Source organism: uncultured Ruegeria sp., assembly GCF_947504215.1.
Classification (GTDB): domain Bacteria; phylum Pseudomonadota; class Alphaproteobacteria; order Rhodobacterales; family Rhodobacteraceae; genus Ruegeria.
This window is the reverse complement of record NZ_CANNGO010000002.1, coordinates 1-57187: the sequence shown is the minus strand read 5'-3', so window position 1 is coordinate 57187 and position 57187 is coordinate 1. Positions and strand designations below refer to the sequence as shown.

General features: G+C 57.5%; 55 protein-coding genes, 1 pseudogene and 1 riboswitch (1 of these 57 cut by a window edge). Of the genes and pseudogenes, 38 read left to right on the top strand and 18 right to left on the bottom strand.

The window, feature by feature from the left end; translation table 11 throughout:
• From cobM to Q1B21_RS05515, 7 genes are all read left to right on the top strand, one after another.
• Nucleotides 1-65, top strand: partial view of a precorrin-4 C(11)-methyltransferase gene (gene cobM / locus Q1B21_RS05545; RefSeq protein WP_299076480.1) — the end only. It extends 730 nt beyond the left edge of the window; the window shows 65 of its 795 coding nt (coding positions 731-795); its start codon lies beyond the left edge, outside the window; the stop codon is at nt 63-65.
• A complete protein-coding gene (locus Q1B21_RS05540; RefSeq protein ID WP_299886924.1) occupies nt 58-1374 on the top strand; it encodes a cobyrinate a,c-diamide synthase in 1317 nt (438 codons plus the stop codon). Before cobM ends, Q1B21_RS05540 begins: the two co-directional genes overlap by 8 nt.
• Entirely contained in the window at nt 1371-2099 is a 729-nt protein-coding gene (gene cobA, locus Q1B21_RS05535) for a uroporphyrinogen-III C-methyltransferase (RefSeq protein ID WP_299886921.1), read from the top strand. Before Q1B21_RS05540 ends, cobA begins: the two co-directional genes overlap by 4 nt.
• The gene (gene cobF, locus Q1B21_RS05530) at nt 2092-2835 is read left to right on the top strand and encodes a precorrin-6A synthase (deacetylating) (RefSeq protein WP_299886917.1); all 744 of its coding nucleotides are present in this window, start codon (nt 2092-2094) and stop codon (nt 2833-2835) included. The genes cobA and cobF overlap by 8 nt, the downstream gene beginning before the upstream one ends.
• 43 nt (nt 2836-2878) lie before the next feature.
• A riboswitch (cobalamin riboswitch) is annotated at nt 2879-3088 on the top strand.
• A gap of 35 nt (nt 3089-3123) precedes the next feature.
• The gene (locus tag Q1B21_RS05525) at nt 3124-3294 is read left to right on the top strand and encodes a CbtB domain-containing protein (protein ID WP_298936745.1); all 171 of its coding nucleotides are present in this window, start codon (nt 3124-3126) and stop codon (nt 3292-3294) included.
• A 4-nt stretch (nt 3295-3298) separates the two neighbouring features.
• Nucleotides 3299-3997: a CbtA family protein gene (locus Q1B21_RS05520; RefSeq protein WP_299886914.1), complete on the top strand. Its 699-nt coding sequence runs from the start codon at nt 3299-3301 to the stop codon at nt 3995-3997.
• Between the two features lie 63 nt (nt 3998-4060).
• A complete protein-coding gene (locus tag Q1B21_RS05515) occupies nt 4061-4555 on the top strand; it encodes a hypothetical protein (RefSeq protein ID WP_299886911.1) in 495 nt (164 codons plus the stop codon).
• On the opposite strand, the gene Q1B21_RS05510 is transcribed toward Q1B21_RS05515, so the two are convergent.
• The gene (locus Q1B21_RS05510) at nt 4543-5040 is read right to left on the bottom strand and encodes a DUF1636 family protein (protein ID WP_299886908.1); all 498 of its coding nucleotides are present in this window, start codon (nt 5038-5040) and stop codon (nt 4543-4545) included. The genes Q1B21_RS05515 and Q1B21_RS05510 overlap by 13 nt on opposite strands.
• Before the next feature lie 3 nt (nt 5041-5043).
• Here Q1B21_RS05510 and Q1B21_RS05505 point away from each other — a divergent pair, with 3 nt between their 5' ends.
• From Q1B21_RS05505 to mdoH, 7 genes are all read left to right on the top strand, one after another.
• Nucleotides 5044-5502, top strand: coding sequence for a DUF302 domain-containing protein (locus Q1B21_RS05505; protein WP_299886905.1), 459 nt, complete (start codon nt 5044-5046; stop codon nt 5500-5502).
• A gap of 79 nt (nt 5503-5581) precedes the next feature.
• Nucleotides 5582-7201 (top strand): thiamine pyrophosphate-binding protein, encoded by a 1620-nt coding sequence (locus Q1B21_RS05500; protein WP_299886902.1) that lies wholly within the window; start codon nt 5582-5584, stop codon nt 7199-7201.
• Nucleotides 7188-8372 carry a CaiB/BaiF CoA-transferase family protein gene (locus Q1B21_RS05495; RefSeq protein WP_299886899.1) on the top strand — a complete coding sequence of 395 codons (1185 nt, stop codon included), beginning with the start codon at nt 7188-7190 and terminating at the stop codon, nt 8370-8372. The genes Q1B21_RS05500 and Q1B21_RS05495 overlap by 14 nt, the downstream gene beginning before the upstream one ends.
• Before the next feature lie 179 nt (nt 8373-8551).
• A complete protein-coding gene (locus Q1B21_RS05490) occupies nt 8552-9922 on the top strand; it encodes a tetratricopeptide repeat protein (RefSeq protein ID WP_298936752.1) in 1371 nt (456 codons plus the stop codon).
• Between the two features lie 29 nt (nt 9923-9951).
• Nucleotides 9952-11172 carry an OpgC family protein gene (locus Q1B21_RS05485; RefSeq protein WP_299886895.1) on the top strand — a complete coding sequence of 407 codons (1221 nt, stop codon included), beginning with the start codon at nt 9952-9954 and terminating at the stop codon, nt 11170-11172.
• Nucleotides 11169-12668, top strand: coding sequence for a glucan biosynthesis protein (locus Q1B21_RS05480; RefSeq protein WP_299076508.1), 1500 nt, complete (start codon nt 11169-11171; stop codon nt 12666-12668). Before Q1B21_RS05485 ends, Q1B21_RS05480 begins: the two co-directional genes overlap by 4 nt.
• Entirely contained in the window at nt 12665-14536 is a 1872-nt protein-coding gene (mdoH, locus tag Q1B21_RS05475) for a glucans biosynthesis glucosyltransferase MdoH (RefSeq protein ID WP_299887562.1), read from the top strand. Before Q1B21_RS05480 ends, mdoH begins: the two co-directional genes overlap by 4 nt.
• On the opposite strand, the gene Q1B21_RS05470 is transcribed toward mdoH, so the two are convergent.
• A complete protein-coding gene (locus tag Q1B21_RS05470; protein ID WP_299886892.1) occupies nt 14537-15349 on the bottom strand; it encodes a PHB depolymerase family esterase in 813 nt (270 codons plus the stop codon).
• Nucleotides 15349-15819 (bottom strand): rhodanese-like domain-containing protein, encoded by a 471-nt coding sequence (locus Q1B21_RS05465; RefSeq protein ID WP_299886889.1) that lies wholly within the window; start codon nt 15817-15819, stop codon nt 15349-15351. Before Q1B21_RS05465 ends, Q1B21_RS05470 begins: the two co-directional genes overlap by 1 nt.
• A gap of 222 nt (nt 15820-16041) precedes the next feature.
• Here Q1B21_RS05465 and Q1B21_RS05460 point away from each other — a divergent pair, with 222 nt between their 5' ends.
• Genes Q1B21_RS05460 through selD form a run of 7 tightly spaced genes read left to right on the top strand, consistent with a single transcriptional unit; the run spans nt 16042 to nt 24128 of the window.
• Nucleotides 16042-18909 carry a monovalent cation/H+ antiporter subunit A gene (locus Q1B21_RS05460; RefSeq protein ID WP_299886886.1) on the top strand — a complete coding sequence of 956 codons (2868 nt, stop codon included), beginning with the start codon at nt 16042-16044 and terminating at the stop codon, nt 18907-18909.
• Nucleotides 18909-19268 (top strand): Na+/H+ antiporter subunit C, encoded by a 360-nt coding sequence (locus Q1B21_RS05455; protein WP_120636239.1) that lies wholly within the window; start codon nt 18909-18911, stop codon nt 19266-19268. Before Q1B21_RS05460 ends, Q1B21_RS05455 begins: the two co-directional genes overlap by 1 nt.
• Nucleotides 19265-20806, top strand: coding sequence for a monovalent cation/H+ antiporter subunit D (locus Q1B21_RS05450; protein ID WP_299886883.1), 1542 nt, complete (start codon nt 19265-19267; stop codon nt 20804-20806). The genes Q1B21_RS05455 and Q1B21_RS05450 overlap by 4 nt, the downstream gene beginning before the upstream one ends.
• Nucleotides 20806-21303, top strand: a complete 498-nt coding sequence (locus tag Q1B21_RS05445; RefSeq protein WP_299886880.1) for a Na+/H+ antiporter subunit E — start codon at nt 20806-20808, stop codon at nt 21301-21303. The genes Q1B21_RS05450 and Q1B21_RS05445 overlap by 1 nt, the downstream gene beginning before the upstream one ends.
• Entirely contained in the window at nt 21300-21569 is a 270-nt protein-coding gene (locus Q1B21_RS05440) for a K+/H+ antiporter subunit F (protein ID WP_298936761.1), read from the top strand. Before Q1B21_RS05445 ends, Q1B21_RS05440 begins: the two co-directional genes overlap by 4 nt.
• Before the next feature lie 7 nt (nt 21570-21576).
• Nucleotides 21577-21963 (top strand): Na+/H+ antiporter subunit G, encoded by a 387-nt coding sequence (locus Q1B21_RS05435; RefSeq protein ID WP_299886877.1) that lies wholly within the window; start codon nt 21577-21579, stop codon nt 21961-21963.
• Nucleotides 21964-21968: 5 nt separating this feature from the next.
• Nucleotides 21969-24128, top strand: a complete 2160-nt coding sequence (gene selD, locus Q1B21_RS05430; protein WP_299886874.1) for a selenide, water dikinase SelD — start codon at nt 21969-21971, stop codon at nt 24126-24128.
• Here the strand turns inward: selD and mnmH are convergent.
• Nucleotides 24119-25171, bottom strand: coding sequence for a tRNA 2-selenouridine(34) synthase MnmH (gene mnmH / locus Q1B21_RS05425; RefSeq protein ID WP_299886871.1), 1053 nt, complete (start codon nt 25169-25171; stop codon nt 24119-24121). The two genes, selD and mnmH, sit on opposite strands and share 10 nt — an antisense overlap.
• Nucleotides 25172-25439: 268 nt before the next feature.
• Entirely contained in the window at nt 25440-27017 is a 1578-nt protein-coding gene (locus Q1B21_RS05420; RefSeq protein ID WP_299886867.1) for a bifunctional UDP-sugar hydrolase/5'-nucleotidase, read from the bottom strand.
• Between the two features lie 108 nt (nt 27018-27125).
• Between Q1B21_RS05420 and Q1B21_RS05415 the strand changes: the two genes are divergently transcribed.
• Genes Q1B21_RS05415 through arsC form a run of 4 tightly spaced genes read left to right on the top strand, consistent with a single transcriptional unit; the run spans nt 27126 to nt 29285 of the window.
• Entirely contained in the window at nt 27126-27464 is a 339-nt protein-coding gene (locus tag Q1B21_RS05415) for a DUF952 domain-containing protein (protein ID WP_299886864.1), read from the top strand.
• Entirely contained in the window at nt 27461-27892 is a 432-nt protein-coding gene (locus tag Q1B21_RS05410) for a DUF1330 domain-containing protein (RefSeq protein ID WP_299886861.1), read from the top strand. Before Q1B21_RS05415 ends, Q1B21_RS05410 begins: the two co-directional genes overlap by 4 nt.
• Nucleotides 27889-28947, top strand: coding sequence for a quinone-dependent dihydroorotate dehydrogenase (locus Q1B21_RS05405; protein ID WP_299886858.1), 1059 nt, complete (start codon nt 27889-27891; stop codon nt 28945-28947). The genes Q1B21_RS05410 and Q1B21_RS05405 overlap by 4 nt, the downstream gene beginning before the upstream one ends.
• Nucleotides 28944-29285, top strand: coding sequence for an arsenate reductase (glutaredoxin) (gene arsC, locus Q1B21_RS05400; protein ID WP_299886855.1), 342 nt, complete (start codon nt 28944-28946; stop codon nt 29283-29285). The genes Q1B21_RS05405 and arsC overlap by 4 nt, the downstream gene beginning before the upstream one ends.
• On the opposite strand, the gene Q1B21_RS05395 is transcribed toward arsC, so the two are convergent.
• From Q1B21_RS05395 to Q1B21_RS05385, 3 genes are read right to left on the bottom strand one after another with little or no spacing between them, the layout of a single operon-like run.
• A complete protein-coding gene (locus Q1B21_RS05395) occupies nt 29282-30598 on the bottom strand; it encodes an MATE family efflux transporter (RefSeq protein ID WP_299886852.1) in 1317 nt (438 codons plus the stop codon). The two genes, arsC and Q1B21_RS05395, sit on opposite strands and share 4 nt — an antisense overlap.
• Before the next feature lie 3 nt (nt 30599-30601).
• A complete protein-coding gene (locus Q1B21_RS05390) occupies nt 30602-31120 on the bottom strand; it encodes a PaaI family thioesterase (RefSeq protein ID WP_298936771.1) in 519 nt (172 codons plus the stop codon).
• Nucleotide 31121: 1 nt separating this feature from the next.
• On the bottom strand, nt 31122-31541 hold the full coding sequence (locus Q1B21_RS05385) for a PaaI family thioesterase (RefSeq protein WP_299076557.1): 420 nt from the start codon (nt 31539-31541) through the stop codon (nt 31122-31124).
• Nucleotides 31542-31656: 115 nt separating this feature from the next.
• Here Q1B21_RS05385 and Q1B21_RS05380 point away from each other — a divergent pair, with 115 nt between their 5' ends.
• The 7 genes from Q1B21_RS05380 (at nt 31657) to Q1B21_RS05350 (ending at nt 39480) form a co-directional block, all read left to right on the top strand.
• A complete protein-coding gene (locus Q1B21_RS05380) occupies nt 31657-32025 on the top strand; it encodes a MerR family DNA-binding transcriptional regulator (protein WP_298936773.1) in 369 nt (122 codons plus the stop codon).
• 275 nt (nt 32026-32300) lie between these two features.
• Nucleotides 32301-32702, top strand: coding sequence for a MerR family DNA-binding transcriptional regulator (locus Q1B21_RS05375; RefSeq protein WP_120636255.1), 402 nt, complete (start codon nt 32301-32303; stop codon nt 32700-32702).
• A gap of 48 nt (nt 32703-32750) precedes the next feature.
• Nucleotides 32751-34532 carry an acyl-CoA dehydrogenase C-terminal domain-containing protein gene (locus Q1B21_RS05370; RefSeq protein WP_299886846.1) on the top strand — a complete coding sequence of 594 codons (1782 nt, stop codon included), beginning with the start codon at nt 32751-32753 and terminating at the stop codon, nt 34530-34532.
• A gap of 404 nt (nt 34533-34936) precedes the next feature.
• Nucleotides 34937-35575, top strand: coding sequence for a glutathione S-transferase family protein (locus Q1B21_RS05365; protein ID WP_299886843.1), 639 nt, complete (start codon nt 34937-34939; stop codon nt 35573-35575).
• Between the two features lie 11 nt (nt 35576-35586).
• The gene (locus tag Q1B21_RS05360) at nt 35587-36798 is read left to right on the top strand and encodes an acetyl-CoA C-acetyltransferase (RefSeq protein WP_299076566.1); all 1212 of its coding nucleotides are present in this window, start codon (nt 35587-35589) and stop codon (nt 36796-36798) included.
• A complete protein-coding gene (locus tag Q1B21_RS05355) occupies nt 36798-37286 on the top strand; it encodes a cupin domain-containing protein (RefSeq protein WP_299886840.1) in 489 nt (162 codons plus the stop codon). Before Q1B21_RS05360 ends, Q1B21_RS05355 begins: the two co-directional genes overlap by 1 nt.
• Entirely contained in the window at nt 37279-39480 is a 2202-nt protein-coding gene (locus Q1B21_RS05350; RefSeq protein ID WP_299886837.1) for a 3-hydroxyacyl-CoA dehydrogenase NAD-binding domain-containing protein, read from the top strand. Before Q1B21_RS05355 ends, Q1B21_RS05350 begins: the two co-directional genes overlap by 8 nt.
• A 53-nt stretch (nt 39481-39533) precedes the next feature.
• Here the strand turns inward: Q1B21_RS05350 and Q1B21_RS05345 are convergent, their stop codons facing one another.
• The 3 genes from Q1B21_RS05345 to Q1B21_RS05335 all read right to left on the bottom strand — a co-directional run bounded on the left by Q1B21_RS05345 (nt 39534) and on the right by Q1B21_RS05335 (nt 42074).
• Nucleotides 39534-40244, bottom strand: coding sequence for a Hint domain-containing protein (locus Q1B21_RS05345; protein WP_299886834.1), 711 nt, complete (start codon nt 40242-40244; stop codon nt 39534-39536).
• Nucleotides 40245-40485: 241 nt separating this feature from the next.
• Nucleotides 40486-41142 (bottom strand): sulfotransferase family 2 domain-containing protein, encoded by a 657-nt coding sequence (locus Q1B21_RS05340; protein ID WP_298936781.1) that lies wholly within the window; start codon nt 41140-41142, stop codon nt 40486-40488.
• Nucleotides 41139-42074 carry a DMT family transporter gene (locus tag Q1B21_RS05335; RefSeq protein WP_299886831.1) on the bottom strand — a complete coding sequence of 312 codons (936 nt, stop codon included), beginning with the start codon at nt 42072-42074 and terminating at the stop codon, nt 41139-41141. The genes Q1B21_RS05340 and Q1B21_RS05335 overlap by 4 nt, the downstream gene beginning before the upstream one ends.
• Before the next feature lie 154 nt (nt 42075-42228).
• Here Q1B21_RS05335 and Q1B21_RS05330 point away from each other — a divergent pair, with 154 nt between their 5' ends.
• On the top strand, nt 42229-43242 hold the full coding sequence (locus Q1B21_RS05330) for a hypothetical protein (RefSeq protein WP_299886828.1): 1014 nt from the start codon (nt 42229-42231) through the stop codon (nt 43240-43242).
• A gap of 6 nt (nt 43243-43248) precedes the next feature.
• Here the strand turns inward: Q1B21_RS05330 and upp are convergent, their stop codons facing one another.
• The 6 genes from upp to Q1B21_RS05300 form a co-directional block, all read right to left on the bottom strand.
• On the bottom strand, nt 43249-43881 hold the full coding sequence (upp, locus tag Q1B21_RS05325) for a uracil phosphoribosyltransferase (protein WP_299076587.1): 633 nt from the start codon (nt 43879-43881) through the stop codon (nt 43249-43251).
• Entirely contained in the window at nt 43878-44864 is a 987-nt protein-coding gene (locus Q1B21_RS05320; protein ID WP_299886825.1) for an adenosine deaminase, read from the bottom strand. The genes upp and Q1B21_RS05320 overlap by 4 nt, the downstream gene beginning before the upstream one ends.
• On the bottom strand, nt 44861-46072 hold the full coding sequence (locus Q1B21_RS05315; protein ID WP_299886822.1) for a phosphopentomutase: 1212 nt from the start codon (nt 46070-46072) through the stop codon (nt 44861-44863). Before Q1B21_RS05315 ends, Q1B21_RS05320 begins: the two co-directional genes overlap by 4 nt.
• Nucleotides 46069-47376, bottom strand: a complete 1308-nt coding sequence (locus Q1B21_RS05310; RefSeq protein ID WP_299886820.1) for a thymidine phosphorylase — start codon at nt 47374-47376, stop codon at nt 46069-46071. The genes Q1B21_RS05315 and Q1B21_RS05310 overlap by 4 nt, the downstream gene beginning before the upstream one ends.
• Before the next feature lie 4 nt (nt 47377-47380).
• Nucleotides 47381-47773 carry a cytidine deaminase gene (locus Q1B21_RS05305; RefSeq protein ID WP_299886817.1) on the bottom strand — a complete coding sequence of 131 codons (393 nt, stop codon included), beginning with the start codon at nt 47771-47773 and terminating at the stop codon, nt 47381-47383.
• Nucleotides 47774-47860: 87 nt separating this feature from the next.
• Nucleotides 47861-48946 carry a cupin domain-containing protein gene (locus Q1B21_RS05300; protein ID WP_299886814.1) on the bottom strand — a complete coding sequence of 362 codons (1086 nt, stop codon included), beginning with the start codon at nt 48944-48946 and terminating at the stop codon, nt 47861-47863.
• A gap of 143 nt (nt 48947-49089) precedes the next feature.
• Between Q1B21_RS05300 and Q1B21_RS05295 the strand changes: the two genes are divergently transcribed.
• The 4 genes from Q1B21_RS05295 to Q1B21_RS05280 all read left to right on the top strand — a co-directional run bounded on the left by Q1B21_RS05295 (nt 49090) and on the right by Q1B21_RS05280 (nt 55444).
• Nucleotides 49090-51363, top strand: coding sequence for an NADP-dependent malic enzyme (locus tag Q1B21_RS05295; RefSeq protein ID WP_299886811.1), 2274 nt, complete (start codon nt 49090-49092; stop codon nt 51361-51363).
• Nucleotides 51364-51406: 43 nt separating this feature from the next.
• Nucleotides 51407-51796, top strand: a complete 390-nt coding sequence (locus Q1B21_RS05290; protein WP_299886807.1) for a GFA family protein — start codon at nt 51407-51409, stop codon at nt 51794-51796.
• A gap of 231 nt (nt 51797-52027) precedes the next feature.
• Nucleotides 52028-53917 carry a propionate-CoA ligase PrpE gene (gene prpE / locus Q1B21_RS05285; RefSeq protein WP_299886804.1) on the top strand — a complete coding sequence of 630 codons (1890 nt, stop codon included), beginning with the start codon at nt 52028-52030 and terminating at the stop codon, nt 53915-53917.
• A 93-nt stretch (nt 53918-54010) separates the two neighbouring features.
• A complete protein-coding gene (locus Q1B21_RS05280; RefSeq protein WP_299886801.1) occupies nt 54011-55444 on the top strand; it encodes an amidase family protein in 1434 nt (477 codons plus the stop codon).
• Between the two features lie 267 nt (nt 55445-55711).
• Here the strand turns inward: Q1B21_RS05280 and Q1B21_RS05275 are convergent, their stop codons facing one another.
• Nucleotides 55712-56473, bottom strand: coding sequence for an NAD kinase (locus tag Q1B21_RS05275; protein ID WP_366525394.1), 762 nt, complete (start codon nt 56471-56473; stop codon nt 55712-55714).
• Between the two features lie 168 nt (nt 56474-56641).
• Between Q1B21_RS05275 and glyA the strand changes: the two are divergent.
• Nucleotides 56642-57187: pseudogene (glyA, locus tag Q1B21_RS05270) on the top strand (serine hydroxymethyltransferase); the annotation flags it as partial.

The window sequence follows — 57187 nt, the reverse complement described above, 5'->3', positions numbered from 1 at the left end:
ATCGCCGCTATCGCCCGCAAAGCGCTGAAAGCCCTTGGTCAAGCTGGAGCCACGGAGATGACTAAACCCCCCGGCCTTTTGATTTCAGCCCCATCCTCGGGCACTGGTAAGACAACCGTGATGCTGGGCCTGTTGCGGGCGTTGGCAGATGAAGGCTTAACCGTTCAGCCCTTCAAAAGCGGACCGGATTACATCGACCCGGCCTTTCACCGGGCAGCTGCGGGTCGCGCCTCGTTCAATCTGGACAGCTGGGCGATGGGAGAGCCTTTGCTGAACGCGATTTCGGCACAGGCAGAAGGCGCGGATATTGTGGTGGCCGAAGGGTCAATGGGCTTGTTCGATGGCGTCGCAAAACCCGGAGAGCTGGGGCATGGAACCAGCGCAGAAACCGCCCTGCGCATGGGATGGCCCGTTGTTCTGGTTCTGGACGTGGGGGGACAGGCGCAATCGGCAGCGGCCACTGCTTTGGGATTTCGGATGTACAACCCCGACCTGCCCTTTGCCGGTGTCATCCTGAACCGGTGCGCCAGCCCCAGACATGAACGCCTGACCCGATTGGGCATGGAGCGCGCGGGGCTGCCCGTTTTGGGGGTCCTGCCACGTCGGGGCGATCTGACCCTGCCAGAGCGGCATCTGGGTCTTATCCAAGCTGTTGAGCATCCCGATCTAGAAAGCGCCATCACCAGATACGCTGCGTTCCTGCGTGAACATGTGGATCTTGAGGCGATCAAACGTGCGGCTTCCTCGGCCCCCTACGGGCCGTCGTCAGCCGCGCTGCCGCAGCCTCCAGCCCAGCGGATTGCATTGGCGCAGGATGCCGCGTTTTCATTCACCTACCCGCATCTGTTGGAAGGCTGGCGCGTTGCCGGGGCAGAGGTTCTGCCGTTTTCCCCTTTGGCCAATGAAGCCCCAGCAAAAGATGTCGACATCGTGTGGTTGCCGGGCGGGTATCCCGAGTTGCATGCAGGCAAGTTAGCCGCTGCCGAGACATTCCTGGCAGGGCTACGCAAACACGCTGAAACCAAACCCGTCCATGGTGAATGCGGTGGCTATATGGCATTGGGCGAAGGTTTGATTGACAAGGAAGGCATGCGCCACAAGATGGCCGGTCTGCTGGGCCTGGTGACATCTTATGAAAAGCGCAAATTCAACTTGGGCTACCGCAAAGCCGAATTGCTGGCGCCCATGCCCGGGCTTACTGCTGGCACAGCCCTACGCGGGCACGAATTCCACTATTCTTCAATCGTGGACCAGCCAGACGCCCCTCTGGCCCGGGTTTTTGACGCCGAAGGCGCCGAAGGGCCACAAACCGGGTCCGTTCGAGGCAATGTGACGGGCACGTTCTTCCACCTGATTGCAGAGGCCTCGGCATGAGCGGGTTTGTCTCGTTCATCGGCTCTGGCCCCGGTGATCCGGAGTTGTTGACCCTGAAAGCCGTCGATCGGATGCAAAACGCCGACGCCGTGCTGTTTGATGATCTAAGCAGTGGCCCGATTCTGACCCATGCGCGCGATGATGCGGATCTGGTGGGCGTCGGCAAACGCGCAGGACGCCCTTCACCAAAACAGAACCATGTCAGCCGGTTGTTGGTTGAGTATGCCGAAACTGGCGCCCGGGTTGTTCGGTTGAAATCCGGTGACGGCGGGTTGTTCGGGCGGTTGGAGGAAGAACTGGTGGCCCTGCGCGAGGCTGGGATCGACTACGAGATCATACCGGGTATTCCGTCCGCCATCGCAGCGGCGGCGGCCGCAGGTATTCCTTTGACCCGGCGTCTGACCGCGCGGCGGGTCCAATTTGTGACGGGCCATGATGTCAGCGGCCAGCTGCCGGAGGATCTGAACCTGCCCGCGCTGGCAGATGCATACGCCACAACCGTTGTCTTCATGGGCAAACGGACATTTCCACTGCTGGTCGAGGCGTTACACGCGCATGGCCTGCCTCTGGACACACCCGCGCTCATGGCCGAATCCGTGTCGACCCCTGATCAAGTGCTGCATCGATCAACCGTCGGGGCTTTGTCGGACAGGCTGCAATCCGAGATCGGAACCGCTCCGGCGCTGATCTTGTATGGCCCGTTGGCGGAGTTCGACGATGTATGAACTGAATCTGGTTGGCATCGGTACCGGCAATCCGGACCATGTCACCTTTCAGGGTGCAGAAGCCATCCGCGCAGCGGACTTGATCTTGGTTCCGCGCAAGGGCGAGAACAAAGCCGATCTGGCCGGAATACGCGAGCAGATCATTGCGCAAGTGACGGACACCCAACCGACGATTGCTTATTTCGACATTCCCAAAAGACGCGGTGATGACGGTTATCTGCAGGGTGTCGATGACTGGCATGATGCCATCGCGCTGCGGTGGCAGGGCGCAATCGACTCGCACCCAAGCGCGGGCAATGTTGCGTTGCTGATTTGGGGGGATCCTTCGCTTTATGACAGCTCTCTTCGAATCGCCGCGCGGTTGGAGCCCAAACCCGTCAAACGCGTGATCCCGGGCATTACCGCTCTGCAGGCGTTAACCGCAGCGCACGGAATTCCAATAAACGACATCGGCGCGCCCTATGTCGTTACGACCGGCCGTCGCCTGCGTGACGAAGGCTGGCCCGAAGCCGTATTAACAATCGCGGTCATGCTGGATGGGGAATGTTCGTTTCAAAGCCTTGCAATGGCAGATTATGACATCTGGTGGGGCGCTTATGTGGGTATGACAGAAGAAATCTTGATCCATGGGCCGCTGGATGAAGTGGCCGAAGACATCCTTGCAACCCGCGCACGATCCAGGGCTGATCATGGCTGGATCATGGACATTTATATCCTGAAAAAACGCGCTGTGTGACACGAAACGTCGCAAATGGCGATTGCGTCGGCGCGACGTTCCCGGCTAAATGGGCGCGTCTGGTCCTGCCGGAGATATCCGGATGCTAAGAGGGAATTTGGTGCGCCTTCCTTTGAAGTCTAATCCAAAGCCGCCCCCGCGACTGTAAGCGGTGAGCCTGTGTTCAACAAGCCACTCCCGAAGTTTTGGGGGGAAGGCGAACAGAGGCACCGACCCGCGAGCCAGGAGACCTGCCAGGCGAGTATTGAAACACCGGCCGTCGGGTGCGACGGCACAGGAGGACGAGAAATGACAACACAAACGCTTAAGGCATCCGCCTCGCGCGCAGGCCTAATTCCAGCGGTTTTCGCAGTGGTTCTGGGCCTTGGCATCGTCACGCTGGCAGGTCACGTGCAGGCATCCGCGCTGCATGACGCCGCCCATGACGTGCGTCACGCCACCGGCTTCCCCTGCCACTGAGCCCATGTTCAGTCGCATTCTGACCAGCGCTTTGTTCGCTGGCGCTGCAGCGGGGCTGATTGCCGCCTTGCTGCAGTTGGTGTTCGTGCAACCCGTATTGCTGCATGCAGAGCTGTATGAATCAGGTGAGTTGATACATTTCGGCGGCGCGGCCGTCACCGCACATCCCGAACTGCCAGGCATGTTCTCGGATCTTCAGCGTGACGCCCTTAGCATAGTCTTCACGATGCTGACTTACACCGGCTACACACTGATTGTTGTAGCACTGATGTCGATTGCCGAAGGACAAGGCCATAAGGTTGATGGCCGAACGGGCGTATTGTGGGGGCTTGCCGGATTTGTCGCGGTACATTTCGCACCGGGTTTCACCCTGGCACCCGAGGTGCCGGGTGTGGCCGCCGCTGATGTCTTCGCACGTCAGATCTGGTGGTTTGCGACCGTTGCAACCGCTGCCGTAGCCATGTGGTTGATCGCTTTTGGTTCCAACCTCATCAGCTATGTGATCGCTGCGGTTCTGCTGATGGCGCCTCATATCATCGGTGCGCCCGAGCCGGAGTTTTTCACTGGCCCCGTCCCGACCGAGATCGGCGCCCTATTCGCGGCGCGAGCGTTTGGCATCGGTTTGGCCGCTTGGGTTCTGGTTGGGTCTTTTGCAGGATACTTCTGGCAAAAAGAGGCTAAGCACGCCGAAGCACACGCCTAACTGGCGACTTAACGGCCCGTCGGGAACCACCCCGGCGGGCTTTTCCCTTTTCAAGGATACGAGATGTCCCGCTCACTTGCTTTGTTTGCAATTGGCCTGATCTTTGGTGGTGGGGCTGGCTTTGTGCTGGCTGCGGCCAACGGCGTCACGTTTGATGGCCATGATCATTCTGATCCCGCGCATCATGGAGGCCATCAGGCCGAAGCCGCAGCGCATGATCATTCTGCGATGATCAACTTGCCTGCTGGACCAAACGCGCCCAGCATGAAAATTGCTGTGGTCAAAGACCCCATGGCCGGTTGGAACCTGCATGTCTTGCCGCAAAACTTCGAATTCGCACCGGAAAGCGCATCTGCTGCGGACCAACCGGGCAAAGGGCACGCGCATGTATATGCCAATGGCCTAAAGCTCGCGCGGCTCTACGGCAATTGGATGCATCTTGCAGACCTGCCCAAGGGCGAGGTTGAAATCGAGGTTTCGCTGAACAGCAACAGCCACAGCCAGCTAATGGTCGACGGGGTTCCCGTCAGCGCCTCACAAGTGATTCAGGTCGACTGAAGCGCCGGTATGCGCGTTCGCAAACACAAACGAAGCCGCCCGCATGGCCGGGCGTCTTCAATCCAGCCCGTAGGGCTATCCAGATAGGTCTGGCAGGTTGCTGCAATATCATCCGCATCCGCCACCACATCGACCCCGGAAAACACGTAAGAGGCCATGCCGGCCCCCTGCAGCGCCAGCGCCACCGGATCCTGACAGCCATTGAAACAAGCATGCTCGGCCAGCTCAATACGCTCTGCCAGACCTGCCTCGGCAAGCGCGCGCGCCACAGCCTGACGCTCGGCGTCGCGATCACGGGTGCCGGAACAACTGTTGCAAATGAGAATGCGGGTCTGGGCCACGTTTAGCTTGCCTTTCGTTTTCCCTGTTTCTGCGGCTTTACCGACTAAGGCGCAAGTCCGCGTCACGTTGGACCGCACAAGAATGTGAGTGCGTATCCGTCCGATTTCTGGCATCAAGGGTCCGACCAAAAAAGCGGAGGTCATCGGATGAAAGTTCTTGGGGCAATCATATGTCTGCTGGCCTTACCTGCACTGGCCGACGAAGCTTTGTCCGGTTGGGCTGTTTACGACACCGGGAAAAGCTACGACGAACTGGTGGCGGATACAAAAGCAGCGGTGAAAGAAAACGGGCTGATCGTTGTCACGCAGGCCGGGCCAACCAAAGCGGCAGCCGCGCGAGGGATCACGATTCCGGGCAACATGGTGATCGGTGTTTTCAACAACGACTTTGCCGTGCGCGTGCTTGAAACCTCAACCGCTGCCATGATCGAGGCTCCCATCCGATTTTATGTCACGGAAGATGACGACGGCACGGCGACACTGTCTTACAAAACGCCAAGTTTTGTCTTTGCACCTTACGTTTATGAGGGGGGCGAAGCCTTGTCTGATATCGCATCAGAATTGGATAATAGGTTTCAGGACATCGCAGAAAACGCTGTCAAATAGTCACACTGGCGTGATCCGCCTTGCGTCCGGGTGCGTCCTCCGCAATCTGCGTCACATTGAGTAATTCGGAGCACGATTGATGCAGGACACCCCTCCCCGCGCGGCTGATCTTCTGGCCCAACGCCTTTACGAGGCCGGATGCCGCCACGCATTTGGCATGCCGGGTGGTGAAGTTCTGACTTTGGTTGATGCGCTGGAACAGGCTGGAATCACGTTTCATCTGACCAAACATGAAAACGCCGCCGGTTTCATGGCCGAGGCTGTGCATCACCGCGACGGTGCGCCTGCAATCCTTGTGGCCACGCTTGGCCCCGGCGCGATGAATGGCATCAACGTGGTTGCCAATGCGCTGCAGGACCGTGTGCCCATGATCGTTCTGACTGGGTGTGTCGAGGCGGATGAGGCGCTGACTTACACCCATCAGGTCATGGATCACAGCCAGGTTTACCGTTCAATCACCAAAGGCACATTCCTGTTGACCGCCGAGGGCGCAGATATCGTTGCGGACAAGGCCGTGTCGCTCGCCACACAGCGTCGGCCCGGTCCGGTTCATATCGATGTCCCAATCTCGGTTGCGGATACGCGCGTCAGTTCGCCGAAACGGCGCAGATTGGCGAAAGCCGCGGCCGTCGCGCCTGAGGGCAATTGTCTTGAAAAAGCCCGACGCTGGGTGGCCGAGGCAGAACGCCCCTTTGCCATTGTTGGTCTGGACGTTTTGTATGACGGATCGAGCAGCGTTGTTCAGGCGTTTTTGGAACATTTCGGCATCCCTTTCGTGACAACGTACAAAGCCAAAGGCGTGGTGCCTGAGGATCATCCGCTATGTCTTGGCGGGGCCGGTTTGTCACCTTTGGCGGATCAACACCTTGTCCCCTTGGTGGAGCAGGCCGATCTGGTTCTTTGTCTTGGTTATGATCCAATCGAAATGCGCCCCGGCTGGCGTGAAATCTGGGATCCTGAAGAAACGCGCGTGATCGATATTTCTGCGGTGGTGAACGATCACTATATGCATCAGGCAGGATTGAATCTGGTGGCTGACACCGGCGCAACCCTTGAAGCAATTGCCAAAGGAAATCCTGCCCGTGCAACTTGGCCCAATAGTGAACCCGATCAGGTCAAAACCGCATTGGCTCAGGCTTTCCCGACGGATGATGAATGGGGGCCTGCCGCTGTTATTGCGGAAACACGGGCCGCTTTGCCTGCTGAAACGCTTGCAACGGCCGACAGCGGCGCGCACCGCATTCTGCTGAGCCAGATGTGGAACTGTAGCGAGGCGCGCGGCCTGATCCAATCGTCTGCATTGTGCACCATGGGCTGTGCAGTGCCGATGGCGATCGGCCTGAAACTGGTTGAGCCCCAGCGCCCAGTCATCAGTTTCTCCGGCGATGCCGGGTTCCTTATGGTCGCCGGAGAGCTATCGACAGCGTCTGAGATGGGTGGCAACCCGATCTTTCTGGTCTTGGTCGACGCAAGCCTTGCGCTTATCGAGCTGAAGCAGCGCCAAAGGCAGATGGGCAATCGCGGTGTCGATTTTGATCGTCATGACTTTGCCGCCCTAGGTCGCGCGCTTGGCGGCTACGGTTACACCGTGCACAACCGCCAGGAACTGCGGGCCGCACTGGACGCAGCCCAGGCAGCCGACCGCTTTACCGTCATTGCCGCGGAAATTGACCGAGGAGGTTACGATGGCCGCATCTGATGGGCCACTGAAGGGCGTCAAGGTTCTGGATCTCTCTCGCATTTTGGCCGGGCCGACTTGCACGCAATTGTTGGGCGATCTGGGCGCCAGCGTCATCAAGATCGAAAACCCGGCCACAGGCGGCGACGATACCCGTCAATGGGGACCGCCTTACGTTGAAGACTCCGATGGCAACCGCTCGGATCTGAGCGCGTATTTCATGTCAGCCAACCGCAACAAGAAATCCGTGACCATCGACATCACCACGCCCGAGGGACAGGCTGAAATCAAGCGATTGGCGTCCCATGCAGATATCCTGATCGAAAACTTCAAACCCGGCGGCTTGGCGAAATACGGGCTGGATTACAAAAGCTTGGCGGATGATCTTCCCGGCCTCGTTTACTGTTCAATCTCGGGCTACGGTCAGACCGGCCCCAATGCCAGCAAACCCGGCTATGACCTGATGGCGCAGGGGTATGGTGGGATCATGTCCCTGACCGGCGATCCGGAAGGCGCGCCGATGAAAGTGGGTGTTGGCATCGCGGATGTGATGTGCGGCATGTACGCCGCCGTTGGCATTCTGGCCGCCCTGCGCCACCGCGATCTGACCGGCGAGGGCCAACAGATCGATCTGGCTTTGGTCGATACGCAAGTGGCCTGGCTAATAAACGAGGGCGTAAACTACCTGACCTCAGGCTCTGTCCCCGAGCGTCGCGGAAATGGGCATCCCAATATCGTGCCCTATGAGGTCTATGAAACGGCCGATGGCCACGTCATTCTGGCGGTTGGAAATGACAGCCAATTTAAACGGTTCTGCGCGTTTATTGAACAAGACGCGCTTGCGGATGATCCACGCTTTGCCACCAATCCCGCACGACTGGATAACAGGGACGCATTGAACGCAGTTTTGCGCCCTGCCCTGAAAAACCACAGTACGACCACCGTTATTTCAGAGCTCGAATCACGGAAGGTACCTGTCGGACCAGTACAGACGCTTGATCAGGTTTTCTCAACAGAGCAGGTCACGGCTCGAAAGATGCAAGTCGCCATGCAGGCCCAACCAGGCGAAGTCCAATTGATTGGGAATCCCCTGAATCTGTCGCGCACGCCCGTAACATACCGTGATGCTCCGCCTGTTTTTGGGGCGGACACAGATCGTGTTCTAAGCGCCGAAAACCCGTTCGAGGATTGAAACACTTGCCTCTTTAGGCGGCAACTTGCTGAAACATGCCGTTGAATCGGCGGTTTTTTTCGTTTTTTACACACACGGGTTTTCACCAATTCGAGAGCAGGGTCGATACTGTTACGAGCCGCCTGCACACTCTGTTACATCGAACAATGACAAATGTCGCAATCAGATTGGACCCAAGTATGAAACAAGACGTTTTTGGACAAATGAACACCCTGACCCAGACGGCAAGTGTCGACGCCTGGAATGGTGTTCTGCTGGGGTTCATGGCGCATGCTGCGGTCACGCCGCAGCACTTGGGAAAAGTACTGGAACTGGAACCTGATTTCGCGCTGGGTCACGCGATCAAGGGCTTGTTCATGGTTCTGCTGGGCCGACGCGAGATGCTACCGGTTGCCAGTGAGGCACTGGCGGCGGCCAATACAGCAATGCAGCGGCAGCCAGTCTCGGCGCGTGAAAAGCTGTATGTCCAAGCGTTAGAGCTGTATCTGGCCGACCTGCCTACACAAGCTGTGCAGAAATTCGAAGAGATTTTGCGTGCCCATCCCGACGATACGCTGGCCATGAAGCTCAGCCATGCGACACGGTTCGTACTTGGCGATTCCGAGGGTATGCGCCGCTCGATCGAGCGCGTCATGCCCGCTTATGAGCCCGACCATGCCGGGCGTGGGTATCTGCTTGGCTGTCATTCCTTTGCGCTGGAAGAAACCGGTGCCTACGAAAAAGCCGAGATCGCAGGTCGTCAGGCTCTTTGGATGGTGTCTGACGATGCTTGGGGACTCCACGCGGTTGCACATGTCCATGAAATGACTGGAAACGCGAAGCTGGGCCTTGATTGGCTGGCCGGGCGCGAGGACGCATGGGCGCATTGCAACAACTTTCGCTATCACGTCTGGTGGCATAAGGCTTTGATGCATCTGGATCTTGGTCAGGTCGAGAACGTGATAGAGCTGTATGACGAGCATATCCGCCGAGATAAGACTGACGATTATCGGGACATTTCAAACGCCACATCGTTGCTCTCACGCCTGGAATTGGAAGGAGTGGATGTTGGCAACAGATGGGAAGAACTGGCCGATCTGAGTGCGGCACGGACCGAAGACGGGTGTCTGATTTTTGCAGACCTGCACTACTTGCTGGCTTTGACCGGCGACAACCGGTCCGAGGCCACGGGCAAAATGCTGCAACGTATTCAAAAAGACGCCGGGCGTAATCATGGGGATACACCTATCCGTATGTCCGATCCCGGTGTCGCAGCGGCCAAAGGGTTAGAGGCGTTTGGCGACGGCCAGTATGGCGCCGCCTTCGACTTCTTATCGAACGCCCGAGGATCGATGCAATTGGCCGGTGGCAGCCACGCCCAACGCGATGTATTCGAACGCATAACCATCGATTCGGGCCTGCGCGCAGGTCGTCTGGAGGCGGTGGAACGCATCCTGGATGACCGCCGCGCCAAACGCGCTGGAGGCGAAGACAATTACGCACTTGCGCGCCGCGCCCTGATCGACGCGGCCCGCGACAGCGATGACGCACATAGCGTCCCCGCAGAATAACAAAAAAGACCAAGAAGGACAGAAACCGTATGGCGACTGTATCGCCCGCTTCTGATTTTGCTCCGGTTACGGCGTCGGCCGTGGCCCCGACCGCCCGTGTGCGCGATCCGCGCTTGGATTTCTATCGCGGCATCGCGATGTTCATCATCCTGATCGCCCATATCCCGAATGACCCCTGGGCCAAGTGGATTCCCGCCCGCTTTGGCTTTTCCGACGCGACCGAGATCTTTGTGTTCTGCTCGGGCATGGCCTCGGCGATCGCTTTTGGCGGTGCATTCCTGCGCAAGGGGTGGTTGCTGGGCACAGCCCGCGTCGCGTTCCGCATTTGGCAGGTCTACTGGGCGCATGTCTGCCTGTTTTTCTTTGTCGCCATGAGCATGGCTGCGCTGGACAATTCCGGCCTGTTTGAAAAAAGTTATGTCTCATCCCTGAACCTGCAGCATTTCTTCAACGATCCGCTGCCTCAGATGGTCGGCATCTTCACCCTGACTTACGTGCCGAACTATTTTGACATTCTGCCGATGTATCTTGTGGTTCTGGCGATGATGCCGTTGTTCATGGCGTTGTCACGGGTTGGGTTCTGGGCTGTTGCCGCAACCTCGGTTGCGATCTGGCTGGTCGCTCAAACAGGTATTCTGGCCCTTCCGGCCGAGCCTTGGTCTGACCGGCAATGGTTTTTCAACCCGTTTGGCTGGCAATTGCTGTTTTTCACCGGTTTCGCCTTCATGCGTGGCTGGATCCCTGCCCCGCCCGTCTCAAAATCCCTGATCTGGGCAGCAGCGCTGTTTCTGATCCTGTCGGCGCCATTCGGATCGTGGAAAGTCTTCTTGTGGGTCCAATCTGCTGCACCGGGTCTGGCTGAACAAATCCGTGACATCTGGCCACTGACCAAGGAATTCCGTGGAAAGACTGAGTTCGGCTTGTTCCGCTATCTGCACTTCTTGTCGCTGGCCTACCTGGGTTGGGTGATTGCGGGTGAACACGGCCACCGCCTGATTGCATCTGGTGATAGTGTCGGCGCGCGCGCTTGGCAGGTCGTGCTGAAACTGATCACCAAGGTGGGTCAACAATCGCTGGCGGTGTTTGTGTTCTCGATGGCCGCCGCTCGGCTGATTGGCGTCGCTCTGGATCAAACTGGGCGGGATTTTGCCAGCGTGTTCGTCGCTAACATGATTGGCTTTGCCATGATCATTGGCGTGGCCTATCTGGCCGCGTGGTTTAAGTCACAGCCTTGGAAATCGAAGAAATGAATTTAACTCGTCGCGCTTTTTTGGCTTCAACTTCCGCGCTGTTTCTGGCGCCCGCGACCTTTGCATCGGGCGGAGAGGTGCCGTTTGACCGCAATGACGTCATTGCACTGGCTCGCGATCTGGCCAGTCGTCCCTTTGCCGAACGCGAAATGGTTCCACAGGAATGGCAGGATCTGACGTATCCACAATACAGGTCAATCCGTTTCCGGCTGGATCGCGCGCTATGGTTTGAAACCGAAACGCCGTTCAACATCGATTTCTTCACACCCGGTCTCTACTTCCCGCGGACCGTTCAGGTATCGACCGTCGAAAACGGTATGACCAAACCCGTCGCCTTTGATCTGGAGATGTTCGATAAATCCGACGAAGTGCCGCAGCTTCCCGTGGATGAGACGCTTGGATTCTCAGGCCTACGCCTGCGGACGGAAATGCACCGTCCCGGCAAAACGGATGAGTTCTGTGTGTTCCAAGGTGCAAGCTATTTCCGTGCAATTGGCCTGCACGAGGTTTATGGCCTGTCGGCCCGTGGGCTCGCCCTGAAAACCGGCGATCCGGATGGTGAGGAATTTCCCGAATTCATCCGCTTCTGGTTAGAACGTCCTGAGCCGGGCCAGCGCAATATGGTTGTGCACGCCCTTATGGACAGCCCCAGTGTGACCGGCGCCTATCGGTTTAACGTCACCGCTGGTGCAGATTGCACGATGGAGATCGAAGCAACCCTGTTCCCTCGTGTTGAACTGGATCACGTGGGAATCGCGCCGGGAACTTCGATGTTCCTGTTCGATCAAACCAATCACGGTCGGTTCGACGATTTCAGGCCGGCGGTGCATGACAGTGACGGGCTGCTGATCCGCAATGGAGCAGGTGAAGTCATCTGGCGCCCGTTGGCAAACCCGACCCGTCTGCAGGTTTCGTCTTTCGTCGACACCAACCCGCAAGGCTTTGGTCTGATGCAGCGAAAGCGCGCGTTTTCTGATTACGCCGATCTCGAAGCCCAATATCACAAACGGCCCAGTCTGTGGGTCGAGCCGCAAGGCGATTGGGGCAAAGGCACAGTTACGCTGGTGGAAATCCCGGCTGACCAGGAGATCTATGACAACATCGTTGCCTATTGGCGTCCGGCCGAGCCCTATGTGCCCGGTCAGCAAGTGGACCTATCCTACAGCCTGATTTGGGGTGAAGAACCGCAGCGCACCCCGATGCCCCGCGTGATCAATACCGCCATGGGCGAAAACACCTTTGGTGAAGGGCGTCTGGCCGTTATCGATTTCGAGGCCAGTGAACTGTTTGAAGACCCCGAAGCGCTCAATATCTATGTGCAATCACCGCATGTGGAAACCTCGGAAGGCGTCTTGCAGCGGAACCCCGACACTGGTGGCCTACGACTGGCCTTCTCGTTCGAGCCCGGCGATCGCGACCACGTCGAATTGCGCGCCCAACTAAGACTTGGCAAACAAGCCGCGTCAGAAGTCTGGTTGTACAGATGGACGACATGAGCCACGACCTGCATATCATGCCGCCACAGGCTCCTTTGGCGATGCCCGCGCAAGATTTTCGCGCCGGGTTCCGGGATGCCGAAGTGCCGTCGCGCACCGGTCGGCACTCAGCCGGGTTCTGGCGGGCATTGGCGTTTTCACCGGCAATGGCTGCGACGCTCGGTTTGTTCTGGGTCATGACCGATTGGTTCGGGGCCGAGGGGATCAATCTGATCGAAGCCGTCCTTCTGGCGCTGATCTCTTTTAACTTCTTCTGGATCTCGTTCACGGTCTGCACCGTATTGCTGGGCATGGTCTCGTTGTCTCGTCAGGAGCGCCCGGCCCGTCAGGGACGTCCACAAGCCTTGCGCGTGGCCTTGCTGATGCCGGTCTACAACGAGGTCCCATGGTTCGTGCTTGGCAACGCCAGAACCATGCTGGAGGAGTTGCAGGCCCGAGGCGGGCAGCATCACTATGCCATGTTTATCCTTTCGGACACGCGTGACCCTGAGATTGCAGCGCAGGAGCAAGCCAGCATCGAGGCGCTTCGCACAACGTTGGCCCCGGGATTGGAATTGTACTACCGCCGCCGCGAACAAAACACGGACCGTAAAGTCGGCAATATCGCCGACTGGGTCAGCCGCTGGGGCTCGGACTGGGATGCAATGCTGGTGTTGGATGCCGACAGCCTGATGACCGGCCGCGCCATTGCCCGCCTGACCGACTCGCTGGCGCGTGATCCTGGTGCAGGCCTGATCCAGAGCTACCCACAACTGATCGGCGCGCAGTCGGTTTTCGCCCGCATGCAGCAATTCGCCAACGGCGTTTACGGCATCGCCTTTGCCGAAGGTCTGGCCCGCTGGTGCGGCCAGGAAGGCAATTATTGGGGTCATAACGCCATCATCCGAACCAAAGCCTTCGCAACATGTGCGGGGCTGCCCAAACTCCGGTCCCTCAACGGGCAGGAAGAACTGATCATGAGCCATGACTTTGTCGAGGCCGGTCTGCTCCGCCGTGCCGGATGGGGTGTGCGTTTTCTGCCGCGTATTCGTGGATCGTACGAAGAGACACCTCCAACCCTCATTGATCATGCCATGCGAGATCGGCGTTGGTGTCAGGGCAACCTGCAGCATTTGAAACTGCTCGGGTCGCGCGGCTTCCGCTCGGTGTCACGTTTTCACATGTTCCACGGAGCCGTTGGATATCTGATGTCGCCCCTGTGGTTTGCGCTGCTGGTGATGTGGGCATTGATCGGTCAGGGCGAAGACGCCTCGGTCCTGCATTATTTCAGCCCTGACAACCCGATGTTCCCGCAATGGCCAGAAATGACCGAAACGCGGCATGTCTTGATCATTCTAGTCATGTACGCGATGCTGCTTGCCCCCAAAGTTCTGGGGGTCGCGGCCCTGCCCCTCAGCGGCGTGCGCTATTCCGACTTTGGTGGAAAGCGTCGGTTCTTCACCTCGTTTCTGGCCGAAGTGATCCTGTCGGTGCTTTATGCGCCGATCCTGATGGTGCAGCAGATGATTGCCGTCTTTCGGACTGTGCTTGGCATTCAAAAAGGCTGGAAACGGCAGGAACGGGATGGCGGCAGCTATAGCCTGCGGACATTGATCCTGTGCCATGCGCTGGAAACGATCATCGGTGTTGCACTTAGCGCCGGTATCCTGGCAGGTCTGGTCTCGTTCTGGTTGGCCCCAATTGCGATCAGCCTTGCGCTGGCAATACCATTGTCAGCGCTAAGCGGCGTGTCCGTCGGTGCGGCCCGGCATATGGTCGGAATGCGCGAGGATTTTAACGAACCCGCCATCACCCGTTCAGCCCGCCGTCACCGGACGGAACTGAAACGTTTGCTGGATGGTAAAGGTGTCATGACACCGGCGGAGTAATTAACCGCCCGGCAGCCCTTCATACCAGTCGACCATCATATCTGCCCAGCCATTGGGCACGGTATGACCGCCCGGGAACAAAGCGAATTCAAGTGCACCACCGTCAGCGCATGTCCACCTGCGGCGCATAAACTGATCGGTTGTCCCAAAACCATCAGGCTTGGTGTCAACGCATTCATTGGCTTCGCGCCAGATTTCCAAACCAGCAAAGATATCTCCTTGATGGTAGCGTCCGCCGCCCAGAAGCCGCCCTTCCAGCGGGACTACGTTATCGACCCAGCCATGAGTGTGAAACAACCGCACGGGTCCGCCGCAGGTTTCAGGATGCGGCCGCCAGAAACCGCCTGACACCGGCACATAGGCAGAAAAGGTTTCGGGCGCTGCGCACGCCAGGTAGTTCACCATAAACGCTCCGGCCGAAAAACCGCCAAGAACCACACGCTCGCCATCTATGCCAAACCGGTCCGTCGCGTCCTGAACCACCTCGGTCAAAAACACTTTTTCGTCGCGGTCGCCAAACCCATCGTAAAAGTTCCAGCTTTGGCGGCCATTTCGAACGGCCCCTTCCGGCGCCATCACTGCGTATCCCCGGGCCAGCAACGGTTCGACCATGCCCCGGTTCTTCATCGTGCCGGACCCGCTGCCACCGTAGCCATGCAGAAATATCACCAATGGCGGGTTTTCGCTGTCCGGTAATTCGATGTGGTAACTGCCAGATGAAATGTCACAGGTGCCTTCGTCCGCGCCACACGCAGCCACAGCCACCTGCCCGGAAAAAGCAAAACACAAAGCCATCAAGTGTTTCGCGCGCATTATGTGTCCTCTTTGTAACTTTTGACTGGAAGCCCAACACGCACCCAGCCCGGGCCTGCGGTCGAACCCAGCATGCCTTCGGGTACGTCTATGATGTTTGTGAACCCTGCCAAGGTCAGTTGGTTGCTTAACCGCGCCGACCGCACGCCTCGTGCACAAATCAGTGCCACGGGGGTTTCAGGGTTGCCGTCGATAAGACGCTCAAGCGCTTGGACAAAGTCCTCGCGTCGCATATCCAAAGGGTGCGCACCGTCACCCACTCCGGTCGCCTGCCATTCCCGCGGGGTGCGGATGTCCACCAACAAAATATCACCGGATTGGGCTTGCTTGTAAGCCTCGGCCACGTCAATCTGACCACCCGCATAATCTTGCGGGATCAAGCGGTACTCCCGGATCGCGAAGCCGGTCGCAATGGCGGCTGCACCACCAAGCAAAACCCACCTGCGGGTGCGGTTCACCTTGTCCGACATGTCATCTTCCTCTGATCTGCCGCGCCGGTTCTACCACAGGCCGAGAGTCATTTCTGCTCTGAATTCTGACCCTCGGATCAAGTTCGCGTCATTATTACGCAGGGCAAACCCGATCCAGAGATTGCCGTAGAACTCTGTGAAAAACTTGCAATATCTGGACAGTCAATAAATTATCCTTAGAAAACCAAGAACACATAGACCGCCCAGACCGGAGTATCGCACTTGTCCCTATTCCTCATCGCGGCCCTTCCCTTTCTCGGAGCTGTTTTCCCAGCCCTCCTGATCCGGGCGGGACGAAACGCAGCAGCCTCGGCCGCAGGGTTGACTACCTTTTTGGCGCTAATGGGTTTGTTGATCCATAGCCCGGCGGTTTTACGAGGTGAGGTGATCGCCGCGCGGTTCGACTGGATGCCAGGGCTGGGACTGAATGCGAACTTCATGCTGGACGGACTTGGGTTCCTGTTCGCCTTGCTGATCCTTGGCATCGGATTGCTGATCATTCTCTATGCCCGATTCTATTTGTCGCGCGAAGATCCGATGGGGCAGTTCTATACCTATCTGCTGCTGTTTCAGGGTGCGATGGTTGGGATCGTTCTGTCCGACAACATATTGCTTTTGCTTATCTTTTGGGAACTCACGTCGCTGAGTTCCTTCCTGTTGATTGGCTATTGGAAACACCTGCCCGAAGGGCGGCAAGGTGCACGGATGGCGCTTGCGGTGACGGGCGGTGGCGGCTTGGCGATGATCGCCGGGATGCTGATCCTGGGTAACATTGTTGGGTCCTACGACCTTAGCGTCATTTTGCAGAACAAAGAGCTGATCCAGTCATCGCCCCACTACATGCCTGCATTGATCCTGATCCTGCTAGGCTGTTTCACCAAATCCGCGCAGTTCCCCTTTCATTTCTGGCTGCCGCACGCGATGGCAGCTCCAACCCCAGTTTCGGCCTATCTGCACTCGGCAACGATGGTGAAGGCAGGACTGTTCCTGATGGCTCGCATGTGGCCGGTCCTGGCTGGAACGGATGCGTGGTTTTACATCGTCGCAACAACGGGGCTGGTGACGATGTTGCTTGGTGCGGTGATTGCACTGTTCAAAGATGACCTAAAAGCGCTTCTGGCCTTCTCGACGGTGTCGCACCTTGGGTTGGTGACCATGCTTTTGGGCTTTGGCACCAAGTTTGCGGCCGTTGCCGCTATGTTCCACATCATCAACCACGCAACCTTCAAAGCTGCGCTGTTCATGACAGCGGGGATCGTGGACCACGAAACGGGCACGCGAGACGTAAAGCGGTTGGGTGGGTTGCGTCACTTGATGCCGATCACCTTTACCATTGGCACAATTGCAGCATTGTCGATGGCGGGTCTGCCACCTCTAAACGGTTTCCTGTCAAAGGAAATGATGCTGGAGGAAACCGTTCATACCACTTGGTTGAATTCACATTGTCTGGTGCCAGGTTTAGCAGTTCTGGCTGCGGTGTTTTCAGCCGCGTATTCCTTCCGCTTTGTAAGCCACGTGTTCCTTGGGCCTCAGCGTGATGACTATCCGGCAAAGCCGCATGACCCGCCCGTTGGCTTGTGGCTGGCACCGGCCTTTCTTGTCATATTGGTCGTGCTTATTGGTCTCTACTCAGCCGCAATCGTCGGCCCATTGGTTGCCGTTGTCTCAAGCGCGGTTATTGGCGGTGAAAAGCTGCCGTATTACTCGCTGAAACTGTGGCATGGCTTCACCCCAGCCCTGTACATGTCGGTCGTTGCTACGCTGGGTGGTTTGTTCCTGCTTGCCCTGCATCGACGCGGTGAGCAGATCTGGAACGCCCTGCCGCGCCCCGAAGCAAAAGTTATCTTTGAGGCGATTATCAACGCATTCACCAGACTCAGCCGTCTGATCACTGACGAGCTACACAACGGTGTTCTCAGCCGATATGCGGTCATCTTTGTCACCTTCACTGTCGGGTTGGGCTACTACGCGTATTCGACTGGAACAATTGGGATCGAAACACGCGTCCCGCTACCAGCCCAAATTATCCCGATCATCGGATGGATCTGTCTGGTCGGCGCGACGCTTGGGATCATGTGGTTCCACCGCAACCGCTTGTTATCCCTGGTTCTGATCGGTGTTGTCGGCCTGATCGTATCCATTGCCTTCAACTACCTTTCCGCGCCGGATTTGGCACTAACACAGATTTCGGTCGAAGTGGTTACCATGATCCTTCTCTTGTTGTCGCTGAACTTTTTGCCAACCGAAACTCCGTGGGACAGCGCCCCTGCAAGACGCTGGCGTGATGCCGCAATTTCAGTTGTTGCCGGGATCGGGTCAGGCGCATTGATCTATGCGATCATGATGCGCGACTTCGCATTTCCAACGATCTCGGATTTCCACCTGGCAAACTCGTACAAAGGCGGCGGCGGCACCAATGTGGTTAACGTGATCCTGGTGGACTTCCGGGGGTTTGATACCTTTGGCGAAATCATCGTTCTGGGTATCGCAGCGCTGATCATCTACGCCCTGACGGAATCTGTGCTGAGCACCAATGTGCGTGGCTATCTGCTGAACCGCAAACCTCATTGGCCACAATCGGGCGACGCGCATCCGCTGATGATGGTTGTGGTAACGCGCGTGATGATGCCAATCGCGCTGATGGTTGGCGCCTACATCTTCTTCCGTGGACACAACCAACCCGGCGGCGGCTTTATTGCCGGACTGATCGTCGCCATCGCCTATCTGATGCAGTACATGGCCAGCGGCTATACCTGGGCCATCGAACGCCAAAGGTTCTATTACCATGGGACAATCGGCTGGGGTGTTCTGATCGCGGCCGCGACGGGTTTGGGCGCGTGGTTCAACGAACGCCCCTTCCTGACCAGCGATTTCGGCTACATCAACTGGCCACCACTGGAAGAATTCGAGTGGGCCACCGCCATGTTGTTCGACACCGGCGTGTTTCTGGCGGTTCTGGGTGCCGTCATGCTGGCGCTGGACAGCTTGTCCAGGTTTGCATGGCAACCCGGTATGGCACAGGAATTCCCAATGGACATTAATCCGTTGCGGGATGATCCGCCGGAAGAAGAAGAGAAGGAGCAGGTCTGATGGAAGCGCTCGTAGCCTCTGCCGTAGGCGTTCTGACCGCTGCCGGGATTTTCCTCATCCTGCGCCGCCGAACGTTTCCAGTCATTTTGGGCCTGTCGTTGATCACCTATGCGGTGAACGTCTTTCTATTCGCGACCGGACGGCTGGCGCTGAATGCGCCCGCAGTTCTGAACAAATATGAAGAGGTTCCTTACACCGATCCGCTGCCTCAGGCGCTTGTGCTGACGGCCATTGTGATCTCATTCGGGATGACGGCGGTGATCGTGATGATCGCGCTCAGCGCCTATCTGTCTTCGAAGGATGACCATATCGACATGACCGCGCAGGACTGCGTTGACGCGCCGGGAGAAGACGCATGAACCACTGGATCGTTGCGCCGATCGTCCTACCCGCGATCCTTGCACCGTTTATCATCATGGTCTTGCGATATCATCTGGACCTGCAACGCATCTTCTCGGTCGCCGGTGTGGTCGCATTGCTGGGCATTGCGCTGACGATCACGGCGCAAGCTTCTGGCGGGGACATCCAAGTCTATGAATTGGGCGACTGGCCCGCCCCCTTTGGCATTGTCATGGTGCTGGACAGGATGTCGGCCATGATGGTGTTGCTAACGGCACTGCTGGCCTTGCCCATAGTACTTTATGCGATTGGGTCCGGCTGGGATCAGCGCGGCAACCATTTCCACGCGCTGTTTCATTTCCAGTTAATGGGCGTCTGCGGAGCGTTTCTGACCGGGGACGCGTTCAACCTGTTTGTGTTCTTCGAAGTTCTGCTGATCGCATCTTATGGACTTATGACCCACGGCGGCGGGTCGGTGCGTTTGAAGGCGGGCGTTCAATATGTCGCTTACAACCTGCTGGGTTCAACCTTGTTTCTGTTCGCCTTGGGAACGCTCTATGGTGTGACGGGCACCTTGAATATGGCCGACATCGCCGTGCGTGTGGCAGAGTTACCACCCGAAGATACCGCCCTTCTGCGAGTTGGTGCCGTGCTGTTGCTGCTGGTTTTCTGTATCAAGGCCGCTGTTCTACCACTGCATTTCTGGTTGCCTGCAAGCTATGCCAACGCGCCTTTACCTGTGGCGGCGCTGTTTGCGATTATGACCAAGGTCGGGGCCTACTCGATCTTGCGTATGTACACGCTGGCTTTCGGACCCGAGGTCGAAGCGACGCAAGGTTTGGTCGGCGATTGGCTGCAACCGGCTGCCATTTTGACACTAGCGGTTGGGGCTATTGGTATCCTTGGCGCACATCACATTGCCCGTATGGTGGCGTTCTGCGCCATCGCCTCAATGGGCACGCTACTGATCGCAATCTCGTTGTTCACGCCCGAAGCAACTGCAGCCGCACTGTACTACATCTTCCACTCGACGTTGGCGACAGCGTTGCTGTTCCTGGTTGCTGATCTGGTGATGGAACGCCGCGGCGGCGCAATTACACCCAAGCCACCGATGCCGCAAAGCGGACTGGTCGCGGCCCTGTTCTTTGTTGGCGCAATCGCGATAGCAGGGATGCCGCCGTTGTCGGGCTTTGTTGGTAAACTGCTTGTTTTGGACGCCGCACGCGATGCATCAAACGCCAACGCCGTTTGGTTTGTGATCCTGGTAGGATCCTTCGTGACCATCGTTGGATTGGCACGTGCCGGTTCGCTGATCTTTTGGAAGAGCCACGATGTCGAATATGCGGGGGAAGACGCACCAGAGGAGGAGGAAACGGATGAGCGATCTGCCCCCGAACCGCAACCCGGCCTGGCCTTTACGGCGGTCTTCGGTGCGGTTGCGGGTCTGATCCTGCTAACCCTGTTTGCCGGGCCCGCTTTGGAGTACACAAGCAAGACAGCAGAGCAATTGTTCACGCCCGAGCGTTACATCTCGGCCGTATTGGGAGGTGAAGAGTGATGGAACTACTGCGCCGTATTTTCCCGCACCCCCAACTGACGATTCTACTGACGCTTGTCTGGTTGTTTCTGGCAAACGCGCCGTCGCTGAACTCGCTGGTCTTTGGCTTGATTTTGGGAATTATCATCCCCTTCGTCACCCAACCCTACTGGCCAGACCGCCCCAAACTGCGCAACTGGCCGATGGTGATCGAATACATGCTGGTCGTGCTGTGGGATATCGTTGTTGCCAATGTCACGGTCGCAAAGATCATCCTGTTCAAGCGTGACGCCGACCGCCAGCCGAACTGGGTATGTATCCCCCTGGAATTGCGCACGCCAGAAGCGATCACCGTCCTGGCTGGCACCATCACGATGACACCTGGCACGGTCAGTTGTGATCTGTCGGCGCAAGGACATAACCTGCTTGTCCACTGTCTTGACACCTCAGACCCGGACGCCGTGCGGGATCAGATCAAGCAACGCTATGAACGTCGTCTGAAGGAGATTTTCGAATGATGGGTTTTGCCATCCACTTTGCGTTTGCCTGTTTTGGGGCAGCGATCATCATGTGTCTCTGGCGGATCATCACGGCCGAAGGGGTTGGTACCCGAGTTCTGGCGCTGGACACGATGGTGATCAACACCATTGCCCTGATGATCCTGTACGGCCTGTTCAAAGGCACCGAAATCTTTTTTGAGGCTGCCATGATCATTGCCATGCTGGGTTTTGTCTCAACCGTCGCCTATGCCCGCTTTATGCTGCGCGGCAACATTATCGAGTGAGGGTTTGATGGAATTTATCTTCGAACTTCTGATCGCATTCTTCCTTATTGTATCGGGCATATTCGGTTTTGTCGGCTCGTTTGGCATGATCAAGCTGAAGGATCCGATGTCTCGCCTGCATGCTCCGACCAAGGCGACAACCCTCGGTGTGGGCGGCGTTCTTTTGGCCTCGATCTGCCATTCCGTCCTGATCGAAGGGCATCTGTCGCTGCACGAGCTGCTGATCACCTTGTTTTTGTTCCTCACCGCCCCGATCACGGCCCTGTTCATTGCCAAATGGCACATTCACCGTCATGAAAAGCCCGAGGACCTGCCGGATGCGGGCGAGGATGAGCTTTGGGCCACCCACGCGGTCGAGCAGGTCGAAGACGTCCCCGACCACAGCGCGAACTGAAACAAATGCACACTCCCCCGCTGCCCCTGACCCGTGATCTGGTTCTGATTGGCGGAGGACACACGCACGCGCTGGTGTTGCGAAAGTGGGGCATGAACCCCCTGCCAGGTGCCCGCTTAACCTTGATCAATCCCGGACCCACCGCGCCGTATTCGGGCATGTTGCCAGGGTTTGTCGCCGGTCACTATGAGCGTTCGGAACTGGATATTGACCTGATCAAACTGGCGCGGTTTGCCGGGGCCAGGGTGGTCTTAGGGGCTGTGAACGGGATCGACACCCAAAAGCGAGAAATTCACGTGCCCGGGCGTCCCCCGGTGGCGTTCGATGTCGCATCCGTCAATGTTGGCATTACATCAAAAATGCCTTCGTTGACAGGCTTTGCCGACCATGCTGTGCCCGCCAAGCCTTTGGGTCGGTTGGCTGCGTGTTGGGCCGCGTATCTGGAAGGCAGCGGATCGGCCGCGATTGTGGTTATCGGCGGCGGCGTTGCGGGCGTTGAACTGGCCATGGCAATGGTACATGCACTAAAGGCCAAAGGACGAGCGTCGCAAGTGACGCTGATCGACAATGCATCGGTCCTCACCGCGACAAATCCGAAAGCGGCGGCAACAATCCGGAACGCAATGACCGATCTTGGTGTTGATGTGATAGAGCACACCTCTATCACGCGCATAGCCAAAGATCATGTGGAGTTGGAAGACGGTCGCCAAATCCCTGCAACATTTGTCACCGGCGCAGCCGGGGCCCGCCCCTATGACTGGATCGCAAACACCGGACTGGACTTGCAGAACGGGTACATTCAAGTGAACGGGCATTTGCAATCCAGCGATCCGGCGGTTTTTGCCGCTGGCGATTGCGTGCATCTGACCGAAAACCCACGTCCCAAAGCTGGTGTATACGCGGTGCGCGAGGCGCCGATCCTTTTCAACAATCTGCGGGCCGCTTTGGGCGCTGGTAGAATGAAATGGTATGCCCCTCAGACAGATTACCTTAAACTGATCTCACTGGGTCGAAAATCCGCGCTGGCCGAACGTCTTGGAACATCTTTCAGCGGCCCATTGATGTGGACATGGAAGAACCACATCGATCAGAGCTTCATGAACAAGTTTCGCGATTTGCCGCAAATGCGACCGTCGCCCCTGCCCCGCGATCATGCGTCCGGCCTGCGCGAGACCTTGGGTGACAAACCCATGTGTGGAGGGTGCGGCGCTAAAGTCGGGCGCGGTGCTCTGCGGTCTGCTCTGCAAGCATTGCCCCCACCTGAGCGATCCGATGTCATCTCGCTGCCCGGCGATGACGCCGCGGTGCTGCTAACCGGCGGCACGCGGCAGGTTATGACCTCGGACCACCTGCGCGCCTTCACACTGGATCCGGCCCTGATGACTCGCATCGCAGCCGTGCACGCCTTGGGGGATATCTGGGCCATGGGGGCCGCGCCACAAGCAGCTACCGCGACAGTCATTCTGCCTCGGATGTCAGCCGAGTTGCAGCATCGCACCATGTCCGAGATCATGACAATTGCCAATGATGTGATGCGGGCAGCCGGTGCCGAAATCGTGGGTGGCCACAGCTCGATGGGTGATGAAATGACCATCGGGTTTACCTTAACCGGCCTGTGCGAAAACGATCCGATCACGTTGGCGGGCGGTCGTCCGGGTGATGCCCTGATCCTGACCAAACCCTTAGGCAGCGGTGTGTTAATGGCGGCAGAGATGGCCGGCAAAGCAGACGGAGCCTCGGTCACGGCCGCATTCCAGCATATGACACAGCCGCAGAGCGCGGCAGCCAGCATCCTGTCGGACGCACACGCCATGACGGATGTGACCGGGTTTGGTCTGGCCGGTCACCTGCAAGGCATTTGCGAGGCCTCTGATTGCGGCGCAACGCTCTATCTGTCCAGCGTCCCGGTGATGCAAGGCGCACAAGATCTGAGCGATCAGGGCGTGCGCTCGACGATCTTTGCCGACAACAGGTCCATCGCAATGGAATTGCCGTCCGATGGCAAGGCTGCGCTTTTGTTTGATCCGCAAACTGCTGGGGGTCTGCTAGCGACTGTTGCAGCAGATGGCGCTGAAACCGTTCTGCGGGATCTGCGCGACGCGGGCTACCCGGCCTCGATCATTGGGCAGTTAACAGAAACACCGGGGCTGCGTTTTCAGAGCTGAGTCAGCAGCGTTTCAATCCGTGCTGCAGCGTCTGCCAGCCCCGGGTCATCCAAAGTTGTAAGATGGACCTGAGAAAGCACGTTTGCGTCGCGGGCCCGCCGAGACTTCAAATAAGACGGGTCGTAGTGGCTCTCCATCAATGCTCGGGTGAGCTCCTGTTTTTCGCCTTCCTCGATCAATTGCAGCCAACCATCCACAACCTCGTGCCCGCGATGAAAGCGCAGTGGCAACAGCCGATCTCGCAGGCCCTTGGCGTCAGAAAGGATGTCATCATAGGCGCGAACCAAATAGGCCGTGCGCGCCGCGATCGGGGCCGTGATCTGAACCCGAGGGGCCGCGCACAACGCAGTCCACAGGCTGGGTGGCAGGATCAGGTTGCCGATCTTGGATGATTCCGCTTCGACCACGACCGGGCGGGATGCATCCAAAGCGCAAAACGCAGCGGACAACGCAGATTCAAAGGCCTTCTGTCCCGGTTGACCGCCGGGCATATCCCCGAGCAACGACCCCCGATGGTTGGCCAACCCCTCAAGATCCAAAACCTGCACGCCGCGCCTTTGCAGTTGCCCCAGTATTTCGGTTTTGGCGGTTCCGGTGTATCCATCCAAAGCCACCAGCTGGTGCGGCAACGGATCGTGATAAAGATAAGCGTTTACCAGCCGTCGGTAGCTGCGATAACCGCCCTCAATCACTTCGGCCCGCCAACCGATCTGCTGCAGCATCCACGTGAAGGAGCCCGACCGCTGGCCTCCGCGCCAGCAATACACCAATGGTCTCCAACCGCCTTCGTGATGGCTGAGGTTGTTTTCGATGTGATTGGCCGCATTGCGAAACACCAGTGCTGCGCCCAGCTTACGGGCCAGAAACGGGCTTTCCTGCACATAGATCGTGCCAACCCGGGCGCGTTCTTCGTTGTCCAGAACCGGCAGGTTGATCGCACCGGGCAAATGATCCTCGGCAAATTCAGCCGGACTGCGCACGTCGATCACAGTGTCGAAACTATGCGAATAAAGATGCGTCAGGTTGTTAAGCTTCACGGCCATGCGAGCGGTCTAGCCCGCTGGATCAACGAAGGAAAGGCCGTTCGGATTCAATCTTCCAAGGCCTCAACCGGCTCTCATCATTTGTCACGGATGAAGTTTGCGCTCGGGTCAACTCGATTGTAGACCAGCGCGCAGCGGCATGAGGCGTGCGGCCTCTTTTCCCGCCTCGTCCAGAAACAATGGCCAATTACCCAGCTCAAGCACCAAAGGCGTCCGAATCAAAAAAAGCCGCATCAGCATGACACGGCTTTTTCAATCCAGATTAAGTCTACCTCTGCTTGATGCGCCCATCCAGATACGGTTGGTATGGTGCGTTTTCCGCCAGATATTCTGCTGTCACATCTGCCAGATCAGGGCCGAAATCATACGCGTTCTTGTCGTCACCTTCGAACACGCTGTATCCGTCGCCGCCATTTCGCACATAGTTGTTGGTCACAACCAGGTAGGTGGCGGCGGGATCAATCGGAACAAATCCGTCGCCTTCGGCCACCATCACATCACTGACGCGGCCCTCATTGGGTGCAACCGAGGCATCCCATGCAAAGGTCAACCCTGCCACCTGTGGGAAGCGGCCCTTGACCTCTTCCACCTGGCTCACACCGTTCTCCAGCGCATCAATGACGCCCTGACCACTGATCTCAAAGGTCGAGAGCGTGTTCTGGAACGGCAGGACGGTTAGCACTTCGCCCATAGTGACTTCGCCCGGGTCAATCGATGCCCGCAAACCGCCCGAGTTCGCAATTGCGATCTTAACACCCTGGTCGGCGACACGTGCAAGCATGGCATCCGCGACAAGGTTGCCCATTTGACATTCCTGCACACGACAAATGGCGCGGTCGCCTTCGATCGCATCGGCGGAATTGGCGACGACCTTGTTGCGGATTTCGTCCAGCGGAACGGCCAGTTCGGCGATCCGATCCAGTGCGGCCTGATCTTCGGTCACCGTGTTGTCCATGATCAGCGGCTCACCCGCTGCTTCGACGACATTACCGTCATCATCAAAGGTCACATTCAACTCACCCAGGAACTTGCCATAGGCATAGGCCTGAACGATCTGAACACCGTTGACGACGGTCGGATACGGCCCAGCTGCTTTGTCGGACACGTTGGACAAATAGGTGTTCGAATGGCCACCTACGATGACGTCAACGCCGGTGGTTTCCTGTGCAACGCGTTGGTCTACGCCATAGCCCGAATGGCTGAGCACAACGATTTTGTTGACACCTTCCGCGGACAGCCTGTCCACTTCGCCCTGAACTGCCGGTACCGGATCGGAAAACGTGACGTTCGGACCAGGCGATGCCAGTTCGTCCGTATCTATGGGTGTCAGGCCAATCAGACCGATCTTCTCGCCACCAATCTCAATGACCGACGACTTCTTTATCTTATCGGTCAGCAGCTCTTCGTCGGCCACATTGGCGTTCGACATCAGGACGGGGAAATCGACCGAATCGATGAAGCCGCGCAGAACTTCGGGTCCATCGTCGAATTCGTGGTTACCCACGGTCATCGCGTCATAGCCCAGCTTGTTCATGAACTCGGCAGCCACTTTGCCCTTGTAATAGGTATAGAACAGCGACCCCTGGAACTGGTCACCGCCATCCACCAGGATCGAGTTTTCTGCCCGTCCGCGCGCCTCTTCCACTGCTGTCACCAGACGCGCCGATCCACCGAAGCAGTTTCCTTCGGCATTGTCCTCGGCACCGCAGCCGCTGTCGTACTTATTGATCGGCTCAAAGCGAGAGTGGAAATCGTTGGTGTGTAAAATGGTCAACTTGTAATCGGCAGCCGCGATACCTGCGGTCAGGCCCAATATGGCGGCCGAAGCCAGAAATCGGGTCAACATAACAAAACTCCCTATTGTTGTTTTCCCAGATCGTGCGCTGAGGAAAGGAAAGAGTCAAAGGGGGAAATCCGGCTTGATTCCCACCGCTTTGCGAGGCATCACCACGTCATGCTGATATACAAGATTTTCAGGGCCGACGAATGGGCCCACCTGCAGGCCAACGGTGCCTCGGACGGTGCGCCGATTGATGTAACCGACGGGTTTGTGCATTTCTCGTCCGCAGAACAGGTCGCTGAAACGGCCGCCAAGCACTTTGCCGGTGTCCAAGATCTGGTTCTTTTGGCCTGCGATGCAGCGGCAATGGGGCACGATCTGAAATGGGAGGTTTCGCGCGGTGGAGCAGAGTTCCCACATCTTTATCGGCAGATTCAGATGACGGATGTAGTCTGGTCTCGGCCCTTACCTTTTGACGGGCAGTACCATAGCTTCCCCGAGGAGATGGTATGACGGCCTATATCGACCCCGAACGCGCGCAATTCGAAGCCTTCAAGGCGCTGGATCGGGATCAGCCTATCGAGATGCTGAATCTGGTCAGGTTTCGGACCACGGCGAACTACCCGGCGGATCACGATCTGGCCAAAGCAGGCCTGACGGGCGCGCAAGCCTATCGCAACTATGGCACCGCGACCGCGCCGGTCATTGCCCGGCTGGGCGCGTCGATCATGTGGCGCGGCCAGTTCCAAACCACCCTGATCGGTCCATCAGATGAGATTTGGGACGAGGTCTTCATAGCGCACTATCCGACGGCGCATGCATTTCTTGAGATGGTGACAGACCCCGTCTATCAGGCTGCGGTGATCCATCGTCAGGCCGCAGTGGAAACCTCGCGCCTTATCCGCTGCGGTTCGGCCGATGGTGGGGATGCATTCGGATGAAACTAACCGAGAAGCTGGTGCTTGCCGCCTTACATCGCCTGGACCCGGAAACCGCACATGCCATATCGATCAAGGCTTTGAAGGCCGGTTTGGCTCCTGCCCCGGGCCCGGTCACCTCGCCACGCCTGCGGACCAAAGTTGCGGGGCTGAACTTGCCAAACCCGGTTGGACTGGCCGCTGGATTTGACAAGAATGGTGAGGTTCTTGGCCCGCTGTCTCAGGCAGGTTTCGGCTTCATCGAAGTTGGCGCTGTCACACCACGACCGCAGCCCGGAAACCCAAAGCCGCGCCTGTTTCGGTTGACCGAGCACAAGGCTGCCATCAACCGCTTTGGCTTCAACAATGACGGCATGCAGGTTATGGCCCAGCGGCTGGCCAGCCGTCCAAAAGATGCGGTGATTGGCCTGAATCTGGGCGCCAACAAGGAAAGCGACGACCGGCCCGGCGACTTCGCCAAGGTGCTGGCACACTGCGCCGCGCATCTGGATTTCGCGACGGTCAATGTGTCCTCGCCGAATACTGAGAAACTGCGTGATTTGCAGGGCAAAGCCGCGTTGAGCGCACTGCTGAGCGGTGTGATCGAAACCCGTGACACCCTTCACCAACCAATCCCTGTGTTCTTGAAAGTGGCACCAGACTTAACTCCAGCGGAACTGCAAGACATCGCCGAGGTCGCCCAAGAAACCGGCGTTGACGGGGTGATCGCTACCAACACAACATTGTCGCGCGACGGTTTGCGCAGCGTGCACAAGGGCGAAGCGGGCGGTTTGTCCGGTGCGCCGCTATTCGAAAAATCGACCCGCGTTGTGGCCCAGCTTAGCGAATTGACGAACGGATCAATTCCATTGATCGGTGTTGGTGGTATCGGCACTGCGGAACAGGCTTATGCCAAAATCTGCGCGGGCGCGTCGGCGGTGCAGTTTTACACCGCAATGGTCTATGGCGGCTTATCCTTGGCCTCGGACATTGCACAGGGGCTGGATCAGTTGCTTGCCCGCGATGGATTTGAAACTGTGGCGCAAGCCGTTGGCAGCAAAAGAGAGAAGTGGTTGTGATCGAATACTGGCATAACCCGCGTTGTTCAAAGTCCCGCGAAGGCCTCGCCTTGCTTGAAGATCAAGGCGCGCAGATCAAGCTGCGGAAGTATCTTGAGGATGCGCCTTCGGAGGATGAGCTTCGAGCTGCACAAACCCTGCTGGGCGTGACGGCGATTGGAATGATGCGAACGGGTGAAAAGCTGTTCAAAGAGCTCGGTCTGACGAAATCCTCACCAGAACAGGACCTGATACGTGCAATGGCCGAGAACCCGATTCTGATCGAACGCCCCCTGGCAATTGCAGGCGAAAAAGCCGCGCTTGGGCGTCCTCCGGAAAACCTGCTGGGCTTGCTTTAGGCAACCTGTGCTTCGAGCTTGGGATAGCGCCAGCCCAGTGTTACGCCCCGTGCAATGTTCAGAACCATAAGCGCAGCCCATAAACCATGGTTGCCAAATGCGGGCACCAGAATGAACAAAGCCACCACATAGATCGCCACGGATTGCAGCATCGCGTTCCGCATTGCCCGCGTCCAGGTCGCCCCGATATAGATCCCATCGAACATCCAACTCGCCACCCCTATCACCGGGGCAAGCGCGGCCCAGATCAGGTATTCTCGCCCGGCTTCGCGCACCTCGGGTGAGGTGGACATAAGATCAATCAATGCAGGCCCTGCTATAAAGAAGACAGCGCCCAACAGCACGGCGCCACCGACGCCCCATTGCGAAGCCATCACAGAGGCGCGCCGCACCTGATACCGATCGCGTGCGCCAACGGCACCACCAACCAGCGCCTCGGCAGAGAAGGCAAAGCCATCCAGCGCAAAGGCCGTGATTTCCAGAAACTGAAGCAGTACCTGATTGGCCGCCAAATTGATGTCACCCAGATCAGAACCGACGAACAGGAAGGTTGTGAACGAACCCGTCAACAGAACCGAACGGATCATGATGTCGCCATTGACCTGCAGCATCCGACGCAGACGCTCGGCGTTGAAAATACGCGCTGTGTCGCGCCACAGCTTGCCCTCAAAGGCATCGCGGCAAAGCCACAACCCCAAGGCCAGCCCGGTCCATTCCGCGATCAATGTCGCTACGGCGACACCTTCGACACCCCAGCCCAAACCCAATACGAACCACAGGTCCAGCAGGATGTTCAGGCCATTCATCCAGACCTGTAGCACGAACACACCACGCGTTCGTTCAACCGCGATCAACCACCCTGTGACTGCATAAAGGGCGATGGTGGCAGGCGCGCCCCATATCCGGATCTCAAGGTAGTCACGGGTCAGCCCCTCGACCTCGGGGCTGGCCGGGGAAAGCGCAAAAGCGCCAGCAAAAACGGCAACCTGCGCGACGATGAAAAACAACCCTGCTGCGACCCCCAGCAAGAGACCGCGTATCAACAAGGCGCGTGTCTCAGCAACGTCCCCAGCCCCGCGCGCCTGGGCCGCCATGCCAGTTGTACCCATGCGCAGAAAGCCGAAGATCCAGTAGATCGTCGACAAGATCACTGCGCCGATTCCGACTGCTCCGATTGGTGCCGCAAGGCCCATCTGGCCGACAACGCCTGTATCCACGGCCCCCAGGATCGGAACCGTGGCGTTCGACAGAACAATCGGCAATGCAACTTTAAGCACCCGCCGGTGGGTTATCGGTGCCGACGCGCCCTGCATGTGTCAGCTTTTGTCGGTGCGGTTTTGCGGCATCAGGAAGTGACCCGTTCCCTGTGCAAACAGCTTGCTGTGGTGATCCTGCCAGGCTTCGACACGTACGGAAGCATAGCGCCGACCTGCGCGGTTGATGAACGCCCGCGCGTATGCGTCTCGGGGCAGGCCCGAGCGCAGGTAGTCAACGGTAAAGTCGATTGTTTTGGGAAATCGAATGCTCTTGTCAGTCATGATGGCATCCGCATCAATCTCACCGCTTTCGATGCGGGGGAACATATGCTCCCAACTCAGGGTGATCACGGCCGTGACCTCCAGGAAAGCAGCGGTAACACCCCCATGAATGGCAGGCAGCAAAGGGTTTCCAATCAGTTTGTCGTCAAAATTCAGGACACCTGTCAGTTCATCTCCACGTCGATCGAAACTGATATTGAGGAAACGGATATACGGTACGCCATCGACCAGCGCGCGTAATGCTGCATCGCGCCGGTGTTTGACAACTTGAATCGGTTCGGGGCGGGGTCTGGCCATTTTACTTCCCCTCAACCGTGAAAGATCCCGAGGCGGTGGCCACCGGGTCATCATGATCTTCGTCCATGGCGGTCGCCCTTACAAAGGCGACGTTACGGGTTATGTGATAGCAACTGGCCCGGGCAGTGATCGTCTGCCCCGGCGTCGCGGCGCGCATATAGTCGATGCGCAGGTCGATGGTCGCAGTGCCGCCAGGTGCAGCCGGATGGCTCATCACAGCAGCGCCGCAGCAGGTATCCAGAATGGTCGACACCGCGCCGCCATGAATGACGCCAGTACGCGGATCTCCGATCAGATCCTCGTTGTACGGCATCGAGATTTCGGCCTCACCTTCACCGATCTGCATCAGCTTAAGGCCCAGCGCCCTTGCGTGCGGGATCGCCTCGATGAACTGCCGGGCGAGTACTGTCTTGTCGACCATTTGGTTTTGTCCTGTTGTCTTGCCCCCCTTTATGAGCCGCAGCCCAATCAAAGGGCAAGCCCACCTGTTGCGCTTGCCGCCACGACGCCCTAGGTTGCTGGCGAGGAGACCAGGAATGTCCGACAAACGTTTGTCATTCAAAGAGATGTGCGCCGAGTTCGACGTGACGCCGCGCACCCTGCGATACTACGAGTATATCGAGTTGCTGCAGCCCGATCGGGAAGGCCGCTCCAGATTCTATGGCCCGCGCGAATGCGCCCGCATGAAGCTTATCATGCGTGGGCGCAAATTCGGCTTTCCACTGGAAGAAATTCGGCAGTGGCTGCTGATCTATGAAGATCAGGGGAACAAGGCGCAGATGGCAACTTTTGTTGAAATGGCCGATCGTCAGATGGATGAACTTCGTCAGCAGCGCCAGCAGCTGGACGAAGCCATGGATGAACTCAAGCGCCTTCGGGACCAAACGTTTAAGTCAATAGGCTGAGACATCGCCCTGTCGGGATGGAGAATCGCGCCGCTCGAAACCGACACGCCCGTAAGAATGCGCATCTATTTATTCGACGCGCTGCTCAAAAACGCCATCAATTCGGTTGACGCAACGGAAAGAAAACTGCGTCAAAAGCTCCTTACGCGTTCAGATGTTACGTCAACTTAGAAGTGACGCAGCGTCTGGATTACGTCAACGTCACTCACATGTTGTAAAGCGCGTATCAACTACGCAACTCATAGCTCATGATGCCAGTGACGAGAGTATGACGAATGACTGAAGATCTGATGACCATCCGCGAGATGTGCGAGACCTATGACGTCACGCCCCGTACCTTGCGGTTCTATGAGGCCAAAGAGCTTTTGTTTCCGCACCGCGAGGGGCAGAAACGGCTATTCACCAAACGCGACCGCGCCCGGCTCAAGCTGATCCTGCGCGGCAAACGGTTCGGATTTAGCCTGGAAGAGATTCGCCAGCTTCTGGATTTGTACCATGTAGGTGACCAACAGGTGACCCAGATGTCCCGCACATTCGAGATCGCGTGCGAGCGCCTGGCGGACATGGAATCGCGCCGTGAAGAACTGACACAAGCGATCGACGATCTGAAAGAGCAGTTGCGTTGGGGCGAAAAAGTCATTGCCTCGATGAAACAGGAAAAGAAGGCCGCCGAGTAAACCTCTCGACTGCCTGTCACCCGGACATATGAATTAAGGGAGCTTCACATGCCCGTCTATAACGCGCCAACAAAAGACACGCAGTTCATTCTGCATAACGTTCTGAAAATCTCGGAATCAAATATTCCGGGATACAACGAACTTGAAGCCGAGTTTACCGGCGCTGTTCTGGAAGAAGCAGGCAAAGTCGCCACCAACGTTCTGCATCCGCTGAACGTGGTCGGCGATACCGAAGGCTGCCGCCTGGAAAACGGCGTTGTTTATACGCCCACAGGGTTCAAAGAAGCCTTCGAGCAGATGAAGGAAGGTGGCTGGACTGGCCTCGACATGCCGGAAGAGTATGGAGGCCAGAACATGCCCTATGTGCTGGGTACAGCCGTGGGTGAGATGTTCTCGGGCGCCAATCAGGCGTTTGTGATGTATCAGGGCCTGACCCATGGTGCGGCCTCGGCCATTCTGGCGCACGGAACCGACGAGCAGAAAGACAAATACCTGCCAAACATGGTCAGCTGTGAATGGACCGGCACGATGAACCTGACGGAACCGCATTGCGGCACCGACCTGGGTATGATGCGGACCAAGGCAGAACCGCAAAGCGACGGCAGCTACAAGATTTCCGGACAGAAGATTTTCATCTCGGCCGGTGATCACGACATGGCTAACAACGTTATCCATCTGGTGCTGGCGAAGATCCCCGGCGGGCCTGACGGTATCAAGGGTGTCTCCCTGTTCATCGTGCCCAAGTTTCTTGTCAAAGAAGACGGTTCAGTCGGTGAGCGTAACGGTGTCTCGGTCGGTAAGATCGAAGAGAAGATGGGCATCCACGGCAACTCAACCTGCGTCATGAACTATGACGAAGCCACCGGTTGGCTGTTGGGCGACGAGCATAAAGGCATGCGCGCGATGTTCACCATGATGAACGAAGCGCGTCTGGGTGTTGGCATGCAGGGCCTGTCCCAAGCTGAAGCTGCTTACCAAAACGCTCTGGAATACGCCAAGGATCGCCTGCAAGGTCGTGATGTGACCGGCGCAAAGAATCCGGACGGCCCTGCCGACCCGCTGATCGTGCACCCCGACATTCGTCGCAATCTGATGGACCAGAAAAGCTTCACCGAAGGCGCTCGTGCATTCATCCTGTGGGGCGCGTCGATGATCGACAAGGCGCATCGGTCCAACGACAAGGATGCGGACGGCCTGATTTCGTTGCTGACGCCCGTTATCAAGGGTTTCCTGACCGATGAAGGCTACGACATGACCGTTCAGGCCCAGCAGGTCTACGGTGGACATGGCTACATTGAAGAATGGGGCATGTCGCAATACACCCGCGACGCTCGCATCGCGATGATCTACGAAGGAGCCAACGGCGTCCAGGCGCTGGATCTCGTCGGTCGTAAGCTGGCGCAGGATGGCGGCAAGCACGTCATGGCCTTCTTCGACATGGTCAAAACCTTCTGCAAGGAAAACGCCGGCAAAGACGAAGCCTATGACAAGGCCTTCATCGAACCGTTGAAAGCCGCGTCGAAAGATCTGCAGGCCGCTGGCATGTATTTCATGCAGGAAGGTATGAAAAATCCGAACAACGCCCTGTCTGGCTCGTACGACTTCATGCACATGTTCGGTCATGTTTGCCTGGGTTTGATGTGGGCACAGATGGCCAAAGCCGCTCAGGAAGCTTTGGACAGTGGCGCATCGGACAAAGACTTCTACGAAACCAAGATCAACACCGGTCGTTTCTACATGGCGCGTCGCCTGCCTGCTACGGGCATGCACCTGGCGCGCATTCAGACCGGCGCGGACACGGTTATGGCTCTGGACGCGGCAAACTTCTGATCTCAAACTGGGTTCGGGTGAAATCACCCGGACCCAGGATACGCGTGGACATGAATGGCAGCGTGCTTTGGCCTAACCTCGCGCCTGAACGCCTTCAATTCCTAACTAAGAGTACGAAAGGATAAAAGCAGTTCGAACCACTCATCGACCAGCGGTAATCTAAAGGCCGGACGCCTCCGGCGGGAGTATTTGTGAAAAGATGAAGGCAGGACGCGCCCCTGCCACCGGGCGCACTCGCCATCAGGACAGGGACGACTTCACCTTTTGCGGCCATCGGCTCTCCAGCCTGTACCGCACAACCATTGAACTGGAAGAAGGTTGATCAAAGGTTACTGTTAAACCTTCATCTTTTCAAAAATACTCAATTCCGGCTGAGCCAAAAGCGCCTTGGGAGGGGCGATCGCATGACCATCAAACTTCATTGTTTTGGAGAAAGTGGAAACTCCTACAAGGCCGCGTTGGCGCTCGAGATGTCCGGCCTGGCGTGGGAGCCAGTCTTCGTCGATTTTTTCAAAGGCGTCACGCGCACACCTGAATACCGTTCTGAGGTCAATGAGTTGGGCGAGGCTCCGGTTCTTATCGACGGTGAATTCCGCACCAGTCAATCGGGCGCTGTTCAGGCCTACGTAACCGAGAAATCCGGCAAGTTCGGCGGCAAGACAAGGGAAGAGAACTACGACATTCTGCGCTGGGTGCTGTGGGACAATCACAAGCTTAGCTCGATGGCCGGTCTAACCCGATTTCTGATCAACTTTCTGCCCGAAGAACACCGCAACCCGGATGTCATCGCTTTCAATCAAGGGCGTTTGAAAGCGGCCTACGACGTTCTGAACAATCATCTGAACGACCGCGACTGGATCGTTGGCGACGGAGTGACCAACGCCGATCTTAGTTGCTGCGGCTATCTGTATTACCCCGAACCTTTCGGCTTTGACCGCGCCGACTGGCCTCATATCGACGCCTGGCTGACTCGTCTATCCGAGCAGCCCGGCTGGAAACACCCCTATGACCTGATGCCCGGCAACCCGTCGGATCGCGCTTAAGGAGAGACCCCATGACTGAAGCATATATCTATGACGCCCTGCGCACTCCGCGCGGCAAGGGCCGTAAGGATGGCAGCCTGCACGAGGTGACCTCGGTGCGTCTGTCCGCCGTGACCCTAAACGCCATGAAAGAGCGCAACAACCTGGAAGGCCACGCCGTTGAGGATGTGATCTGGGGCAACGTCACGCAGGTGATGGAACAAGGCGGCTGTCTGGCGCGCTCGGCAGTTCTGGCCTCGGATCTGGACCAATCGATCCCCGGTCTGGCGATCAACCGCTTCTGCGCCTCGGGCATGGAAGCTGTGAACCTCGCGGCAAACCAGGTCAAAGGCGGCGCAGGCCAAGCCTACATCGCCGGCGGTGTTGAGATGATGGGCCGTGTGGCAATGGGCAGCGACGGCGCGGCGATTGCCGTTGATCCTTCACTGGCGATGGGCACTTATTTTGTGCCACAGGGTATCTCGGCCGATATCATCGCCACTGAGTACGGTTTCACCCGTGATGACGCAGACGCGTTGGCGGTTGAATCGCAGAAACGTGCGGCGGCGGCTTGGGAAGACAACCGCTTTGAAAAGTCTGTGATCACCGTCAAGGATCAAAACGGCCTGACCATTCTTGACCGCGACGAATACATGCGCCCCGGCACGGACATGCAAAGCCTTGGCGCGTTGAACCCGTCCTTCCAGATGATGGGCGAGCAGATGCCTGGATTCGACAAGGTGGCAATGCTGAAGTACCCGCATCTTGAGCGCGTGAACCACATCCACCACGCCGGCAACAGCTCGGGTATTGTGGACGGTGCGGCAGCGGTTCTGATCGGCAACAAGGAATTCGGCGAAAAGTACGGATTGAAACCGCGTGCCCGTATCAAGGCGACTGCCAAGATCGGCACCGATCCGACCATCATGCTGACCGGCCCGGTTCCGGTGACCGAGAAAATCTTGGCCGATAACGGCATGAAGATCAGCGATCTGGACCTGTTCGAAGTGAACGAAGCCTTCGCCTCGGTCGTGTTGCGGTTCCAGCAGGCGTTTGATGTTGACCCCGGCGTAGTGAACGTCAACGGCGGCTCGATTGCGATGGGCCACCCGTTGGGTGCCACCGGCGCAATGATCATCGGTGCCCTGCTGGATGAGCTTGAGCGTCAGGACAAAGAAGCTGGCCTCGCAACGCTGTGCATCGCCTCTGGAATGGGTGCGGCGACTATCATTGAGCGCGTCTGATGCCCAAGCTGGACCTCTCTCAGATCCCGTTTCAAGGTGGCTCGTCCTATCCCGGCAAGCTGGCCGAAGCAACCGCAGGTCGTTTCGCCCAGCGCGTCGGAGATGCAGGTGGCCTGTCTCAATACGGGGTCAATATCGTGCGGTTGGAACCGCAGGGCCTGTCTTCGCTGCGCCATTACCACATGGAGCAGGACGAGTTTGCCATCATTCTCAGCGGCTCATGCACGCTGATCGATGATGATGGCGAACACGATATGCAGCCCGGTGATTGCGCCGCCTGGCCCGCAGGTGAAGTTAACGGCCATCACCTTGTGAACAAGACCGATGAGCCCATGACCTTTCTGGTGGTGGGCACACGGACCCCGACCGAGACCGGCTATTACAGCGATTTAGACATGATGGTGAAGGATGATGAGAACGGATTCTCTTTCACCCGCAAAGATGGCAGCCCGCTGACGGCTGACCAAATTGGAGATGGCAATGACTGATTTCACTCTGAGCAAAGACGCGGACGGCGTCGCCACTATCACTTGGGACGTCCCCGGCAAAACCATGAATGTGATGTCCTTTGACGGTCTTGCACAGCTGAGCGATTGCATCGATCAGGCGCTGGCCGATGAGGATGTCAAAGGCATCGTCGTAACGTCCGGCAAAGAAGGCTCTTTCGCAGGCGGAATGGACCTGAACCTGCTGGCCGTGATGAAGGAAGAAGCGGGCGACAATCCCGCCAAGGGCCTATTTGATGGCACGATGCGGATGCACGCCCTGCTGCGCAAGATCGAAATGGCCGGTATGGACGCCAAGACCAAGAAGGGCGGCAAGCCGATTGCCACCGCCCTGCCCGGCACCGCCGCAGGTATTGGCATGGAACTTCCCCTGTCCACACATCGCATCTTTGCGGCCGAAAACCCCAAGGCCAAATATGGCCTGCCCGAAATCATGGTCGGCATCTTCCCCGGCGCAGGCGGCACCACCCGTATGGTGCGCAAGGTCGGCGCCATCGCGGCTGCACCGCTGCTGCTGGAAGGCAAGATGCTGGACGTAAAAAAGGCCAAAGGCGCAGGGTACATTGACGAGATCGCCGCCGATCCGCTTGCAGCCGCCAAGGAATGGGTGCTGAACGCCAAAGACGCGGATATCGTCAAGCCTTGGGATGCCAAAGGTTACAAGATGCCCGGAGGCGCGCCCTACCATCCAGCAGGTTTCATGAACTTTGTCGGTGCCTCGGCGATGGTGCATGGCAAGACCCAGGGCGCCTTCCCGGCGGCCAAGGCTCTGCTGAGCGCAGTTTACGAAGGGGCGCTGGTTGATTTCGACACCGCCCTGAAAATCGAGGCGCGCTGGTTCACTTCCGTGCTGATGAATCCGTCGTCGGGCGCGATGATCCGGTCGCTGTTCCTGAACAAGGAAGCACTGGAAAAGGGCGCTGTGCGTCCCGCTGGTGTACCGGATCAGTCGGTCAAGAAGATCGGCGTTCTGGGTGCGGGCATGATGGGTGCGGGTATCGCGCTGGTATCCGCTCAGGCCGGAATGGAAGTGGTTCTGGTCGACCGCGATCAGGAAGCCGCGGACAAGGGTAAAGCCTATACCGAGACCTATCTGGGTAAGGGTATGAAGCGCGGCAAGGTCACAGCTGAAAAGAAAGAAGCCATGCTGGGTCGCATCACCGCAACGCCAGATCTGGACAATCTCAAAGGCTGCGATCTGATCATCGAGGCTGTGTTCGAAGATATGGGTGTGAAGGCCGAGATGACCAAAAAGGTCGAGGCAATCATCCCCGAGGATTGCATCTTTGCCTCGAACACTTCGACGCTGCCGATCTCTGATCTGGCGAAAGCCTCGGTGCGTTCGGATCAGTTCATTGGCATCCATTTCTTCTCGCCGGTCGAAAAGATGTTCCTGGTCGAGATCATCAAAGGCAAAGAAACCGGTGATCGCGCGGTCGCCAAGGCGCTGGACTACGTGCGGCAAATCCGCAAGACACCGATCGTGGTCAACGATGCGCGCTTCTTCTACGCGAACCGCTGCATCATCCCTTACATCAACGAAGGCGCGCGCATGATCACCGAGGGTGTTAGCCCGATCCTGATCGACAATGCGGCACGTCAGTTGGGTTTCCCGGTTGGTCCGATCCAGCTGACTGACGAAACCTCGATTGATCTGGGTGCCAAGATCGCTCGTGCAACCAAAGCGGCGATGGGCAACGCCTATCCGGCAAGCCCGTCTGACGATCTGATCTTCTGGATGGAAGAACAGGGCCGCCTTGGCCGCAAGGCAAGTGCTGGCTTCTTCGATTATGACGAAAAGGGTAAGCGCACCGAATACTGGAAAGGTCTGCAGGACAAGTATCCGCTGGCAGAGGATCAGCCTGAACTGATCGAAGTGCAGCAACGCTTGATGTTTGCGCAGGTTCTGGAAGCCGTTCGCGCGCTGGAAGAAGGCGTTCTGGAAGACATCCGCGAAGGCGATGTTGGCGCCATCCTGGGTTGGGGCTTTGCGCCATGGTCCGGTGGTCCGCTGAGCTGGCTGGACATCATCGGCACGCCTTACGCGGCCGAGCGCTGTGACCAGTTGACCGAAGCGTATGGAGACCGGTTTGCATGTCCACCGCTGCTGCGCGAGATGGCAGAGAAAGGCCAAAGCTTCTATGGCCGCTTTGACCCTGAAGCCAAAGCCGCTTGAAACGGTGATGCAGGCGCGTGATTTCACGCGCCTGCATCGTTTTCAATGTTTGGTTAGGTCTGCCATTCAGACCGCAGAAACAAGGCTGGCACATCTGGCCGGCCCGGACGACCCGGTCGGCGAATTCCACTGGGCGGACGAACCGGTAAAACCGTTTCCTGCGGGATGGGCGCTGGCAATGCACCCAATGGGTTTGCGAGGGCCGACATGTCGCCACTCTTTGCAATCGAATTTACAAGCACGATGGCTTCATCGTCTTCAACAACATCATAGCCCGAATTCCCGGGCGTGTTTCGCATGGTAAAACGTCCTGATGGGCAATATGCCTGCAGGCCACCTTCGACAAAGACAATCTCATCCGCATCGAAGAACAACGAACTGACCTCAAACGTCGCGCCAGGCGCTTGTGACGTCAGTTGGCCTGCGCCGCTGAGCAATCTGGCCGGAACAATGGAATACCCACTGATTTCGGGATCGACCATGCCGAGATTCAGGGCCATCCCCTGCTCGGGCATCAGCCAGACCGGTCGCCCATTGTAAGCCGACCTCGCAGGGACAAACACCGGCAAATACTCAACACGATTTTCACCGGCGGGTATGGTTACTGTATTCGTAGAAATCCGGCGCACTTCTTTGAAGCCATTGTCCAACGTGCGCACCAGATCTCCGGCCACAAGTTGTTCTACCAGTTTCCATCCACGGGTTGTGGCGACTTTAGTGCCATCTACCAGCCCGCTCCGACGCGCGTTTACCGATTCACTCAAAAAGGCCTGATCAACATCACCGGTTTGATCTAAGAAACCTGAAACACTCACTACTTCTAACACGTGCCGCACCCCCTTATGGCACAATTAACTTGTCCATATGTGCTAGCACGAAAATGAAGGTCCGACTTATTTTCGACATATTTACGCCCAAATTGAGCCATCAAGGGCTCGTTTGACCGCTAGTCTTTGGACAGAGCTGCGAAGTTAACGCCGTTTTATGCGCGTTTGGAAACTATCGTTAACGCCCCGTATCAAACTGATATCCGAATCTCTGAATATCTTCTGAACAGGCCCGCGCCACCGCTTCGGCAGATTGTGTTTTGTAGTATTGGCGATAATCCTGCTGTCTGGTCGAGCGGTTCAGATGCGACAAATCCACCTTGTAGCCCAAGTGCCTGAACATCGGGTCGGCGTCTTGTTCGAAATGCTCAAGCCGGATGTACGCCTGACAGTGCTCGCGCCCATCCGCCATTGTCATGTAGGATCCGGCAGAGTGTTGTTGAAACGAGCGCAGCATCGCGGGATTTAATACAAAGCTTTCAAAATCTGTTGTTTTCGCCAAGGCCACCGCCGCATGGTTAAACTTCTGCACCCGTAGCCAATGGTAATAGCTGGCGATCCGATCCCATGGGTTGCGTACCATGGTAAAGGCAAACAAGTTCTGCAACTCACCTTCAGACAATACCCCATCGATATCCGCCAGCGTCGAGTGTTTCCATAAACGCCCACGAGCGTCTAACGTTTTGGCCCGCGCACGGCGCGTTATTGCAACGGGGGTGTCGCCAAATAGAATGTCATCCTCGCTCACCCCTTGTTCCAGCGCCTGCATCAGCGAGGTCCCCCCCGTTTTAGGGATATGAACAAAGACATAGCGTTGACTGGTCGAGATGATCACGTCGCCGCCTGCCCCGCGGGCGCGCGCCCTGCCCGCCACCCCAGCAGCGCGCCGGCGGTTGCGATCAACGCGATACCGGCGATCTGCATGGTTCCGATGGTCTGGCCTAGCGCGACCCATGCAAAAAGCGGGCCGAAGATCATTACCGAGTACTCAAAAACGGCCACATAAGATGGCTCGCCTATCTGATAAGACTTGATCAGCATGAAAACGGCGACGGTCGATCCACAGGCTTGTATCAGGATCCACGATACGGCCGGTCGCATGTCCGAGACCCAGCCCCGGAAAACAAACCCATCCGGCCCGTCCGGTGAAGCGATGGGGAACACCGACAAAACTGCAACTCCGATCGCACCTGCAAGGCCCAGTGTAATGATCATACTGGCCAACAGTGCCACCGTACTTTCATCCGAACAGTGGCTACGGGTGACAATCGAACTGAGCGCGTAAAACAACCCTCCGACAACTGGTAGGAGCGTCTTGGCATCGAATTCGCCCGGGTTCGGCTGCAGCACACACAAAATGCCGGTAAAGCCGATTAGAACGGCCATTATGCGCCAAGGTCCAATCGTTTGTTTCAGCCCCAAGGATGAGATCAGCAGCACAAAAATCGGCGACGTAAACAACCCCGCCAAAGCTTGCGCAATTGGCATCATCGCCAGCGACGCAAAATAAAACAGCATGGCCATCGTGATCAGCACGCTTCGCAAAATGACCGGGCCCAAACGCTTTGGCCTCAATCCACCCAACCCAAAAAGCGACAGACCTGCGATAAGTGGCAACATCAACAAAGCCCGGCTCAGGTGGAATTGCCACAGCCCGATAGTATCGGCCAGCAAGATCACGACGTTATCGATCACCCCGATGATCGCCATGGCGCTGACCATAAGAACCGACGAGAGTATCGGTGACGTTGTTTTGTCTGACTGCATTCTGCGCCTTTACCCAGATTCAAAGGTCGGCGGCCCCGAACCTCTGCGCGTTGACGTATCCAGCACAATTCCGAAAGGTGAAGCAACAGGTTTGCGCCATGTGATTTCACCATGCTAAGCTGTAGCAAAACAATAACGAGCAGACTTCACCCCGATGACGGCCCTGAAACAGTACCAGCGGATCGAAGCCACCGGTCTGTGGCGCACCTCGCCCGATGAGCAGCGGCGCGAGGTTGTTGTGTCGATTGGTAAAGCCACGCTTACGATTTCCGATTTCAATGACAAGGCACTGACGCATTGGTCATTGGCCGCACTCGAACGGCAGAATCCCGGGGATTTTCCTGCGATCTTCAACCCTGACGGAGATCCGGATGAAACGCTGGAACTGGCCGAGGCCGAGACAACGATGCTTGAGGCGATCGACCGCCTCCAGCGCGCCATCGACCGGTCCCGCCCGCATCCGGGGCGTTTGCGATGGCTAAGTGTCGGCGGGGTTGTTGTTGCGGTGCTTGCTGTGTTGCTGTTGTGGTTACCAGCCGCTTTGCAAAGCCATGTGGTCTCGGTCGTACCTGGGGTCAAACGGCAGGAAATCGGCGACACAATCCTACATCGGATTGAGCGGGTTTCAGGCCAGGCATGCGCCTCACAGGACGCCCAAGCCTCACTGGATCGGCTGGCCCGGCGTACTGGAGTACGTCAGATCGTTATCCTGCCCGCCGGAGTAAGGGACAGCCTGAGCCTGCCTGGCGGTACTGTTTTGCTAAGCCGTTCGCTGGTCGAGGATCACGAAGACCCCGCTGTTGCCGCGGGCTATGTCATCGCAGAACGCGCACGGTCCGAAAACCAGGATCCGCTGGAAGACTTGCTGGACCGGACCGGGCCATCAACAGCCTTCCGTTTGCTGACAACTGGCCGTCTGACGCCGAGTATTGTGGACACGTACACCGAACAGGTTCTGTCACAGCCACGCCCCGCAGTTGGCGAAGAGGACCTGTTGGCCGTCTTTGCACAGGCGGCACTTCCTTCAACCCCATACGCTTATGCGCGCGACATCACCGGCGAAACGGTGCTCGGCCTGATTGAGGCCGACCCGATGGCTGGACGCGCGCTGGAGCAGGTGCTGCCGGACCGTGACTGGGTCCAGCTACAAAATATCTGCGGCGAATAGGCTGGATTACTTAGTGCCAAACATTCGGTCGCCCGCGTCGCCCAAACCCGGCATGATGTAACCTTTGGAATTGAGTTGGCGGTCAAGCGCGGCGGTCACGATATGCACATCCGGATGCGCCTCTTTCATGCGAGCAACGCCTTCTGGAGCGGCCAGCAGGCAGAGAAAGCGAATATCGGTGGCACCGGCCTCTTTCAGCAGATCGATGGCTGCGGCCGAACTGTTGCCGGTGGCCAGCATCGGATCAACCGCGATTACCAGTCGGTCTTTCAGCCCCTCGGGCGCTTTGAAATAGTACTGGACCGGCTTCAGCGTCTCTTCATCGCGGTACAGCCCGACAAACCCGACGCGTGCTGATGGAATCAGTTCCAGCACCCCGTCCAACATCCCGTTCCCGGCCCGCAGGATCGACACCAGTGCCAGTTTTTTGCCCGCGAGAATGGGGGCATCCATCTCCTCCATCGGGGTTTCGATGTGGCGGGTGGTCAATTTCAGCTCACGCGTGACCTCATAGGCCAGCAACAAGGTGATCTCGCGAAGCAACTGCCGGAACACGGCGGTCGAGGTGCCTTTGTCCCGCATGAGCGTCAGTTTGTGCTGCACCAGCGGGTGATCAACGACGGTCAGATGTTCGCTCATGTTGTCTCCAGTCTTTTCTTGACCCGCGCACGCGTGTCTTCATTGCAAAAGGCCGCGTTCAGGGCGGTTTCATTCAAGTTGGCAAAATCCTCGGCCTCCCAGCCGAAGGCTGCATTCAACATCTCATATTCGCGCCGCATGGTCGTGTGAAAAAACGGCGGGTCATCGGTTGAGACGGTGACGCTGACCCCGGCATCACGCAGCCGCGCAATCGGATGGGCCTCGATATTTGGAAACAGACCCAAAACCACATTAGAACCCGGGCATACTTCCAGCGTGATACCCCGGTCGGCCAGTTCGTGGATAAGGTCAGGGTCTTCGATAGCCCGCACACCATGACCGATCCGTTCGACGTTCAGGTCGCGGACGGCATCGCGAACACTTTCCGGGCCACCAAATTCACCTGCGTGGGTGGTCAGTTGCAAACCCGCCTCGCGCGCGCACTCAAAGGCCCATTTGAAATCACCTTGGGCACCAATGGATTCGTTGCCGCCCATGCCGAATCCGGTGATCCAGTTGCCGGCAGTTTCAGCGGCACAATGGGCGCTGCGCTTGGCCTGTTCAGGACCGAAGTGGCGGACACAGGTGACAACGCCACGCAGAGTAATGCCAAACTTATCCTCGGCCTCGTCAGCTGCGTCCTGAATGGCGTTCAGATAGTCTTGCCAGGCATGTAGATCCCCACCGCCGCAGAAATCAGGGCTAAGAAAGGTTTCAGAATAAACCACGCCGTTCGCGGCGCTTTCTTCCAGAATGGCCAATGTCAGACGGCGAAAGTCTTCGGGTGTTTTTAGGACTTCACAGGCGGCTTCGTAAACGCTGAGGAAGTGCGCGAAATCACGGAAGTCATATGACCCGTCCGGTTTGAATATGCCACTCAGATCAATACGCTTTTCATGCGCCAGCTGACGGATGAAAGCCGGAGGGGCGGCCCCTTCGTGATGCAGATGCAGTTCGATTTTGGGTAGGTTAGCGACGGTCATAGAAAAGTCCTTCCCGGCCCTTGCGCCGGAATGTTCAGATGATGGGCGATGCTGGTGGCGATATCAGCGAATTCAACCTGTCCGATCTGGCCTGTCCCGCACCCAGCAATCAAAACCGGAACCTGTTCACGCGTATGGTCAGTGCCGATCCAGCTGGGATCATTGCCATGGTCAGCCGTCAGCAGCAACAGGTCACCCGGACGCAGTTTTTGCAGGATCATACCAAGTTCCCGGTCAAACCACTCCAGCGCACGAGCATAGCCGCTGATGTCACGGCGGTGGCCATAGAGGCTGTCAAACTCGACAAAGTTGGCGAACGTCAGGCTCCCGTCTTCTGCCTCGTCCACGAGGTTGGACAAATGCTGCATCAGCTCAGCATCCGATCCCTTATGCAGCGTATCAATCCCCTGCATCGAGAAGATGTCCCCGATCTTTCCGACCGCGTGAACCCGACGCCCCGCATCCTGCGCCCAGTTGGTCAAGACCGGTGCGGGCGGTAGGATTGCGAAATCCTTGCGGTTGGTGGTGCGGGTAAAGCCTGTCTCGGGCGATCCAACAAACGGGCGGGCAATCACGCGACCCACTTTCATGTCATGCAAGCGCGGCGCAAGCGTCTGGCACATGTCCAGCAACCGATCGAGGCCAAAGCTCTCCTCATGCGCCGCGACCTGAAAGACGCTGTCGGCAGAGGTATAGCAGATTGGCCAGCCCGAGCGCATGTGCTGGGCCCCCAGCTCGGCGATTATTGCTGTGCCTGAGGCATGACAATCCCCCAGAATGCCATTGGTGCCGGCAGCTTCGGCTGCGGCCCGGCCGAGATCGGTTGGAAAGGTCGGTTTTGTGTCGGGAAAGTAATGCCAGTCCCACGGAACAGGAACTCCGGCCAGCTCCCAGTGCCCTGACGGGGTGTCTTTTCCGGGCGAATGTTCACGCGCACAGCCCCACAGGCCCGTCGGGTCGGCATCCATGCCCGGCGTTGCATCCCCTGACGCGAGCCGCGTGGCGGCCCCTAAACCCAACACATCCAGATTTGGCAGGTGCAAGGGACCTGATCGCCCCTCCTCAGCCCGTCCTTCAGCGCAGGCCTGCGCGATATGCGCCAGTGTATTGGCCCCGGTATCTGGGGTTTCTCCATTAAAGAAGTGGTCTGCGTCCGGCGCGCCGCCGATACCGACGGAATCCATCACCACCAGAAACGCACGGGTCATGCGGTGATCCTTTCGTGCACAAGGTTCGGCGCCGCGGTGGGTTTGTCGTGAATCGTCATTGCTGCAGAAATGGTTGCCGCTGCGCGATGCGCGGCGTCCTCGCGTGCCGCATGCACACATGCAAGCGTTTCGCCCTTTGCAACCCGATCCCCCAGCCGAAGGATTTGCGACACACCAACGGCCGGATCGATCTGATCACTCTCCACCTGACGCCCACCGCCCAGCGCCACAACAGCAAGGCCGAGCGCCTCGCCATCTATGGCGGTGACATATCCATCGCTGGGTGCGGGCACTTCTTGGATCACGTTTGCCTCGGGCAGGAAACGCGCCCATGTATCGACAAACTGCACCGGGCCACCAACAGCGGCCATCATCCGACCGAACCGATCTGCGGCGCGCCCATCAGCGATGATCTCGGCGATTTTCGTGCGACCCAAATCCACCGTGTCACACATCCCCGCGTCAGATAGCAGCACACCGCCCAGTTCGGCCGAAATCTCTGCCAATGGGGACTTCGTCGCACCCGTAAGTGTCTTCATCACCTCGGCCACTTCCAACGCATTGCCCAATGCAGGCGCCAAGGGCTGGTTCATATCGGTAATGACAGCCGAGGTTCGACATCCCGCAGTGTTCGCAGTTTCGGTGAGTGCCCATGCCAATTTTTGGGCATCTTCAATGGTTTTCATAAACGCGCCGCTGCCGACTTTGACGTCAAGCACCAGAGCATCCGGGCTGACGGCAAGCTTCTTTGACAGGATCGAGGCCGTGATAAGGTCCAAGCTTTCAACCGTCGCTGTCACATCCCGCACAGCATATAGCCGCTTGTCCGCTGGAGCGATCTGACCCGTTGCGCCAACGATGGCAGCGCCCGTGTCACGTAGTACTTGCGTCAAACGGTCTTGACTGATTTGAGTGCCGACGCCGGGTATGGCCTCAAGCTTGTCCAGCGTGCCACCGGTGTGGCCCAGCCCCCGGCCTGAAATCATCGGAACATAGGCACCGCATTCTGCCAAAGCTGGCGCCAAAACCAGACTGACACAATCCCCGACGCCGCCGGTTGAATGCTTATCGATGACCGGGCCGTCTACGTCCCAGATTAGTACCTCACCACTGTCGCGCATGGCGACAGTCAGATCAGCCCTGCCCTGCGCGCCCAAACCGCCCATGCAAACAGCCATCGCAAAAGCACCGGCCTGCGCGTCGCTGACACCGCCATCGGCCAAACCTTGTGCGAACCAGATCAGTTCTTCACGCGTGGGCACTTCGGATTGCCGCAGCTTTGCAATGATCGAGCGGGCGTCCATAGGCTCAGGTACCCTCCATATGCGACGCATCAAACGCACCGGGCAGAAGTTGCCCGATTGTTGTTTCCAGCTCTAATCCATCAATGGTTGCTAACGTCACTTTCACGTCACGCTTTCCAAACTCGGCCAGTTTCTGACGGCACCCGCCGCATGGCGGAACTGGCTGAGGGCTGGAGGCGACCACATACACTTCGGCGAGTTCCTGTTCACCGGCAGCAACCATCGCAGCAATCGCGCCAGCTTCGGCGCAAGTGCCTTCAGGGTAAGCCACGTTTTCAACATTGCAGCCCGAGAAAACCTGACCCGACGTGGCTCGGATCGCCGCACCAACCTTGAAGTTCGAATAAGGCGCATAAGCTTTTTCCCGGACGGACAAGGCAGCGTCTTTGAGCAACATAGCGATTCCCCAATTTTTGATCATCTGGTCAGAAACACATACCTTAAAGGAAAGCACAGGGGGAGTTGAAGACCCCTGCACGATCATTCACCCCAGTTTCGTACCAAAAACGCCTGGCAGAGTGACCTCTAACAGTTCAACGTCTTGCGATGGATCCGCCAGTCGCGTCCGCATACCGGGCGGAATGACGAATGCATCCCCCTGCTCCAACCGGTAGGAATCCCGGCCTTCACCCTCCAGCGTGACTTCGCCGTTCATGACAAATGTAAAATGAATATCGGTATCGTGGCTGGCCCACACTGGATCACCCTGGCCCCGGCGCACCACTACCACACCAGCGACACCCTTTGTGTTTTCAGCAATCGTCGTGTCGCGACAGATATAGCCCGGCAGGCGGAACGCCCGCCAATCGGCGTCCTTGGCTTGATTGTAGACAAATCGCTGACCGCGCCATTCCCGATTTGGTCGGACATGTGGGGTAGGCAGATCCATATCATGATCGATCTCGGTTACGTGTTCGGCAGGAACACCAATCTCGATCACCTGAACATTGTCTGACGCCTCAAGTACCCGATGGCGGATTTCAGGAGGCTGGATAAAGCAATCCCCAGCCGTCAGTCGCATTTTGTCGCCCTGATCCTCGTAAACCACGTCCACCCAGCCGTGGATGCAAAAGATCAGTTGAAACCCGACCTTATGAAAATGCACCATGTCCGGCACCGGTCCGCCATCGGGGATGCGGATATGGCTGGCAATGATGGACCCCCCAAGCCGGTCGGGCACCAGATCGCGGTAGTGCATTCCCGCCCGCCCGATGATCCATGGCGCCTGATCCTTCAACCTACGGACCACAAAGGAATGGACGGTTTCAGGCATCTCCAAGGGCGGATAGCGCTCTTCAATCTCGATTCGGGTCCCGTTTGGCGCCACCACACTGCGCTGACCATCCAGGAAACTGCCGGGATCTTCAGTCAGGATGCGCAAGGTTCCCGGCGCCTCAGGCGCGTCTTTTTCAATTCGCAGCCGCAGACCGTGTCCCGAAAACACAGCAACACTGGGATCGTCAGCAGGATAGATCATGTCCATCCGCATCCCTAACACTTTGGTGTAAAACGGGATGTCATCACGCAATTCTTTGGTGGGAATGCGGAATTCAGCTATGGTGTCGCTCATGATGCTCTCCTTCAGGCGGGACAGTGAATGCGAGCCTTTGGTTTTGCAAGCAGCAGCGTGCCTGCGGGTCGTTTCAATTCCCTGTTTCCCTTGGGTCATCACTAGTTTAACGTTAAACTAAATATCCAACAGGAAGTCCCGCCATGTCAGATACACCCAGCCTGCGACAAGCCGCGCTAGACTATCACGCCCATCCAAAGCCCGGGAAGCTTGAAATCAAGGCCACCAAACCGATGGCGAATGGCCGTGATTTGGCGCGCGCCTACTCGCCGGGCGTGGCCGAGGCAAGTTTGGAAATCAAAGCAGATGCAGCCAATGCCGAGCTTTATACGTCACGTGGGAACCTGGTGGCAGTGGTATCAAACGGGACAGCTGTCCTGGGCTTGGGCAATATCGGAGCACTCGCCTCGAAGCCCGTCATGGAAGGCAAGGCCGTTCTGTTTAAGAAATTCGCCGGGATCGACTGTTTCGATATCGAAGTCGATCAGCCTGACCCCGAAAAACTGGCTGATATCGTGTGCGCGTTGGAGCCTACTTTTGGGGCGATCAACCTTGAAGACATCAAGGCTCCGGATTGCTTCATTGTCGAAAAGCTGTGCCGTGAGCGGATGAACATTCCCGTCTTCCATGACGATCAGCATGGCACAGCTATTGTCGTGGGCGCGGCCGCCAAAAATGCGCTGCACGTAGCTGGAAAGTCGTTTGAAGACATCAAAGTCGTCTCAACCGGCGGCGGTGCAGCGGGCATTGCCTGCCTGAGCATGTTGGTCAAATTGGGCGTCAAACGGGAAAACATCTGGCTGTGTGACATTCATGGTCTGGTCTATGAGGGCCGTGCCGAGGACATGAACCCACACAAAGATCAGTTTGCGCAAAAGTCGGAGTTGCGAACCCTGGACGACGTCATAGGTGGCGCCGACCTGTTCCTGGGCCTCAGCGGACCGAACGTTTTGAAGCCCGAGATGGTCGAGAAAATGACCGATCGTCCGATCATCTTTGCACTGGCCAACCCAACGCCTGAAATCCTGCCGCAAGCTGCGCGAGAGGTTGCACCAAATGCGATCATCGCCACAGGGCGCAGCGATTTTCCCAATCAAGTCAATAACGTATTGTGTTTCCCGTTTATCTTCCGAGGCGCATTGGATGTCGGCGCGACCGAGATTAACGATGAAATGCAGATCGCCTGCGTTGATGGTATTGCCGACATGGCCCGCGCTACAACCAGCGCCGAAGCCGCAGCCGCCTACAAGGGGGAACAGCTAACCTTCGGGCCAGATTACCTGATCCCTAAGCCGTTTGATCCGCGATTGGTGGGCGTTGTTTCTTCGTCCGTCGCCAAGGCTGCAATGGACAGCGGCGTGGCGAAGCGGCCGATTGAGGATATGGAAGCCTACAAGGAAAAGCTGAACCAATCCGTATTCAAATCTGCCCTGCTAATGCGCCCGGTCTTCGAGGCCGCTGCCGTCGCGTCTCGCCGGATCGTTTTTGCCGAAGGCGAGGATGAACGCGTCCTGCGCGCCGCCCAGGCCATTCTGGAAGAAACCACCGAAACGCCGATCCTGATCGGGCGGCCGGACGTGATAGAAGCGCGCTGCGAAAAACTGGGTCTGACCATTCGTCCCGGCAAGGATTGCCAGATCGTGAACCCGGAAAATGACCCACGGTATTATGACTACTGGAGTTCTTATCATCAGATCATGCAGCGCCAAGGCGTGACGCCGGATCTGGCCAAGGCAATCATGCGCACGAACACAACGGCCATTGGCGCGATCATGGTTCATCGTGGGGAGGCGGACAGCATGATCTGCGGCACCTTTGGTGAGTTTCGGTGGCACTTGAACTATGTCGAACAGGTGCTGGACGATGGCGATTTACGCCCACACGGTGCGCTGTCTTTGATGATCCTTGAAGACGGCCCGTTGTTCATTGCCGACACGCATGTGCGCCAACTTCCGACACCCGAGGAACTGGCTGAATCCACGATCGGCGCGGCGCGCCATGTCCGTCGGTTTGGGATCGAACCAAAGATCGCGTTCTGTTCGCAATCTCAATTCGGAAATCAGGAAGAAGGGTCCGGTAAGCGTCTTCGCGCCGCGCTGGACATTCTGGACCTGGAACCTCGGGACTTTGTCTATGAGGGTGAGATGAACCTGGATGCGGCCCTTGATCCGGATCTGCGGGCCCGCATCTTCCCGGCATCGCGTCTGGAGGGGGCCGCGAATGTGCTGATCTTTGCCCATGCTGACGCGGCCAGTGGGGTGCGCAACATCCTGAAGATGAAAGCTGATGGAATCGAGGTGGGCCCCATCCTGATGGGCATGGGCAACAAGGCCCATATCGTTACCCCGGCGATCACGGCGCGCGGATTGCTGAATATGGCTGCCATTGCCGGAACGCCAGTCGCGCATTACGGTTAGGTCAGGCGGCCCTATTGGCTGGCCGCCATTCAGGGAGGTCAGCATGAAAGGGCATTGTCATTGCAAAGCGGTGCGCTGGGAAAGCGAAGGTCAGGTCGCTTGGAGCTGTTATTGTCATTGCGCCGATTGTCGCCGCAATTGCGCGTCGCCTGTCACAGCGTTTTTTGGGGTGCCGCACGATTCCGTTGATTGGCATGGGGAGGCACCAAAAATCTACCGGTCATCTGACGCTGTGGAGCGACTTTTCTGCGGGGTCTGTGGCACTCAAATGGCGTATCGCAACGCCCAAGACACCGAGAACATCCACCTCTACACCGCGACGCTTGAAGATCCGGATACTTTGCCACCTCGGTTCCATGTTTTTCATGCGGATCATCTAAGGTGGTTAAGTGTTCAGGACAGCCTGCCACGCTATGCCAAAAGCGCCGGGTGAGTCGATTCTTCGGCTGAGCCGGATTTTGCATGACTAAGTTTGCAGATTTGCAAAACCTTCGCAGCGGCGCACCCAAGCTGCAGCACAAAAAGGGGTTTGCAAAAATTTGCAGGAAAATCTGGGGTCCCCTGCAAAGATTTTGCGATAAACTGACGCGCCGTCAATCGCGCCGCTTGTTCGAAGCAGCAGGGATGCATAACAACATGCGCAAGGCTTTGGGAGGAGGACGAGATGGCATATCAGGACGTTTATGAGAGCTGGCAAACCAACCCCGAGGCGTTCTGGATGGACGCCGCAAAAGGGATCGATTGGGTCAAAGCCCCTAGCAAAGCTTTGTTTGACGACAATGCGCCGCTCTATGAATGGTACAACGACGCGCAGGTCAATACCTGCTGGAACGCCGTGGACCGACACGTGGCAAACGGGCGTGGCGAACAGGCCGCCATTATCTACGACAGTCCAATCACGCACACAAAACGCGAAATTTCCTATGTCGAGCTGCGCAACCGCGTTGCGACTCTCGCTGGCGCATTGCGGGCCAAAGGTATCGAAAAAGGTGACCGCGTCATCATTTATATGCCGATGATCCCCGAAGCGCTTGAGGCGATGTTGGCATGTGCCCGGTTGGGCGCGGTTCATTCGGTTGTGTTCGGCGGCTTTGCCAGCAACGAGTTGGCGGTCCGCATTGACGATGCCAAACCCAAAGCGATCATCGCGGCATCCTGCGGGATGGAGCCAGGCCGTGTCGTCCACTACAAGCCTTTGCTGGACGGTGCCATCGATATGGCGGACCACAAGCCCGACTTTTGCGTCGTCTTCCAGCGCGAACAAGAGGTTGCCCAGCTTGTCGAGGGTCGTGACTACAATTGGCACGGGTTTCAATATGGCGTCGAACCTGCAGAATGTGTGCCTGTGGCGGGTAATGATCCGGCCTATATCCTCTATACCTCTGGCACAACCGGAGCCCCCAAAGGAGTCGTTCGGCCAACCGCTGGCCACCTTGTGGCGCTGAACTGGTCGATGAAGAACATCTATGATGTCGATCCGGGCGATGTGTTCTGGGCAGCCTCAGACGTTGGCTGGGTGGTCGGGCATTCCTACATCTGCTACGCGCCGCTGATCCACGGCAACACAACTATCGTGTTCGAGGGCAAGCCGGTCGGCACACCCGACGCAGGCACCTTCTGGCGCGTGATATCAGAACACAAAGTGCGCAGTTTCTTCACCGCACCCACCGCGATCCGCGCTGTCAAACGCGAGGACCCAAGGGGTGAATTGCTTGAGACATATGACCTTTCAAGCCTACGGGCCTTGTTTCTGGCAGGTGAAAGGGCAGACCCCGACACGATCGAATGGGCGCAAAAAGCACTGAAAGTTCCGGTGATCGATCATTGGTGGCAAACCGAAACCGGTTGGACCATCGCAGGCAACCCGCTGGGCATCGAAGAACTGCCGGTCAAGCTGGGCTCACCTGCGAAACCGATGCCCGGATATGATGTTCAGATTCTGGACGAAGGTGGACACCCGATGAAACCCGGCGAACTGGGTGCCATTGCAGTAAAGCTTCCGCTGCCTCCGGGGACGCTGCCGACACTGTGGAATGCTGAGGAGAGGTTCAAAAAATCCTACCTTCAGCATTTCCCCGGATACTACGAAACCGGCGATGCGGGAATGATTGATGAGGATGGTTACCTCTACATCATGGCGCGCACCGATGATGTCATCAACGTTGCTGGCCACCGTCTGTCCACTGGTGGCATGGAAGAGGTTTTGGCCGCACACCCGGATGTCGCCGAATGCGCGGTCATTGGCGTCTCGGACCAGCTGAAAGGGCAAATGCCCGTTGGTTTCCTGTGCCTGAACGCTGGGGCCGGACGTGATCACGGCGAAGTTTCGCAAGAAGTGGTCAAGATGGTGCGCGAGAAAATCGGCCCGGTTGCTGCCTTCAAACTGGCTGTAGTTGTGGACCGTTTGCCCAAGACCCGGTCAGGTAAAATCCTGCGTGGGACAATGGTGTCGATTGCGGATGGTCAGGACTACAAGATGCCGGCCACGATCGACGATCCCGTCATTCTGGATGAGATCAAGTCGGCGCTGCAAACCATCGGCTACGCACAATAACATGAGGGCGGTCCTAGGCGGCCCTCAATTCTCCGGCTTTCGCTTGCAACTCAAAACAGGCCCCCTACTGTCGTTCTAAGACAGAGAGGGTTCATGACACAAAGCGACATCTGGCGGCTCAGCGCCACTGACTTGACCAGTTTAACGCGTAACGGTGATCTGAGCGCTCAAGACGCGGTGCAAGCCTCACTTGACCGCATGGCAGACGTGAATCCAGCCTTAAACGCGGTTGTCGAAGATCTGAGCGCTGAAGCCTTGCACCGGGCCCGTGCACTTGATCAATCTCGGGCAAAAGGCGAGCCAACCGGTCCGCTGCACGGGGTGCCCGTCACGATCAAGGTAAATGTCGATCAGAAAGGACATGCCACCACCAATGGCGTGGTCGCTCTGAAAGATGTCATCGCGCCAGATGACGCGCCGGTTGTGTCCAATCTGGAAGAGGCTGGCGCCGTTGTGATCGGGCGAACAAACACACCAGAATTCTCGTTTCGCGCGGATACTGACAACCCATTGTATGGGCGAACACATAACCCTTGGGGCGCGCATATTTCACCAGGCGGATCTTCCGGAGGTGCGGCCGCTGCCGTGATGGCTGGCGTCGGCGCGCTGGCTCATGGCAATGACATTGGTGGCAGCCTGCGCTTTCCAGCCGCGGCGACCGGTGCGGTGACAGTCAAACCCGGCCTCGGTCGCGTCCCTGCATGGAACCCCAGCCAGCAAGCCGAACGAGGTCTGCTGGCGCAATCCATGTCGGTTCAGGGCCTGATCACCCGGTCTGCCGCGGACCTGCATCTGTCGATGCCCAGCCTGATCGCACCTGATCCGCGTGATCCATTCCACGTGCCAATCGCCTGGCGCGGTGCCCCTGTAGAAGCCCCCATCAAAGTGGCGTTTACCAAAAACACCTTTGGTTACGCGCTTCATCCCGAGGTCGAGAAAGCCTTGGACACCGCCCACGAGGCTTTGGTCGATGCAGGCTATGTCGTCGACGAAATTGATCCGCCAGACGTGTTTGAATGCGGTCGGATCGGGTATCGGACGCTGATGGGTGAAGTTCTGACCCTGATGAAATCAGATATTGAAGCGGCAGGCTCGCAGAAAATTCGAGATATTTTTGATGTCTATTTTCAAGAGTTCCCGCCGATCGTGGAAACCGAACTGGTGCATATGTTGGCCAAGCGCAGCCACTACGCCAGAGAGTGGTCACAGTTTCTTCAAGACTATCCCCTTGTACTCTCGCCCTTCCTGCCGCAGCCGTTTTTCAAACCCGACCGTGACACCGAAGGGGCAGAAGGCGTACACGAAGTTTTGGGCTGCGCCGTCTATTCTTATGCGATGAATTTCTTAGGGCTGCCTGCAGCATGTGTTCCTGCCCGGTTGGCGGAACTGCCACAGGGACCGCAACCTATCAACGTTCAGATTGCTGCACGGCGCTGGCGTGAAGATCTGGCCGTAGATGCCGCCGCCGCGATCGAAGCTCGGGTCGGACAGATGTGCATTCCACTCTGGGACAAAATGAGAGGGTGAGGCAAAATCCGCACCCTAAACAAAATAGACCCCGGGTTATTTTGCCCGGGGTCCGCATACTAAAATATGCTCGGATTTTTGATGACGAGCGTAGCACCACCCACCCTCGCCAGCGCGAAATTTGCGCAACTGTTCGAAAACGCCGTTTGGTGGCCACTCACTTCCACCGTGACGTGTTCTCCGAGCAAGATCAGGTTAGCCTACGGTGAACCGACCGCCTGTGAACTGGGTCACATAACATGTCAAAAATCGCGTAGATCCGGCGTTTTATGTGAATTGCTCGGATATCAACCGTTCTTCAAGCCCATGTCCTGGGTCAAATAGAATCCGGTGGGATATCGCAGGTTCCGAGCGAATCTCGACCCAATCGATATCGGGAAAGGAAACGGAATCGGCGGCGACGATCACGGGCCGTTTGTCCGCGTCCAATACATCGAAACGCACATTGGCGATCTTGGGCAGTAGCGCACCCCGCCAACGCCGAGGTCTAAACGCGGCAATCGCGGTCAGCGCTAGAACATCTGAGCCGATCGGCAGGATTGGGCCATGGGCTGAGTAGTTATACGCGGTCGATCCCGCTGGCGTGGACAACAAAGCCCCATCACAAACAAGCTCGGCCATGCGTTCTCTGCCATCGACACTGATTTTCAGGCGTGCAGCCTGTGGTCCCGCGCGCAGCAGCGATACTTCGTTGATCGCAAGGGCTTTGTGAAGCTTGCCAGACTGGTCCATTGCATCCATGGCCAGCGGGTTGATGACCTCTTCTTCGGCCGCGGCAAGCCGGTCCATCAGATCAGCTTCGTGAAACTCGTTCATCAAAAACCCGATGGTTCCGCGGTTCATGCCGTAAACCGGCGTGTCCAGATGTTGCATATTGTGCAACGTGTGTAGCATGAACCCGTCCCCACCAAGGGCGACCACGGCATCGGCGTCCCGAGGGGCGGCGTTTCCGTGTTTGGCCACCAGATCGTCACGTGCCGTTTGCGCCACTTTGGCATCGCTGGCAAGAAATGCGATTCTCTTTTTCATCTGTTCCGGTTTCCGGTGCTGCACATTTGGTTCCGAAACAAACATACCTTTCCCCGATAGGCCAGACTTGACGCCGCAGTTGACCAAATCGTCGTTTTAAGCCTTTTGCACCCGCGGAGTTTCCGATAGGAAATCTTCAAGATTTTCATCCAGCCATGTGGAGCGCAAATGAACGCCAATCTTCGTGATACCGGTTTTTTCACCCAGTCCCTATCTGATCGTGACCCTGAGCTTTATGGCTCGATCACGTCCGAGCTGGGTCGCCAGCGTGATGAGATCGAACTGATTGCATCCGAGAACATCGTCTCCGCCGCCGTGATGGAGGCGCAGGGCTCGGTGATGACCAACAAATACGCCGAAGGCTATCCAGGGCGGCGCTATTATGGCGGGTGCCAGTTTGTCGATATCGCCGAGAATCTCGCCATCGATCGCGCCAAACAGCTGTTTGGCTGTGATTTCGCCAACGTCCAGCCGAACTCAGGCTCTCAGGCCAATCAGGGCGTGTTCCAGGCGCTGATCAAACCCGGTGACACCATTCTGGGCATGAGCCTGGATGCCGGTGGCCACCTGACCCACGGCGCCCGCCCGAACCAGTCGGGCAAGTGGTTCAACGCCGTGCAATACGGCGTCCGCAAAGAAGACAACATGCTGGACTATGATCAGGTCGAGGCGCTGGCGAAAGAGCATAACCCCAAGCTGATCATCGCCGGAGGC

Coding starts and splice junctions, on each gene's coding strand:
- Q1B21_RS05540 (WP_299886924.1), top strand. CDS start 58: ATGACTAAACCCCCCGGCCTTTTGATTTCAGCCCCATCCTCGGGCACT.
- cobA (WP_299886921.1), top strand. CDS start 1,371: ATGAGCGGGTTTGTCTCGTTCATCGGCTCTGGCCCCGGTGATCCGGAG.
- cobF (WP_299886917.1), top strand. CDS start 2,092: ATGTATGAACTGAATCTGGTTGGCATCGGTACCGGCAATCCGGACCAT.
- Q1B21_RS05525 (WP_298936745.1), top strand. CDS start 3,124: ATGACAACACAAACGCTTAAGGCATCCGCCTCGCGCGCAGGCCTAATT.
- Q1B21_RS05520 (WP_299886914.1), top strand. CDS start 3,299: ATGTTCAGTCGCATTCTGACCAGCGCTTTGTTCGCTGGCGCTGCAGCG.
- Q1B21_RS05515 (WP_299886911.1), top strand. CDS start 4,061: ATGTCCCGCTCACTTGCTTTGTTTGCAATTGGCCTGATCTTTGGTGGT.
- Q1B21_RS05510 (WP_299886908.1), bottom strand. CDS start 5,040: ATGACCTCCGCTTTTTTGGTCGGACCCTTGATGCCAGAAATCGGACGG.
- Q1B21_RS05505 (WP_299886905.1), top strand. CDS start 5,044: ATGAAAGTTCTTGGGGCAATCATATGTCTGCTGGCCTTACCTGCACTG.
- Q1B21_RS05500 (WP_299886902.1), top strand. CDS start 5,582: ATGCAGGACACCCCTCCCCGCGCGGCTGATCTTCTGGCCCAACGCCTT.
- Q1B21_RS05495 (WP_299886899.1), top strand. CDS start 7,188: ATGGCCGCATCTGATGGGCCACTGAAGGGCGTCAAGGTTCTGGATCTC.
- Q1B21_RS05490 (WP_298936752.1), top strand. CDS start 8,552: ATGAAACAAGACGTTTTTGGACAAATGAACACCCTGACCCAGACGGCA.
- Q1B21_RS05485 (WP_299886895.1), top strand. CDS start 9,952: ATGGCGACTGTATCGCCCGCTTCTGATTTTGCTCCGGTTACGGCGTCG.
- Q1B21_RS05480 (WP_299076508.1), top strand. CDS start 11,169: ATGAATTTAACTCGTCGCGCTTTTTTGGCTTCAACTTCCGCGCTGTTT.
- mdoH (WP_299887562.1), top strand. CDS start 12,665: ATGAGCCACGACCTGCATATCATGCCGCCACAGGCTCCTTTGGCGATG.
- Q1B21_RS05470 (WP_299886892.1), bottom strand. CDS start 15,349: ATGCGCGCGAAACACTTGATGGCTTTGTGTTTTGCTTTTTCCGGGCAG.
- Q1B21_RS05465 (WP_299886889.1), bottom strand. CDS start 15,819: ATGTCGGACAAGGTGAACCGCACCCGCAGGTGGGTTTTGCTTGGTGGT.
- Q1B21_RS05455 (WP_120636239.1), top strand. CDS start 18,909: ATGGAAGCGCTCGTAGCCTCTGCCGTAGGCGTTCTGACCGCTGCCGGG.
- Q1B21_RS05450 (WP_299886883.1), top strand. CDS start 19,265: ATGAACCACTGGATCGTTGCGCCGATCGTCCTACCCGCGATCCTTGCA.
- Q1B21_RS05445 (WP_299886880.1), top strand. CDS start 20,806: ATGGAACTACTGCGCCGTATTTTCCCGCACCCCCAACTGACGATTCTA.
- Q1B21_RS05440 (WP_298936761.1), top strand. CDS start 21,300: ATGATGGGTTTTGCCATCCACTTTGCGTTTGCCTGTTTTGGGGCAGCG.
- Q1B21_RS05435 (WP_299886877.1), top strand. CDS start 21,577: ATGGAATTTATCTTCGAACTTCTGATCGCATTCTTCCTTATTGTATCG.
- selD (WP_299886874.1), top strand. CDS start 21,969: ATGCACACTCCCCCGCTGCCCCTGACCCGTGATCTGGTTCTGATTGGC.
- mnmH (WP_299886871.1), bottom strand. CDS start 25,171: ATGGCCGTGAAGCTTAACAACCTGACGCATCTTTATTCGCATAGTTTC.
- Q1B21_RS05420 (WP_299886867.1), bottom strand. CDS start 27,017: ATGTTGACCCGATTTCTGGCTTCGGCCGCCATATTGGGCCTGACCGCA.
- Q1B21_RS05415 (WP_299886864.1), top strand. CDS start 27,126: ATGCTGATATACAAGATTTTCAGGGCCGACGAATGGGCCCACCTGCAG.
- Q1B21_RS05410 (WP_299886861.1), top strand. CDS start 27,461: ATGACGGCCTATATCGACCCCGAACGCGCGCAATTCGAAGCCTTCAAG.
- Q1B21_RS05405 (WP_299886858.1), top strand. CDS start 27,889: ATGAAACTAACCGAGAAGCTGGTGCTTGCCGCCTTACATCGCCTGGAC.
- Q1B21_RS05395 (WP_299886852.1), bottom strand. CDS start 30,598: ATGCAGGGCGCGTCGGCACCGATAACCCACCGGCGGGTGCTTAAAGTT.
- Q1B21_RS05390 (WP_298936771.1), bottom strand. CDS start 31,120: ATGGCCAGACCCCGCCCCGAACCGATTCAAGTTGTCAAACACCGGCGC.
- Q1B21_RS05385 (WP_299076557.1), bottom strand. CDS start 31,541: ATGGTCGACAAGACAGTACTCGCCCGGCAGTTCATCGAGGCGATCCCG.
- Q1B21_RS05380 (WP_298936773.1), top strand. CDS start 31,657: ATGTCCGACAAACGTTTGTCATTCAAAGAGATGTGCGCCGAGTTCGAC.
- Q1B21_RS05375 (WP_120636255.1), top strand. CDS start 32,301: ATGACTGAAGATCTGATGACCATCCGCGAGATGTGCGAGACCTATGAC.
- Q1B21_RS05370 (WP_299886846.1), top strand. CDS start 32,751: ATGCCCGTCTATAACGCGCCAACAAAAGACACGCAGTTCATTCTGCAT.
- Q1B21_RS05365 (WP_299886843.1), top strand. CDS start 34,937: ATGACCATCAAACTTCATTGTTTTGGAGAAAGTGGAAACTCCTACAAG.
- Q1B21_RS05360 (WP_299076566.1), top strand. CDS start 35,587: ATGACTGAAGCATATATCTATGACGCCCTGCGCACTCCGCGCGGCAAG.
- Q1B21_RS05355 (WP_299886840.1), top strand. CDS start 36,798: ATGCCCAAGCTGGACCTCTCTCAGATCCCGTTTCAAGGTGGCTCGTCC.
- Q1B21_RS05350 (WP_299886837.1), top strand. CDS start 37,279: ATGACTGATTTCACTCTGAGCAAAGACGCGGACGGCGTCGCCACTATC.
- Q1B21_RS05335 (WP_299886831.1), bottom strand. CDS start 42,074: ATGCAGTCAGACAAAACAACGTCACCGATACTCTCGTCGGTTCTTATG.
- Q1B21_RS05330 (WP_299886828.1), top strand. CDS start 42,229: ATGACGGCCCTGAAACAGTACCAGCGGATCGAAGCCACCGGTCTGTGG.
- upp (WP_299076587.1), bottom strand. CDS start 43,881: ATGAGCGAACATCTGACCGTCGTTGATCACCCGCTGGTGCAGCACAAA.
- Q1B21_RS05320 (WP_299886825.1), bottom strand. CDS start 44,864: ATGACCGTCGCTAACCTACCCAAAATCGAACTGCATCTGCATCACGAA.
- Q1B21_RS05315 (WP_299886822.1), bottom strand. CDS start 46,072: ATGACCCGTGCGTTTCTGGTGGTGATGGATTCCGTCGGTATCGGCGGC.
- Q1B21_RS05310 (WP_299886820.1), bottom strand. CDS start 47,376: ATGGACGCCCGCTCGATCATTGCAAAGCTGCGGCAATCCGAAGTGCCC.
- Q1B21_RS05305 (WP_299886817.1), bottom strand. CDS start 47,773: ATGTTGCTCAAAGACGCTGCCTTGTCCGTCCGGGAAAAAGCTTATGCG.
- Q1B21_RS05300 (WP_299886814.1), bottom strand. CDS start 48,946: ATGAGCGACACCATAGCTGAATTCCGCATTCCCACCAAAGAATTGCGT.
- Q1B21_RS05295 (WP_299886811.1), top strand. CDS start 49,090: ATGTCAGATACACCCAGCCTGCGACAAGCCGCGCTAGACTATCACGCC.
- Q1B21_RS05290 (WP_299886807.1), top strand. CDS start 51,407: ATGAAAGGGCATTGTCATTGCAAAGCGGTGCGCTGGGAAAGCGAAGGT.
- prpE (WP_299886804.1), top strand. CDS start 52,028: ATGGCATATCAGGACGTTTATGAGAGCTGGCAAACCAACCCCGAGGCG.
- Q1B21_RS05280 (WP_299886801.1), top strand. CDS start 54,011: ATGACACAAAGCGACATCTGGCGGCTCAGCGCCACTGACTTGACCAGT.
- Q1B21_RS05275 (WP_366525394.1), bottom strand. CDS start 56,473: ATGAAAAAGAGAATCGCATTTCTTGCCAGCGATGCCAAAGTGGCGCAA.